Source organism: Microbaculum marinisediminis, from assembly GCF_025397915.1.
In the GTDB taxonomy this organism is placed as follows: Bacteria; Pseudomonadota; Alphaproteobacteria; order Rhizobiales; family Tepidamorphaceae; genus Microbaculum; species Microbaculum marinisediminis.
Map to the genome: position 1 here is coordinate 279,037 of NZ_JALIDZ010000001.1, position 56,160 is coordinate 335,196.

A 56,160-nucleotide genomic window follows, 5' to 3' on the forward strand; every position below is an offset into this window, starting at 1 on the left:
GCGCCCAGATCGGCGGTGCCGTGCCCGGCGATCGAGGCGGAGACCAGCCGAACCTCGCCATCGGCGGACACCGCGATCTTCGGCCCCGTCACCCGGAAATCCTCGGTCGTGGCGGTGCCTTCGGATACGGTGAAGGTGGCGGTCAGGTCGTCGAGATCGGTGGCGGCCGACGTCGCCGGCCAGCCCTCGACGCGGCCGGTTTCCAGCGCGGCCAGCAGCTTTTCGATGTCGATGCCCTGAATCGCGCCCGGTGAAATCGCCAGCGTGGCATTGCCAGACAGGCTGGCGACGATGCCGGCCACCGTGCGGCCCGTCCCCGACAGGTCCACCCGGGCGGTCGTCGTGCCGGAGATGCGCGAGGAGCCGCTGAGCGCGGTCAGCAGCTGACCGATATCGGTCTTGTCCAGCTTCAGGGCGACCTTGATCCTGGCCCCGTCCGGGGTCGGCGTGGCGCTGATGCTGCCTTGCGCCATACCGCCATAGAGCGTCGCCTCGCCGACGCCGAGATCGATGGCGCCCTTGCGCACGGTGACCGTGCCGGCGGTGCGGCCGAGGGTCAGATCGCCATAGGTCACGCTGGCGGCGGACACCCGCAGATCGGCGCCGAAGCGCTGCAACGCGGACAGGTCGACGACGGTCGACATGGCCTGTTCCGGCTGCGGAACCGTCGGCGCGCCCTCCTCGGGCGGGGTTCGGTAGACGCCGAGATCGAGGGTCTCGAAGGCGAGCGTGCCCTGAATCCCTGTCTGCTTTCCGCCGAGCGTGATCTTCACGCCCCCCTCCGCCTCGTTGTTATCGAGGCTGAGGACCAACTCGGACAGGGACAGCGAATTGCCGATCAGATTGATCCTGCCGGCAAGCGACACCGCGTTGAGGCCGGGTCCGGAGCCCAGGTCGGTACCGATCCAGCGCAACAGGCCGCGCACCGACGGCGCCTGCAGCCGCGCGGTGCCCTCGAGCTGGGGATCCGGCTTGTTGTGGGCATTGCCGTCGAACGCGACATTGGCGACACCCGATTCCACGCTGATGCGGGCCTGGGAACTGCCGTTGTTCACGAAGTCGAGCGGAGCCTCGGCGCCGAGACCGAACCGTACGTTCTCGCCGTTCCAGATCAACGTGCCGGTAGCATTCAGTGGGGCGGCGAGACGGGACCAGGATATCGTAGCGTTGACGGCGGTCAGGGCATGCCGGGCGCCGGTCCGCTCGTTCGCATAGGCAATCGCACCGTCTTCGATGCGGAAGCTTCCCAGATGCTGGTCTTCCACCGGCGGCGGCGCGGTATCGTCTTCGGCGGCGCGTCGGCGGCCGGCGATCCAGTTCCCGCGGCCGCGGCGGTCGACCGCGAGGCGGACGCGCGGACGCACCAGCACGAAATCCTTGAGCTCGACATGACCGATCAGCAGCGGCAGAACGGCGACGGACCCACGCAGCACGTCGATCGCGGCGATCTCGTCGGCCTCATCGCCCTCGCGCCGCGTCAGCACGACATCGTTCAGCTCGAACACCGGAAACGGCAAGAACGAAACCGTGGTCGCGCCGCGGATCTCCACCCAGTTGCCGGTCAGCGTGGCGACCTTCTCGGCGGTCGCGCGCAGCACCGCGTCCTCCGAGACCCGGGTGGACACATAGAAAAGCGTGCCGGCCGCAACCGCCAAACAGGTCGCGGCGGCCATAACCAGCCGCTTCATGGCGTCGACCTTTGTCGTGCCGCTCGCACTCCGTCCTCGGTACTGTTTCCGCGGAATCACTATATTTCCGCCACCGACGGGTCAATTCCGGCCCGATCGGATGGCGTCGCGCCGACGCCTGTGGCAATAAGCCCGAAACGTATTCCGGCCGCTCGCCATCGCCGCGCCCGGCCGAACAGAAGTCGCCAGGAGCAACCATGTCCGATCAGCCGCTTTGGTCCCCGCCCGCAGACACCGTCGCGAATGCGAACATGACGCGGTTCATGCGACTTGTCGATGAACGGCACGGCCTCCGCCTCGACGGATACGAGGCTCTCCACAGATTTTCCGTCGAGCGGCGCGAGGACTTCTGGTCGGCCGTCTGGGATTTCGGCGGCGTCATCGGCGAGAAGGGCGAGACCCTACTGAAAGACGGCGAGCGCATGCCCGGCGCCGCGTTCTTCCCCGATGCCAGGCTCAATTTCGCCGAGAACCTGCTGCGCCGCTCCGACGACGGCGACGCGCTCGTGTTCCGCGGCGAGGACAAGGTTAGCCGCCGGATGAGCTGGAAGGCGCTGAACGATCTGGTTTCGCGGTTGCAGCAGGTGTTTCAGGCGCATGGCGTCACGGCCGGCGACCGGGTCGCGGCGATGATGCCCAACATGCCGGAATCGATCGCGGCGATGCTGGCCGCGGCCTCGCTCGGGGCGATCTGGTCGTCCTGCTCGCCGGATTTCGGCGAGCGCGGCGTGCTCGATCGCTTCGGCCAGATCGAGCCCAAGGTTCTGATCGCCTGCGACGGATACTGGTACGCGGGCAAGCGCATCGAAGTCGCCGAAAAGCTCGCCGCGGTCGCCGACAGATTGCCCTCGCTCGAGGCGGTGATCGTCGTCCCCTATCTCGACATCGCCGAGGAGGTCGCGGCCAAGGTCGCCAAGGCGGTGCCGCTGGCCGAGGCGATCGCCGGCCATCCGGCGAAAGCGGTCACGTTCGCCCGCCAGCCGTTCTCCCATCCGCTCTACATCCTGTTCTCGAGCGGCACGACGGGGGTTCCGAAGTGCATCGTGCATTCGGCCGGCGGCACGCTGCTGCAGCACCTGAAGGAGCATCAGCTCCACTCCGACATCCGGGCGGGGGACCGGGTATTCTACTTCACCACGCTCGGCTGGATGATGTGGAACTGGCTGGTCAGCGCGCTGGCCGCCGACGCGACGCTGCTGCTCTATGACGGCTCGCCGTTCCACCCGACCGGCAACGTCCTGTTCGACTACGCCCAGGACGAGAAGATGACGCTGTTCGGCACCTCGGCGAAATATATCGACGCGGTGAAGAAGGCGGGCCTGAGGCCGCGCGACACGCACGACTTGTCGACGGTCCGGGCGATGGCCTCGACCGGATCGCCGCTTTCGGCGGAGAGCTTCGACTTCGTCTACGAGGCGATCAAGCCGGACATCCACCTGGCCTCGGTCTCCGGCGGCACCGACATCGTCTCCTGCTTCGTCCTCGGCAATCCGATCGCGCCGGTGTGGCGCGGCGAGATCCAGGGACCGGGGCTGGGCATGGCCGTCGACATGTGGGACGACGACGGCCAGTCCTGTCCGCCCGGCGTCAAGGGCGAACTGGTCTGCACCAAAGCGTTTCCGTCGATGCCGATCATGTTCTGGAACGACCCTGACGGCGCCAAGTACCGCTCGGCCTATTTCGAGCGCTTCGACAACGTCTGGTGCCACGGCGACTTCGCGGAATGGACGGTGCACGGCGGCGTGATCATCCACGGCCGCTCCGACGCGACGCTCAACCCCGGCGGCGTCAGGATCGGCACCGCCGAGATCTACGCCCAGGTCGAGCAGCTTCCCGAGATCGTCGAGGCGATCGCCATCGGCCAGCAGTGGGACGACGACGTTCGCGTCGTGCTGTTCGTCCGCCTCGCAGAGGGCGTCACGCTCGACGACGACCTGATCGCCCGCATCCGCAAGCAGGTCCGCGAGGGCGCGAGCCCGCGCCACGTGCCGGCCAAGGTGGTCGCCGTCGCCGACATCCCGCGCACCAAGTCCGGCAAGATCACCGAACTCGCCGTGCGCGACGTGGTGCACGGCCGCGAGGTGAAGAACAAGGAGGCGCTCGCCAATCCGGAAGCGCTCGACCTGTTCAGGGATCTGACGGACCTGAAGAGCTAGCGGACCGGATCACGCCGGCGGGGCGACCAGCGAGAAGCGGCCGCCCTGCGGGTCGGTTCCATGCACGATCCATGCGCCGCCGGGGACGTCCATCGGTTCGGACCTGGTCGCTCCGCCGGCCTTTCTGACCCGTTCGACGGCCGACCGGATCTCAGGAACCGTGAAGTAGTAGTCCCAGCCGGCCGGACTGTCGGCGGACCGCTTCATCATGCCGCCGAACATGGTGCCGTCCTTGCCGAAGAGCTGATAGATCCCCATCGGCCCCATATCGAACGCCTCGCCCTTCTCCCATCCGAACAGGCCGGAATAGAACGCGAAGGCGCCTTCCAGGTCGTCCGTCATCAGTTCGTGCCAGCCGGTATGGCCCGGCGTCATCGGACCGGCCTCGGCGGGGCCGTCACCGTCCATGGGCAGCGCCGCGAACAGGCAGAAGGACGCGCCGTAAGGATCGGCGACGACGGCGAAGCGGCCAACGCCCGGAATGTCGTCGGCGGCACGGTTGATCGCGCCGCCCGCGGCCTGAACCTGCTCCGCAGACGCGTCGACATCGGCGACCGCGACGTAGCCGATCCAGAACGGACCGGCGGCATCGCACGGCCCTTCCGGCATATCCATGATTCCGGCGACATCTGCACCGTTCGCCGACAGGAGCGTGTAGTCGATGCCCGGCATGCCGGAATCCCGGCCGGCCCAGCCGACCACGTCGCCGTAGAACGCCCGCGCCGCCGCGGTGTCCGTCGTCATCAGCTCGTACCAGACGAACTTGCCCTGGAAATCCGACATCGAAATACTCCCTGTGATTCCGTTTGGTTGCTGTCGCTCGTTGGCCGGTTCAAAGAGATATCGGGCGGGCCAATCCGGTACTCAGGCGCCTTCGTAGGCGCGCCTGAGCGCGGCAAGATCGATCTTCTTCATGTCCATCAGCGCGGCCATCGCCCGTTCGGTCCGGTCGGCCTCGCCGCTTTCCAGCATCGCGTACAGCTCGGCCGGCACGATCTGCCAGGACAGGCCGAAGCGGTCCTTCAGCCAGCCGCAGGCCTGCGCTGCCGGATCGCCGCCGTCGGCAAGGGCCGCCCAGAACCGGTCGACCTCGGCCTGGCTATCGCACCGCACGACGAAGGAGACGGCTTCTGTGAACCTGAAGTTCGGTCCCCCGTTGAGCGCGGTGAACTGCTGGCCCGCGATCCGGTAGGTCACGGTCATCGCCGAGCCCTCGGGGCGGCCATGGTGCTCGAAGCCGGCCTTGCCGAAGCGGGTTACGGAGAGGATCTCAGAGTCGTCGAAGATGGACACGTAGAATTGCGCGGCCTCCTCCGCCCGGCCGTCAAACCAGAGGCAGGGGGTGATCGTCTGCACGCTTGCCATGTTACCTTCACTCCTGCGCTGGCACTCCTGCGCCGGCCGGGGCGATCAGGGTTCGAGACCCATCATCACCGCGTTGCTGACGGGATCGAACGGCGCCGAATTGTGTTCGTGAACGATCACCCACCGGTCGTCGCGCCGCTCCAGACCAGCGCTCGCCCGCATCCAGAACGTATTGGTCTCGCCCTTCGGGTCGGTGCCGCCACAGCGAACGAGCCAGTGCCCGAACGCCACGTCGCTGCCCGCCGATACCGCGAGGTCGCGCATTTCGAAGACGGGATCGGTCATTCCCTCGCACATGGCCATGCACGCCTCCCAATGCGCCTTGTAGGCATCGCGCCCCTCGAAACGCAGCTCGCCGATGGCATCGAAGGCCAGAATGTCCGGAGCGTAGAACGACGCGATACGATCGCTGTCGGCGGATCGGATGGCTTCGTAGTAATCCCCCATCACGCCGCGAACTTCCTCTTCCGGCGTCGTCTTCGTCAGCGGCGCGTCCATGAATTCCTCCTGCCGTTGGCACATGTCGATGCTGGCGGCCCGATGCCGCCGTTTATTGCTTGACTACTTGAGTTGATATCAACATATTATCGGCATGTCAAACGCCCCCCCGGTCGATCTCGAGACCGCGCATTTCATCCGCGACCATTGCCTGTGCCTGCATGCGCAGCGCGCGGCGCGCGCACTGGCCCGGCGCTTCGACAAAGCGTTGCGGCCACTGGGCCTCACCAACGGCCAGTTCTCGCTCATGACCGCGCTCTCCCGGCCGGTACCGCACGCAATGGGCAATCTGGTGACCCTGCTCGCCATGGACCGCACGACGCTGACGGCGGCGCTAAAACCGCTCGAACGACGCGGCCTCGTCGAGATCAGGACCGATCCCGACGACCGGCGCAGCAGACAACTGATGCTGACGCCTGAAGGCCGCGCGCTGCTGGCCGAGGCGGTGCCGATCTGGCGCGACACGCACGCGGAGGTCGAGGCAGCGCTCGGCGTCGACCCGGATGCCCTGCGGGCCGGGCTCAACGCGCTGAATTCCCGGGATTAAAAAACGCTTCGGGCTAGAAAATCGTCCAGCTAGAAAGTCGGGGCGGACGGGTCGCCGAACGGCTCCGCCTCGATCCGCTCCACCTCCTCGACGAGACCGGCGATCAGGCCCTCGTCGGCCTTCAGATGCGGGCGCTCGGCCTCGAGGATCGCCCGAAACAGGGCCTTCTTCGCCGCCAGCGCGTCGATGCCGGCCGCCGCGTCGCCGGCCGCCGCGAGCACGACCGTGACGAGACGGTCCGCCGAGACGAGGCGGCCCCACAGATAGTCGTTCTCGCGCCAGGCGCGATTGAAGAAGGCGGCGAAGCGGCGTAGCCGCAGGCCCTTCAACTTGGCCATCGCCGGGCCCTTGCGGATCGTCCGGGCGTCGGCGGGCGAGATCCGGAAGACGCGGATGATGTCGAGTTCGTCGAGGTCCTCCCACTGGGTCATCGGCAGGGTGAGCACGTCGAAGAACGGGAAGCCGATATAGGCGACCATCAGCTCGGTCCTGGCCCAGCCCGGCAGATAGTTCAGCACCATCAACGAGAAGATCTCGTCGAGCCGGTCGTCGACCTGCTGCAGGCCGAGATCACGGCCGAGACGCTCGATCGCGGCAAACCGGTCCGCGGCGCTCGAGTCGGGATCGGCGAGGCGAAGCGCGGCGCCCAGGGCGTCCGGATCGGCGGGCGGCTCCGACATGCGTTCCTTGATGCCGTCGAGCAGGTCGTAGAACTCGGTCTTCAGTTCGTCGAGTTTGGCGGGATCGACCGGGTCGGCTTCCGCCTCCGACCGGCTCGAATAGTAGAGCTCGTTCAGGTGTCGGATGACGAAGCGCAGCCGGCGGACCCGGAAATCGGCGTCGAAGGCGCGCAGGAAGGCGATCGCCTCCGCCGAGACGCGGCCGTCGGGATCGCGCGCCTCGATCAGCAGCGGTCGGGCGATGCGGTGACCGAGCCCGGCGAGGTCGCGCCCCTCCGCCGTTTCGATGAACGCGCGCAGGCGGCGGGCGACGGTCAGGATCTTCAGGTGCAGATAGCTTTCGAAGGCAAAGCCCGCCTCCACGGCCGCGCCGCGGTTGGCAACGTCGCGCCAGGCCGCGAATATGCCGGCCGAGGGCGCATCGTCGCGATCCTCGTCGAGCATCGACTGCACCAGCAGCCGGATGCGCGGGCGCGCCGCGTCGACGACCTCCGAGACCACCGCGATCCGATCGTTCAGCTCCGCGACGCGCTCTAGTTCGTGGTGGATGGGTTCGTTGCGCGGAATCTCGGCCATCGAGGCGAAGATCGCCCGGAAGAACCCGGGCAGTACCTCATTGTCGGAAAACTCGATGTCCGGGTTCGGGTCGACGAAGACGATACGGCGCACCACCTCGCGGTTGGCCGGCCGTCCCGACAGCGCGGACAGCGCGGCGGCGAAGGGCTTGTTGGTCACGACCGCGCCATCGACGAAGGGAATGGTGCGCGGGTCGCGACCATCGCGGGCGACCTCGGCGAGCTTGGCCCGCATGAAGGCGTCGCGATCGGGCCAGTCCATACCCCGGCGGTGCAGAACCGCCTCGGTCTCCTCGATGGTGGCGGGTGCAAAGGCGCCCGGAAACGAGGATGTCGCGCGGGCGGCGAAGATCAGGCCGGGGATGGCGGCGCGGTCGAACTCGCTCTCGATCAGGCCCGAGGCGCGGCGGCGATAGCGGAACCGCATGTCGAACTGATGGTCGAGCTCGATGGCGACCGGCGGGTCGTCGAGCGGCACCTGGCGGGGATGCCCGTTGTAGTCGGTGATCGACACGAACAGGTCGAGGGCGTGATCATCGGGCAGGAGCGAGTGGCGGGGCGTCCCCTCGCCCACCGCTTCGCCCATCGCCGCCCCCATCGCCTCCGCCGCGTCGAACATCCAGCCGGTGAACCGAGGGCCGGAAAAGGGCGGCTGGAACCAGCGGGACCGCACGAAGCGGTCGAGCTTGGTGCGGGTTTCCTCGTTCTCCGCCAGCACCGGGTCATAGCGCAGGATGCGGCTGACGACGGGCGTCATGAACCGCTTGGAGAAGGGGCCGGCCAGCGCCTCCTCCTCGATCAGCCGGGTAACGTCGGCGTTCTCCAGCCACATGTCGCGCAGGGGATGCAGCGGCAGGTCGTGGGCCAGCGCGCGCGATAGGAAGATGCCGTTGATGCCGCCGGCCGAAGCGCCGGCGATGACGTCGACGACGACGCGCAACTCGGTGTGCCGGGCAAGCTGGCGCAGAAGCTCGAAATAGACGCGTTCGGTGTCGGTCTCGCGTCCCGGCCCCGCTTCCGCCGGCCCGATCCCGGCGGTCTCGCGCTGCTCCGGCTGAATGGCATGGAACAGCTTCGACGCGCGGACGAGCTTCTTGATCTCCCGGCAGACGCCGAACATGTAGACGGCGAGCGAGACGCCGCCATACAGCACGAGAGCGAGGCGGAGCTCCTTCTCGCGCATCGTTTCCTCCAAGGGGATCCCCGTTTGGCGACGTCGCTGCGTCACCGGCGACAATTGTCGCGAGTCGCGCCGTCGCGGCAAGCGCCGGCGATCAAATCGTCGGTACGGCGCCGCGGACCGCCTGGTTGGCGATGCGCTTGGGCAGACGCGAGGTCCGGGCCAGCAGCGCCACGGGGACGAGGCCGGCGAGCACGATGGTGAGCGCGGCGATGGCGCCCTGCTCGACCATCTCCATCGAGGCGTAGGTATAGACGTGGGTCGCCAGCGTCTCGAAATTGAACGGGCGCAGCAGCATCGTCGCCGGCAGTTCCTTCATCGAATCGACGAAGACGAGCAGCGCCGCCGTGGCGACGGCCGGCCTGAGCAACGGCAGGTGCACCTCGCGCATCGCGGCCGCCGGCGTGCGGCCGAGCGACCGTGCGGCCATGTCGATATTGGGCGTGACCCGCTCGAGCCCGGCCTCGACCGTTCCGAAGGAGACCGCGAGGAAGCGGGTGGCATAGGCGTAGACGAGCGCGGCGGTCGATCCGGTGAGCAGCAGGCCGGTGGAGATGCCGAGCAGCGATCGCGCCATGCCGTCGACCAGGTTGTCGAGGGCGGCGAGCGGCACCAGGATGCCGACGGCGAGCACCGTGCCCGGGACCGCGTAGCCGACACTGGCGATCCGGGTCAAAAGCTTGACCGTGCGCGCGCCGGTCAGCCGCGCGGCATAGGCGAGGACCACGGCGGCGGCGACGGCGACGGCGGAGGCAACGATCGACAGCCCGACGCTGTTGGCCGTCAGCGTGAAATAGGCCGGACCGAAATCGGTCGCGAAACGCCGGGCGGCCGCATCCAGCAGGTAGAGCGCGGGGAAGACGAAGCCGATCAGCACCGGCAGCCCGCAAACAGCGAGCGCGCCGGCGGCTCGCCAGCCGGTCAGCGGATAGTCCGGCAGGGCCTGCAGGCGGCGCGAGGTATGGTGGAAGCGCTGCAGCCGGCGCCCGCGCCGCTCCAGCCAGATCAGGAACAGGACGACGACCAGCATGACGCAGGCGATCTGCGCGGCGCCGGCGAGATCGCCACGGTTGGTCCAGGTCGAGTAGACCGACAGCGTCAGCGTCTGGACGCCCAGAAACTGCACCGCGCCGATATCGTTGAGGCATTCCATCGCGGCCAGCGTCACGCCGACGACGACGGCTGGTCGGGCGAGCGGCAAGGCGACGTGGAAGAAGGTGCCGAAGGCGGTCTTGCCGAGGGTACGAGACACGTCGAGGACGCACATCGACTGCATCAGGAAGGTCGCGCGCACCGTCAGGTAGACATAGGGGTAGAGCACGAAGCTCATCACGAAGATGGCGCCACCGAGCGTGCGAACCTCCGGGAACCAGTAGTCGCGGGCGCTCTGGAAGCCGAACAGGGCGCGGATGAAGACCTGCACCGGCCCGAGCGAATCGAGGATCTCGACATAGGCGTAGGCGACCACGTAGGTCGGCACCGCCAGCGGCAGGAGCAGCATCCATTCGAGCGCGCCGCGGCCCGGAAACCGGCACATGGAGACGAGCCAGGCGCTCGATACGCCGACGATCGCGGTCAGCATGCCGACGCCGAGCATCAGCAGCACGGTCGTCCAGGTCGACCGCGGCAGCACGGTGGACAGCAGGTGCGGCCAGATCGAGGGATCGCCGCCGAAAGCGATCACCACCAGCGCGACGATCGGCATGACCGCGAGCGCGGCGATCGCGAGCGCGCCGAGGACCATCCACGGATGATGACGCAGGGCGGACCGGTGACGCGCTACGACCTGAGCCTCACCGTTCACCGCCCGACGCATCGCTCCTCCCGGGCTTTCAGCTCAAGGCCCGCGGGGCCGGACGCTCGGCGAGCGCCATCATCGCCTCGTCGGAAATCGGCTCGATCTCGAGGCCGGCCTCGGCCAGCTCGGCGGCAAGGCATTCGGCCGCCGACACGAGCTCGTCGATGCGGGCGCCGGCGATCAGCTGGCAGGCGGATTCGCAGGCCAGCGGCCGCATGCCCTTCTGGCAGCCGGACACCAGCCGGAGCGCCAGGCACTCGTCCCGGCACATGACCTTGCACGGCCGCGGATAGCAGTCGATCGTCCGGCACGCCTCCGACCGGAGCACCCGGACCCAGCCGGCAAGCTCGGAGACGACCCGCTTGGCGCGGGTCGGTCCAAGCTCGCGGCAGTAGTCGTTCCAGACCGCTTCCCAGCAGGCGATGTCGCCGGTCTCGTAGCCGGCGAGCCAGCCGCGCATGCCGAGCACCACGAGGCGTTCGGCACGGCGGTCGAGCGATATCGACGAGAGACCGGAGTCCGTCATGGCGTGTTCCCCCGAAGAGACCCTCGAACAGGCCGTAGCCACCTCAACCCGCAACGCTCACGAGTTCGGGCCCGCGTCGAAATTGACCTCGTCGACGAGGGCGCTCGCCTCGGCCCGGTTCTTCGCCACGTCGGTGAGCGGCAAGGTATCGGCCTTCAGCGCGCCCCAGGACGCGACGATGTCGGACGGCGGAACGCCGGGCTTCAGGGGATATTCGAAATTGACCTCGGCATAGAGCCGCTGCGCCGCGTCGGAGGTCAGGAACTCGATCAGCTTGATCGCCTCGTCCTTGTTCGGCGCGTTCTTGGCCAGCACGACGCCGGAGATGTTGACGTGGGTCCCCGCACCCTCGGCATCGGGGAACAGGACCTTGATCGCCTTGGCCCAGTCCTTCTGCTCGGGCTCCTGCTCGTTGGTCTGCATCAGGCCCATGTAATAGGTGTTGCCGAGCGCGATGTCGCATTCGCCGGCGAAGATGCCCTTGGCCTGGGCACGGTCGTTGCCGGTCGGCTTGTGGGCGAGGTTGTCGCGCACGCCGGCGAGCCACTCCTTGGTCTTCTCGGCGCCCTCGTGGGCGATGCGCGAGGCGATCAGACCGATATTGTAGGGATGCTGGCCGGACCGGGTGCAGATCCTGCCGTGCCACTTCGGATCGGCGAGTTCCGCGTAGGTGATGGTGTCCTGTGGGACGCGATCGCGGGAGGCGTAGAGGACGCGGGCGCGCTGCGACAGGCCGACCCAGGCGCCGTCAGCGTCGCGATACTGCGCCGGAATGTTGGCCTCGACGGCCTCGGAGACGATCGGCTGGGTGATGCCGGCCTCCTTGGCGCGGTTGAGCGTGCCGACATCGACCGTGACCAGCACGTCGGCCGGGCTGTTGGCGCCTTCCGCGGCGATGCGCTCGATCAGCTCGTCCTTGCCGAACAGCACGTTCACCTTGGTGCCGGTCTCGGCGGTGAAGGCGTCGAACAGCGGCTGGATCAGCCCCGGCTCGCGGGTCGTGTAGACGTTGACTTCGGCAGCCGACGCGGGCAGCGCGGCGGCAAGCGTCAGGGATGTGAAAATCAGGCTGGAACCGGCCCACAGGGACCGGGAAAGAAACGGCTTCATGTCTTTCCTCCAATTGACAGGGGTCAAGGCCCTGCCATCAAAGGCCGCGACACCGGCGGGATGCCGGGTCGACGGCGACAAAAGCGGAAGCCGAAGCGCGAGTCAACAAATTCGGACAAATAAAGTCGAGTTTAGTCTGGAATTAGAAAACTTCTAATTTCAAGCACCGCCGCAGGCCCAAGTATTCCGCCTCTTTTCGCGAAGCATCCGCTGCGTCGTGCACATGAATCTCGTGACGTTTCCCGGCATCGAAGCGACACCGGACGCTCGGTCCATCCGGCAGGACAGGCGCGACCATGCCATGCGACGGACGATCGCCGGCGGCGGTCTTGCTACTCCGCCAGCACCCTTTGCTGCGGGAAGGTGATCTCCACCAGCGTCCCCTCGCCCGCCTTGCTGGTGAGATTGAACGTCGCGCGGTTGGCCTCGGTCAGCGCCTTGGCGAGCGGCAGGCCCAATCCGGTGCCGCGCTCGCCGGTCGACGGCGCGGTGGCGAGCTGGCGGAACGGCTCCATGGCGGTGGCGACATCGCTGTCCGACATGCCGACGCCGGTGTCGCGCACCCTGAGGTGAACCTCGCCGGTCTCGCCACGCGCCGTGGAGACGATCACCTGGCCGCCGGGCGGGGTGAACTTGATGGCGTTCGACAGGATGTTGAGCAGCACCTGGCGGATCGAGCGGGCATCGGCGACGACGCCGGGAAGGCCGCTGGGCAGGCTGGTGCGGATGATGATGCGGGCGCGGTTCGACTGCGGCTGCATCACCGCGACGCACTGCTCGACCAGGTCGTTGAGCCGCAGGTTGGTGAAGGACATCTGGAGCTTGCCGGCCTCGACCTTGGACAGGTCGAGCAGGTCGTTGACGAGGCTCATAATGTGCTCGCCGGACTCGCGGATGTCCTTCATGTATTCGCGGTAGCGGTCGTTGCCGAGCGGGCCGAAACGCTCCTCCAGGATCACCTCCGAGAAGCCGATGATGCCGTTCAGCGGCGTGCGGATCTCGTGGCTCATCTTGGCCAGGAAATCGGACTTCTGGGCGCTGGCGTCCTCTGCGCGCTTGCGCGCGGCGATCAGGTCGGCCTCCGCCGCCTTCCAGTCGGTCAGATCGCGCAGAACCACGCAGATGCGCACCGGCTCGCCAGTTCCGACCCGGCCGGGGCTGAACTGGACCGGCACCGGCTCGCCCCCGGTCGAGAGCGAGATCTCGCGGCCGTTCTCCAGGACGCTCGGGACGCCGCCCTCAAGAAGCCCCTGCAGCAGGTCGGCGACGGCGGAGCGATCGTCCGCCACGACCAGATCGGTGAAGGACTTGCCCGCGAGCGTTTCCGCGTCGACGCCGACCAACGCGGCGCCCCGCGCGTTGGCCGACTGGATCACCCCGTCGGCATCGAGCACGAAGACTCCGTCGAAGGCGGTATCGAGGACCGTCTTGAAATCGTCCGCCGGCGCCTCTTGCGGCGGCTCCGCCCTGGCCTGCGCCATACGGACACTCATCAGCATGGCCGGGCCGTCCACCCACGGCGTGCGACCGAGGCGCACCTCCACGGGGACCGCGGTACCGTCGCGCCTGCGCGCCGTAACGGCCGTCCCGGGTTCGTCGTCCTCGCCGCGCCCCTCGATCAGCGCGCCGATGCCGCCGGCAACCTCCAGATCGTCGATATCGGCATAGCCGAACACATCGAGGAAGGCGCGATTGGCGGCCAGAACGTGCTTGTCGCGCAGGATGGCGAGACCGACCGGGACACGGTCGAAGACCTTGAAGACGAGGTCGGGCGCGCGTGGCTGTTCCGGTTCGGCCGCTGCCGCAGCGACCGGCGCCTGCGTCGGCATCTCTGTCGGCGTACTGGACGGCACGTCGGCCGGCACTGCGGGCGGGACTTCGGCCAGTCGCTCGACCGTCCCGCCCAGGTCTTCCGCTTTCGGCTCGGCTTCGCCCGCGCAGGATTCGGAGACGATCTCCTCCGGTTCCACCCCGGATTGGGAAGCGTCGGATTGGGAGACGTCGGCCTCATCCGCTGCTTCGGCTTCCCGCTTTCCGTCGTCCCACCGGGCCCCGAGCGCCTCGGCGATCGCCTCGAAGGCGCTGCGTTCCTGGTCGTTGAGAGCGCCGTCGACTGCGGGCTGCTTGAAGGAATGCAGCCGCAGGACACGCGAGCCGGCACCGCCGACTTCGGCCGTCTTCGGCGTTGTTTCCGGCGCGGCCGGCTCCTCTGCCGGTTCGGCTTGCTTGTCGACCTCGGCCTCGCGTTCTGCGGGCGGCTCCTCGCGTTTCGCCGGTGGCTCGTCGGGACGGGCGGAGACGATCGTCAATTTCGCGCGCTCACCGGTGCGGGCAGGCGGCCATGGCCTTTCGACCGGCGTCGGGGCCGCATCGGCGCCCATCTCGGTCGGCGCCTGCGCCCCCTCATCGGTCTCGACCGGCGTCACCGAGAGCACATCGGCAAAGCCGCGATAGCCGACGAAGGCCCGGCCCTCGCCGAAACGCGGAAGTGCCGACAGGCGCAACCGGGCGATCTCGCCGTAGTCGGTCGGCCAGTCGATCTGGATATTGCTCCAGGTATCGCGGGTCTCGAGCGCCTTGGCGACGCGCTCGTCCGTGTCGATCAACAGCTCCAGGTCGATATCGATCCACTCGCGACCGACCACGTCGGCGGCCTCGGGGCCGACGATCTCGGCGAAGGCAGCGCCGACTTCGAGGAAGCGACCGTCGGCATCAAGCTGGAAAGTGAAACGGCGCACGTTGGGCAGCGGCCGCCCGGCGCGCGGCGGGCCGGCTTGGCGCTGCCGCGTAGCCGGTTCCTCGGCGGTCGCCTCTTCGACCGGTTCTGTCTTTGCCTCCCCAACGAGAGAGGTTTCGGCGACACCGGGGGCTTCTTCCGCGGTTTTCCCGGTGGTCTCCCGCGCCTCCGCGCCGAAGACGACAAGCGAATACGGACCGTCCGGCAGCGCGAGCGCAACGCTTTCGCCGGCCTCGGCATCGAGATCGGCGGCGGCCAGGTTACGGCGAAGCTCGCCCGCGGCGCCGGTGAGGATCAGCGGCGTCGACACCGAGGCGAACGCGGCGAGGAAGCGGTCGTCGAGATCGGCTTCGGCCTTGCCGTTCCGCCCGGCGACGATCAGCACGATGTCGCGGCCGATATCGGCGAGCAGGCGGCACTGGCAGGGAATGGATATGTCACGCAGGCCGACGAAGAACCGCAACAGCGCCAGGCGCATCGAGCCGTCGCGCGGCAGCGAGCGGCCGAGACGGGCAAGCTGGTTCATGCCCGGGCGTTCCATATCGAACCGGCGCGCGGCGAGCCGCCCGAAGTCGGATTCGTCGAAGAAGGTGATGCCGGCGGCGCTGGCGAGCAGGATGCGGCCCGCACCCACATCCCACACCCACGCCGGCGCGGCGCCGAGAATGGTTTCGGCAACGCCGGGGGCGCGCAACAACATGGACTCGTCGAGCCGGCCAGTCATTTCGGCTTCCAGTTCCTCATCCCGCCAAATCCGCGGGCCGTATCGTCGCCCGGCCTCTCAAGGCCTGCCCCCTCGAGCGAACGAAGTTCGGTCCTGCCGCCGCACAAGCCTGCCGACCCGTCACATGAGGCTGTTATAATCGTAGGTCACGAGGGCCGTCCAGCAGAGCCCCCCTTTCGCGGCCTCGGCATGCGCCGGAATGGTTAAATCCCACAGGCTGACGTGGATGACCGGCAAAATGCCGGCTTGTACGAACGATACATTCGACAGTCTGGCGACAGACTGGGCATGATTCGAGGCGTCACCCAAAGCAATATCGCGCGGGCCCGAATCACCGTCCAGGGCACCCGCCCGGGCATGATCGCGACGCGGCCGGCCATCGACGACTTAGGCGACTGACGCGAGCCCGCGGAGCTATCAGCGCACAATTTGTGCGCTGCAATATTTTCTATTGCATTGCACAATACGGTTCCCTATATTTCCGTTAGGTACAGTGCGTGGAGGCTAATGATGCCCGCGCCAGACACGGAAATCCCGAATTCATCGCATCGGCGGCCGCATGCCCGCCTGCCGAACCGAGAAAGGATGATCGCCATGACCACCACCAAGGCAAAGACCGCCACCAAGGCTGCCCCGAAAGCCGCTTCCGTGAAGCAGGACGTCACCGGGTTCTCGTCGCTCGAGATGCCCGCCGCCTTCCGCGAGATGGCCGAGAAGGGCGCGATGCAGGCCAAGGAAGCCTACGACTCCTACAAGTCGCTCGCCGAAGAGGCGACCGACGCGATGGAAGACACGTTCGCCACGATCAACAAGGGCGCGACGGACTTCCAGTCCAAGGCCCTGGGCGCCGCCAAGGCCAACTTCAATGCCGGCTTCGATTTCGTCGAGAAGATGCTCGGTGTGAAGTCGCTTGCCGAGGTCGTCGAGTTGCAGACCGAGTTCGCCCGCAAGCAGTTCGATACCCTGGCCGCGCAGGCCAAGGAGATTCAGGATCTCGCCAGCAAGGTTCAGGCCGAGACCGCCAAGCCGTTCAACGACGGCGTCGCCAAGGCGATGACCCAGTGGAAGGCGGCCTTCTGAGGCCCCGACGCCGCCGGAGACTCCATCCAAATCGAAAAGCCCGGCCCCCGTGGCCGGGCTTTTTTCGTCTCCGCCGGCCCGTTGTTTCCCCGGCCCTTGCGCCGGACGGGCTTTGTCCGTATTTACTGCCCGAACGTCCGTGCAGCTGTAGCTCAGTTGGTTAGAGCGCCTGATTGTGGATCAGGAGGTCGCTGGTTCGAATCCAGCCAGCTGTACCATTCAAGATCAATCCCCTAAGCGCAGATCTCCCCCATCGGCGGCGCGTTTGTCGCCGGCGAGTTTGCCGCTCGCGCCTATAGGCTGGCCGCTCCGCCGATCGGCGCCCGGGCGAGGATTGCGGGCGCGGAACTGACGGCAAGACCCAGGGTGCAGACGGCAGACCGAACGTCTGTTTCAAGACCGTTCCTGCGAAGATGGACGCAACGTCGCCATTTCCTGACGGTCTATTCGCCTCCCCCAGCATGACCAAGACCATTTCCAGCACAATCAGGCGTTGATCTATCGCTGCCTGCACGCCATACATTATCCAAGATGCTTCTGAGGTCCGAACAACAATAGACCGGGGATCGAAATACCGACGACGCCCTGCGAAAACTGAAAACGACAGACGGGGAACCATACCGACAAACAGTGCGGGAGGAGATTCGCGGGTGCCCTCTTGGCTTCGGGCGGACCGGTCCATTGACTGACCTCGTCCACGCGATCATGTGCGGCGGTGCCGGGACACGGCTGTGGCCCTGGTCGCGGTCGTCCTGCCCCAAGCCCTTCCTGACGCTCGCCGGCGACCGCTCGCTGCTGCAATCGACCGTCGACCGGCTCGACGGATTTTCGATGGCGGTCGAGACGATCGTCCTCGGCAACAGGGATGACCGGGTCGCGATCGCGGAGCACCTGCGCGACACGTCCGGCGCCGCCGAGATCGTCCTCGAGCCGGAGATCCGCGATACCGCCCCGGCGGCCCTGGTGGCGGCGCTGCGGGCGCAGGCCCGGCTTTCCCCCGGCGGGCTCGTTCTGCTGGCACCCGCCGATCACGTCATTGCCGACACGGGCGCCTTCCACGCCGCGATTACCCGCGCGATGCCGGCGGCAAGGGCCGGATATGTCGTGACGTTCGGCATCGGCCCGACGCACCCGGCAACGCGCTACGGCTATATCGAGTACGCAGACGCAGACGCACCGGCGGGCGGCGATGGTGTCTTTCGCGTGCGCAGCTTCCGCGAGAAGCCCGACGAAGCGACCGCGGAAGCCTTCGTAGCGAGCGGGAATTTCCTCTGGAACGCCGGGATCTTCCTGTTCGATCCGGCCGCGCTTCTAGACCAGGCCGAGACGCTGCATCCCGAGATGGTGGCGACCTGCCGGGCAGCCTGCGACAAGGCCAGCCGGGACATCGATTTCCTGCGCCTCGACCCCGAGGCCTATGCGCGGCTCGGGACGATTTCCTTCGACCACGCGTTCGCGGAACGGCTCGGAGACAGGCTCGCCGTCGTCCCCGTGTCGATGGGTTGGTCCGATATCGGCTCGTGGACTGCGCTCTATGAAGCGCGCAGCGAGCAGGCGGAGGCCGGAAACGTGATCGAAGGTCCGGTGGACCTCGTCGATTGCAGCGGCTCCCTCGCCTTCAGCGACGGACCCGCCCTCGTCGCGCGAGGTCTCAGGGACATGGTGGTGGCCGCCAGCCACGGCGCCGTCTTCGTGGCGCCGCGCGCGGAGGCGGACAAGGTCAAGGATATCGTCGCCACGCTCGCGGACGCCGGCAAGAACGACATCGCCCCCCATGACCGGGTGATCAAGCACTGGGGCTGGTACCGGGTGATCGGCCGTGGCGACGGGTTTCAGGTCAAGGAAATCGTCGTCAACCCGGGCGAGCGGCTGTCGCTGCAATCGCACCGGCACCGGGCGGAGCACTGGATCGTCGTTCACGGCACAGCCCGCGCCACCCTTGACGGGGCATGCAGGACGCTGCCGGCGAATACCTGCATCCATATACCGGCGGGCGCGCGCCACCGCCTCGAAAACCCCGGTGAGGCGCCGGTGCACATCATAGAAATACAAACGGGCGCCTATCTGGAGGAAGACGATATCGTCCGTCACGCGGAAAACGACGAGCCGGATTGATATCGCCGGTCGCACGCCGCGGGCGGCTCTACCATTCGAACACGTCACCACCTATCCGAACGCTGTCATCACAGGCGCTCCGCGCTGTCTCCATAGAAGGCCCGAAATCTCGGGATTTCAGAGTGATGGAGGCGGTCCGGCCGGCGCTTCATGCAGCCTGGTGATGCTGTCGACGACCTGCGCCACCTCGGGATCGTCCAGCGGCGGGTGGCAGCGCATCCGGTTCCAGGCGAGCATGAGTTCCAGAGCCACCTCCGGATCGACGCCGTGCCAGAGCAGATGGCCGGTCAGCGACGCGATCGTCGCGTTGCGCTCGCCCTCGCCCACCCCCTCGCGCACGAGCCGGCGCCAGTCGGCGACGGAGCGGCCGACGCGCGCGCCGGTCAGGGCGCCGTACAGCCAGCGCGGCAACGGTGCCGGCGAGATCTCGTCGGGCGAATGCCCCTTGCGCCAGACATACGGATTGCCGGAGGGGTGGATCGACGGCGGGGCGACGATATAGCCGCCGTCGCCACGCAGATCGATCCCCTGTTCAAGCCCCGCGCGGTTTCGAAGCGGCGTCCCCGGATGCGCGAAATACAGGTGACGCCCTCCGCCGCCGCTGATCGCCTCGACCGTCGCCGGCATCGGCCCGTGGCGGCGCTCGAGGCGATCCAGCGAATCGTCGCCGCCATGCTTCGGATCGACATCGATCACGATGAGGTTCGATATCTCGCCGGTGACGATGCCGACATTGGCGTCCGGCCAGCGACGATACCAGCCCGCGACCTGCTCCCTGGTAGGCGGCGTCGTCTGCAGGGCCTCCCATTTGACCAGCGGCCGCTTCTCGCGCGGGCGGACCGGCAGGACCGACCAGCCGCGCGCACGATAGTTCTCGGCGGCCTCGAAGGCGGGCGTCGGTTTCGGATCGTCCGGTTTCGCCATGGCGTCGCTCACTCCGGGCGAGCGATGCTAGCGCCTGTCCGCCCCACAAGGATAGGCTCGCGCGCGGGACCCCGAGGACGCAGGTAAACCGTCTTACCGGAGGGCTCACCGGGCGGATCGCCGTGCTCGCGGCGGGATACGGGCGGGCGCTCCTCGATCTCCCGCAGCAGCTTGCGCCGGAACGCCTCGGCGAAATCACGATAGTCGCGGGCGACCATGACGAAGGCGTGCGCCCCGACGATCACCTCGTCGCGGTAGTAGTCGTCGAGATCGGGCACATCGTTGAGGATCGCGAGGCCGTTGACCGTGATGCCGCGGCCGAGCGCCATGCCGCGCGCGTCGGCAAGGAGCAGCACATTCTCGCGCGGCGGCGTCTCTATCCCGTCCCCCGAGACGTCGACGACCCGGCGAACGCCGGAGATGCCGTTGCGCTCCATCAGACGCATCGCCTCGGCGATCCCCGAGCCGAGGCCGGTGCCGCCGCTGATGAGGCGCGGAAAGGCCTGGATGTGCCGCGCGAACGCCTCAGCATCGGACGGCCCCTCGATGACGTGCCAGTCTCCGGCGTGTTTCGGCAGGCTCGCATCCGCCCAGACGATCGCGGCGATGGCGATGCGTCCGATCGGTCCCGACGCGATCGCGTCGAGCACGTCCCGGTCGCGGATGGCGCTGGCGACACCGCCGACCTGCAGCGAGAACTCGCCGGGATCGACGCTGGCCGACGCATCGATCGCAAGCACCAGTTCCAGATCGACCCTGGTTTCGGCGCGCGCCGGCGGGCCGGGCACGAGGCTTGCCCCCAGAACGACCGCCGCCACGGCAATGAGTCCGGTCCGCATGGCCAGAACAGTGACACGACCGGGCACCACCTGGCCACTCCGCGCCACAGAGGACTTGACCGGAGGCCGCGCTTGGGCTCGGCTCCGTTGCGACAGAACCGAGCCGGACATCGCCATGACATCCAGCAAGAACCACCTGGACCCCGAAACGCTCGCGGCCCAGGCGCTCGGGCGCATCGACCGGGAGACCGGCGCGGTCGTCCCGCCGCTGCACAGCGCCTCGACATTCGCCCGCGACGCGGACTACGCGCTGATAGGCCCGCACATCTACAGCCGGGACAGCGCACCGACGCTCGCCCACGCCGAGGACATCGTTGCGACGCTGGAAGGCGGCGCCGGGGCCCGGGTGTTCGGTTCGGGCCTGGCCGCCTTCGCCGCTCTGACCGAGACGCTTGCGCCGGGCGCCCACGTGGTGGCGCCGCAGGTCATGTATTACGCCGCGCAGGCCTGGCTCAGGCGCCTGGCGGAACGCGAACGCCTCTCGCTCGACCTCTACGACCAGACCGATCCGCAAACGCTCAAGGCGCTGGTGAGGCCGGGACGGACCGAGCTGGTCTGGGTGGAGACGCCGGCCAACCCGACCTGGGACGTGATGGATATCGCCTTCGCAGCGGAGGCCGCGCACTCCGCCGGCGCCATCCTCGGCGTCGATTCCACCTGCGCGCCGCCGCCGACGACCCGGGCGATCTCGCTCGGCGCCGACATCGTGCTGCATTCGGCGACGAAGTACCTGAACGGCCATTCCGACCTGACCGCCGGCGTGCTGGTGACGGCCAAGGACGACGCGCGCTGGGTCGATATCCATGCCGTCCGCAACCTGACCGGCGGCGTCCTGGGCGGCTTCGAAGCCTGGCTGCTGATCCGCGGCATGCGCACGCTGTTCGTCCGCTTCGCCCGCCAGTCGGAGACGGCGCTGGCAATCGCACGGCATTTCGAGGGGCATCCGCGCGTGGCGGGCGTGCTCTATCCCGGCCTCGCCAGCCATCCCGGCCACACGATCGCGGCGAAACAGATGACCGGCGGCTTCGGCGGCATGCTGTCGATCCTGGTCGACGGCGACATCGATACGGCCAGGGCCGTCGCGACGCGAACCAGGGTCTTCGTGCCCGCCACGTCGCTGGGCGGGGTGGAAAGCCTAATCGAGCATCGCCGTTCGGTCGAAAGTCCGGAAAGCACCGTAGCCGATACCCTGTTGCGGCTCTCCGTCGGGCTGGAATCGGCGAACGACCTGATCGCCGATCTGGAGCAGGCGTTGAAAGGCTGAACGGGTCCCGTTTGGTGTATAGGCCGCGCTCGGCTACCATCACGCGATGAGCCGTCCGGACCTGAACGAGATAGCCGAGAAATTGCGCGGCGAACTCGCCGAACTGGAAAGCCTGAGCGAGACGAGCGCGCGATCGCGCGGCACCGTCGTGCTCGATCAGCAGAGCGTCGGCCGGCTCTCCCGGATGGACGCCATGCAGGGACAGGCCATGGCGAAGGCGGCGGAGCAGCGCCGGCGGGGGCGCATCTCGATGATCAAGGCCGCCCTGCAGCGCATCGCGGATGACGCGTACGGGGACTGCGAGGAGTGCGGCGAGCCTATCCCGGCCGGCCGGCTCGCCATCGACCCGACCGTGACGACCTGCGTCGGCTGCGCCTCGGCGCGCTGAGCAGGCGGGCTTGCCGAACCGCGAACAGCCTGTCATCCAGAGCCTGCGTCCGAACCCTCGTCGCCAAGGAACATCCGATGTCGATCGTCGCCACAGTGGAAGAGCTCGAAGCCATCTACGGCCAGCCCAGCGAAGCCTCGATGGTCAAGGAGGTCGACCGGGTCACGCCGCACTACGCCGCCTATATCGCGGCGTCGCCTTTCATGGCACTGGCGACAAGCGGTCCGGAAGGGCTCGACTGCTCGCCGCGCGGCGACAAGCCAGGCTTCGTGCGCATCCACGACGAAAAGACGCTGATGATGCCAGACCGGCGCGGCAACAACCGGGTGGATTCGCTGCGCAACATCGTCCGCGATCCCCGCGTCGGGCTTTTGTTCCTGATCCCGGGGTCGGGCAGCACCCTGCGGGTCAACGGCACCGCCGCCATCTCCACCGATGCGGATCTGCTGGCCTCGTTCGAGATGGACGGCAAGGCACCGCGCACGGTGCTCGTGATCACCATCGAGGCGGTGTACTTCCAGTGCTCGCGGGCGATCGTGCGATCGGAACTGTGGAACCCGGAAAACCACGTCGACCCGAAAAGCCTGCCGAGCGTGGGCACCGTTCTCGCCAGCCTGAGCAGGAACCGCATCGACGGCGACGCCTATGACAAGGACTGGCCGGCGCGGGCCAAGGCCTCCCTGTGGTGAGCCGCCGATAGGCGCGGGTCTCAGATCGCCAGGTATTCCTGGCGCAGGTCGGCATTGTCGAGCACCTCCTGGGCGCCGCCGTCGAAGACGATCTGGCCCATGTCGAGGATCACCGCGCGATCGGCGAGATGCAGCGCGGCGATGGCGTTCTGCTCGACGATGACCGTCGTCAGGCCGTGCGCCTTGATCTGCTCCACGATCTTCTCGATCTCCTGCACGATCACCGGCGCGAGCCCCTCGTAGGGCTCGTCCAGGAGCAGCAGCTTCACCTCGCGGGCGAGCGCCCGGGCGACCGCCAGCATCTGCTGCTCGCCGCCAGACAGCGTGACGCCCTCCTGCTTGCGGCGTTCGGCAAGACGGGGGAAATGCTCGTAGAGCCGCTCAATCGACCAGCCCACCGGCTCGGCGATCTGGGCAAGCTGCAGGTTTTCCTCGACGGATAGGCCGGGAATGATGCGCCGGTCTTCGGGCACCAGGCCGACGCCGGCCCGGGCGGCCTGGAAGGCCGACATCTGGTGAACCGCCTGACCGTCGAGCCAGATCTCGCCCTGCTTCAGCGCCGGGTTGTCGGCGCGGGCGATGGTGCGCAGCGTCGAGGTCTTGCCGGCGCCGTTGCGGCCGAGCAGCGCGACGATCTCGCCCTTGCGGACATGAAATCCGACCCCCTGCACGATGTAGCTTTCGCCGTAATAGGAATGCAGGTCGGTGCAGGAGAAGAAGGCGGGCGTATCGGCGCCGGCTTCGGGGCTCTCGGTCTTCGCGTCAGTCGCTGTCATCACGCTCATCACGTTCACAGGTGCGCCCCCCCGAGATAGGCTTCCTGGACCCTGGGGTCCCCCTTGATATCATCCGGCAGCCCCTCCGCAATAACCGTTCCCTGCGCGAGCACAGTGATCTTGTGCGCGAGCGAGAAGACGACATGCATATCGTGCTCGATGACGATCTTGGTGATGCCGCGCTCGCCGATCTTCTTGAGAAGGTCGATGGTGTTGTTGGTGTCGGCGCGCGACATGCCCGCGGTCGGCTCGTCGAGCAGCAACAGCTGCGGGTCCTGAACCAGGCACATGGCAAGCTCCAGCCGGCGCTTGTCGCCGCGCGACAAGCTGCCCGCGATCATGTCCTTCTTGTCGACGAGCCCGACGTCGTCGAGGACATGCAGGGCCCGGTCGCGAACCTCGCCCTCGGAGCCGACGCTCGCCCAGGCGTTGATCCTGAAGGCGCCGTCCCGGTGGGCGAAGGCGGGGATCATGACGTTCTCGAGCAACGACAGTTCCTCGAAGATCTCGGGCGTCTGGAATACCCGCGACACGCCGATCTGATTGATCTCGTACGGCTTGATGCCCAGCAGCGACTTGCCGTTGAACATCACCGTCCCGGTATCCGGCACGAGGCGGCCGACGAAGCAGTTCAGCAGCGTCGACTTGCCGGCGCCGTTCGGCCCGATGATGGCGTGGACGGAGCCTTCCTCGATATCGAGGGTGACGTTGTTCAGCGCCTGGAGGCCGCCGAAGCGCTTGTTGACATCGTTGACTTGCAGAATGCCCATGACCACCCCCTATTCCGCCGGCGCCGGGACGGCGCCCGCCTTGGAGGTCTCGGCGCCTCCGCCACCGTTGCGGCTGAACAGCGTTCCCAATCGCCGGATGCCCTCCATGATGCCGCCGGGCAGGAAGATGACGATCAGCATGAACAGGACGCCGAGCGTCAGGTGCCAGCCCTCGCCGACGAACAGGGAGGTGACCGACACGAGGAAATTCTCCAGTCCGTCCGGCAGGAACGAGAAGAACGAATGCAGGGTATTGTCGTTGAAGGCGGAGAAGATGTTCTCGAAGTATTTGATCAGCGCGGCGCCGAGGAAGGGGCCGAGCAGCGTGCCGGCGCCGCCGAGGATAGTCATCAGCACCACCTCGCCCGAGGCGGTCCACTGCATGCGTTCCGCACCGGCCAGCGGGTCGGTGACGGCGAGCAGCGCGCCGGCGAGCCCGGCGTACATGCCCGAGATGATGAAGGCGGCGAGCGTGTAGGGGCGCGTGTTGAGGCCGGTGTAGTTCATCCGGTTCTGGTTCGACTTGACAGCCTTCAGCATCATGCCGAAGGGCGAGCGGAAGATCCGAACCGAGATGAAGAAGGCCACGATCAGGATGATCGCGCAGAAGTAGAACCCCTGGTATCCGGTCAGCTCGATGCCGAAGACGTCGGCGAGCAGCACGCCCTGCGGCTCGGCGCGTCCGAACAGGCGGTCGAACAGCCGCGGATCGCTGTTGAGCACGCGCAGGCCCGTCTCGCCGTTGGTGATCGGGGTGAGCACCGAATAGGCGAGGTTGTAGGACATCTGCGCGAAGGCGAGCGTCAGGATCGAGAAATAGATGCCCGCCCGGCGCAGGCTGACATAGCCGATCGCCAGCGCGAACAGGCCGGCGAACACGATGCTCATCAGCACGGCGGGAATGGCGTTCATGCCGAGCAGCTTGAACGTCCACACCGCCGTATAGGAGCCGACGCCGAGGAAGGCCGCGTGCCCGAAGGAGAGGTATCCGGTCAGGCCGAACAGGATGTTGAAGCCGATGGCGAAGATGCCATAGATCGCGAATTTCTGCAGCAGGTCGGGATAGCCCGCGCCGATCGGCGTCAGCCAGATCGGCATGGTCAGCACGGCGGCGGCGAACCCCAGCACCAGTCCCGTGTCCCGCATGGTCGAAGCCTTGTCGTTCATTTGTCTTCGGGCTCCGTTCTCAGGTTTCCATCACGCCCTTGCGGCCCATCAGACCGCGCGGGCGCACCAGCAGCACGACCACCGCCACCAGGTAGATGATGATCTGGTCGATGCCGGGGAAGATCGCCTTGACCTCGTTCATCGAGGCGAAGGACTGGAGGATGCCGAGCAGGAAGCCGGCGGCGACGGCGCCGCTGAGCGAGCCCATGCCGCCGACGACGACCACGACGAAGGACAGGACGAGGAAGTCCATACCCATGTGGTAGTCGGGCGAGAGGATCGGCGTGTACATGACGCCGGCAAGACCGGCGACGATGGCGGCCAGCGCGAACATGACGGTGAAGCGGCGGTCGATGTCGATTCCGAGCAGGCCGACGGTGTCCCGGTCGGCCATGCCGGCGCGGACGACCATGCCGAAGGTGGTGTACTGCAGGAAGGCGAAGACACCGCCGATCACGGCGAGGGAAAAGAACAGGTAGACCATGCGCCACCAGGGATAGACGACGGCGCCGGGATCGAGCCCGATCATGGCGCCGAAGTCGATCATGCCGCGCAGCGCCTCGGGCGCGGGCTGGGGGATCGGATTGGCGCCGAACCAATGCTTGATGATCTCCTGCAGGACGATCGCGAGGCCGAAGGTGACGAGAATCTGCTCGGCGTGCGGCCGCTTGTAGAAGAAGCGGACGAGGCCGCGCTCCATCACCAGCCCGACGACGAGCATGACGGGAATGGCGAGCAGGATGGAGACGGGAACCGAGAAATCGATCAGCGTCGCGCCGAAATCGCCGAACCACGTCTCGATATACGGGGTCCGAACTTCCAGCGGCGTGCCCCAGGCCGTGGTCTGGCTGGGGTCCAGCGTCACCTTTTCCAGCGTGAACAGCTTGTGGACCGTCACGGCGCAGAAGGCACCGAGCATGAACAGCGCGCCGTGGGCGAAATTGACCACCCCGAGCGTGCCGAAGATCAACGTCAGGCCGAGAGCGATCAGCGCGTAGGCGCCGCCCTTGTCGAGCCCGTTGAGTATCTGAAGCAGTATCGCATCCATTGCCCGCACCCGTCCCCGCCGATATCGAGCGGGTCTGTCAATTGCGCGTGGCCGGCCGGATCAGGCCCGAAGGCGAAAACCCGGCCGGCAGTGCCCCATGGCGTGAGGCCAGATCAGGCGCCCGCGTTGCAGGCACCGAGCTCGCCACCGAAGATCGCCGGGTCGTACGTGACCTGCTCGGTCGGCACTTCCTCGACGACTTCCAGCAGGTCGAACTGCGAGGTCGGGTTTTCCTTGCCCTTCACGACCAGAACCTTCTTGAAGCACTGGTGGTCGGCGGCACGATAGAGCGTCGGACCGTTGCCCGTGCCATCGAACTCGAAGCCTGCCAGGGCTTCGCCGATGCCGCATGGATTGAAGGTGCCGGCACGCTCGGCGGCGTCCGCGTAGAGCAGCGTCTGGACGTAGCAGGTGTGCGCGGCCTGCGACGGCGGGAAGCCGTATTCCTGGCCGAACGACTTGACGAAGGCCTTCGAGCCCTCGTCCTGCAGCGACCAGTGCCAGTTCGTCGTGCCGAAGATGCCCTTCACGTTCTCGCCCGCGCCCTGCGCCATCAGACGCGAATAGAGCGGAACGACGATGGCGAAGTCCTTGCCGTTGACCTGCTTGTCGCGCAGACCGAACTGGACCGCCTGGGTCAGCGAGTTGACCATGTCGCGGCCGTAGTGGTTCAGGATCAGCACGTCTGCGCCGGAGTTCAGAACCGGCGTGATGTACTGCGAGAAATCGCCCGCGCCCAGCGGCGTGCGGACCGCCTCGACAGTGGTCCAGCCGAGATTCTCGGTCGAGTTCTTGATCGACTCCTCCTGGGTCCAGCCCCAGGTGTAGTCGGCGGTCAGGTGATAGGCCTTGCGGTCGGCGCCGTAGGCCTTCTCGAGAACCGGGGCGAGCGCGGCGCCGGACATGTAGGCGTTGAAGAAGTGGCGGAAGCCGTTGGCCCGCTTGTCCTTGCCAGTGGTGTCGTTGGAGTGGGTCAGACCGGCCATGAAGATGACGCCGGCCTCCTGGCACAGCGACTGCACGGCGATGGCGACGCCCGACGACGACCCGCCGGTGATCATGATGGCGCCGTCCTTCTCGATCATACGCTTTGCCGAGGCGCGCGCGGCGTCCGACTTCGTCTGCGTGTCGCCGGTGACGAACGCGACCTTCTTGCCGAGCACGCCGTTCCCCTTCAGCGACAGCGGCTTCATGGTGGTCAGCATGCCGCCGTCGCCCTCACCGTTGAGGTGCTTGACGGCGAGCTGGTAGGCGCGCAGTTCGTCGGCTCCCTCGTCGGCATAGGCCCCGGTCTGCGGGACATTGAAGCCGAGGGTGACGGTGCCGCCGGTCGGCTCGTTCAGGTAGGCGGCACGGGACGCGCTGGTGAAGATCGTCGGCAGGGCAAGGCCGGCACCGACGGCGACGGAGCTCTTCAGGAGCGTGCGCCGATTGATGTTCTTGAGACCGCTCATATGGGGTTCTCCCTAAAGATGGTTTTTTTAATCCGCATTCATGGTGAGTGTTCTCACTCGCACATGACGCTGGCGCATTTTTGAAAAGAACACAATAAGCCATTGATCTAACGCAAGCATTATGTAAAATTCCTCCACTTCGCTTTCGCAAAAAAGTAAAAATTTTACATCGCAGCGCAGCAAGAGCCGGCATTTCCCAGTGTTTCCAACGCGGAAGCCGACCGGCGCGGGACGGACGAGCATGGCGACGACCATCGTGGGGCTGAAGATCCGGGAAACGCGGCGCGCGCTCGGCCTGTCGCAATCCGAGCTCGCGCGGCGGATGGGCATATCGCCGGCCTATCTGAACCTGATCGAGTTCTCGAAGCGGCGGATCGGCGGCGCGCTGCTGGAGAAGGCCGCCGACTGCCTGAACCTGTCCCCGTCCGATCTCGACGGCGCGTCCGAGCTGCGCCTCGTCAACGAGCTGCGGGAAATCGCCGCGGACCCGGCGTTACAGCCTGCCGGACCGGGCGCGGAGACAGTCGAGGCCTTCATCGGGCGGTTTCCCGAATGGGCGGGGACCGTGGCGCAGATCTACCGCAGCGACCGTTCGAACCGGGACCTGGCGACGGCCCTGTCCGACCGGCTCACGCACGACCCCTATCTCGGCGATATCGTCCACCAGATGCTGACGCACATCTCTGCCGTCCGTTCGACCGCGGAGATCCTCGACGAGATCGCCGATATCTCACCGGAGCGGCGCGCCCGCTTCCACCGCGCGCTGGCGGTCGAGAGCCACCGGCTCACCGACGTCGCCCAGGCGCTCGCCGGCTATTTCGACACGGCGCACGAGACCGGACGATCGGTCACGCCGGTGGAGGAGATCGAGACGTTCCTGCTCGGCCGGGAGAACCGCTTCGCCGAGATCGAAGCGGCTGCCGAGGGCGCACGGGCCACGATCGCGCGCGACGGCATCCTGCGCGACACCGAGATGATCGCCGCGCTGGAGCGGCTCGGCTACACGATCGTCCGCGACGACGATCCAGGAACCGGCGCGGATAGCGCGCGGACGTTGCGACTGCCGCTCGGCACGGCGCCCGCGACGGTGATGGACCGCCTCGCAGCGGCGATCGTCGCCGAACGCCTGTCGGCGCCGATCGAGGCGGTGCTGGTCGCACAGCCGGACGGCACGGGCGCGGTGGCGCGGCTGCACATGGCGGCAATCCTGAAGACCTATGCGATCGACGCGCTTCTGCTGCCGGCGGGGCCGTTTCGCGATTCCGCCGCGCGCGTGCGGTACGACATCGAGGCGCTGGGACGGACCTGGGGCACCGGGTTCGACCGCATATGCCGCCGCCTGACCGCGACAACCGGGCAGGATGGCGGGCCGCGCTTCGCCTACATGGCCTGCAATGCCGCGGGCCACACGATCGATCGCCGCCCGCTTATCGACCTACCGTTTCCGCGCCATGGCGCGGCATGCCCGTTGTGGGCGATCTACCGGTCGTTCGCCAAGCCGGACGTGGCCACGCGGCAGGTGGCGGCCTTTCCGGACGGCAAGAAGGTGTTGTTCGTGGCGCGCGCGCGCAGGACCGGCCCTGTCGGGTTCGACCAGCCCGACATCCATGTCGCCGACATGATCGCGATTGCCGCCGAGCAGGCCGGCGCGACCGTCTATGGCGACGGCCTCGATCTCGGCACGCGCGGCAAAGCCGAACCGGTCGGCATGAACTGCCGCATCTGCACGCGGAGCGGATGCGAACACCGGACGGACGACCCGCTGGTCGGGCGACTGCGGGACTGAGCGCCCCTCCCCCCCGGGGATATGAACCCGCGCCGCGCCCCGAAATACGCGGCCCCTCATACGAATTGCCCGGTCGCGTTCCGCCGACCGGGCGTCGTAGTCTCGGACCAAGAATCAAAACCAGCGCAGCGAACGTGTCTGGGGCAGGAAGGGACACAACCGCGGCGAAACAAAACCGATTACGAAGGGGGAAACGGGCCTTTGCCCAGGCACGTGCTGATCGTCGAAGACGAAGAGAATATCGTCGAGTCGCTGTCGTTTCTGTTGGAGCGGGAGGGTTTCGAGGTGACGTCGGTGCTCGACGGCGCGCAGGCGCTGGATCGCATCGAGGAAGGCCATCCGGATCTGCTGATCCTCGACGTCATGCTGCCCGGGATCGACGGTTTCGAGATCCTGCGGACGATCCGGGCGAACGCGGCGCTGAAAGCGCTGCCGGTGGTGATGCTGACGGCGAAGATGCAGCAGCAGGACCGCCGTACCGCCGAGGCCATCGGCGTCAACGCCTTCGTGACCAAGCCGTTCTCGAACGCCGAAGTGGTTTCGATCGTGAAGAGCCTGGCGCCGTGACCAACGACCGCGACCCGGATCTGGAACGCCGGCGGTTTTCCGACGCGGCGATGGTGTTGCCCTTCGCCGGTGTGTTCCTGCTGATGCCGCCGTTCATACAGATCTTCGCCACCGACTCCGCGCTCGCAGGCATCCCGCTCATCGTCCTCTATCTGTTCGCGGTGTGGTTCGCGCTGATCCTGATCGCGTGGCGGCTCGCCGGCCCGCTGCGCCGCGCCATGCAGACCGCCCCCCACAGCACAAGCGAAACCGCTCCCCCGGAGGCGTGATGCTTTCGGCCAATCTGCTCCTCTTCGTTTCCCTGTCCTACGTCGCGCTGCTGTTCCTGGTCGCCTTCGTCGTCGACCGCCGCGCCCAGCGCGGCCGGATCGGCTGGCTGCAGTCGCCGCTCGTCTACACGCTGTCGATCTCGATATACTGCACGTCCTGGACGTTCTACGGCGCCGTCGGATCGGCGGCCCGCAACGGCCTCGAGTTCGCCACCATCTATCTCGGGCCCACGCTGGTCTTCGTCGGCTGGTGGTGGATCCTGCGCAAGCTCGTCCGCATCGGACGGGTGCACAGGATCACGTCGATCGCCGACCTGATCTCGTCGCGTTTCGGCAAGAGCCCGACGCTGGCCGTGTTCGTGACGCTGATCGCGGTGATCGCGACCACGCCCTACATCGCGCTGCAGCTCCAGTCGGTGACGACGAGCTTTCGCGTGATCATCGGCAATACGGAGGGCGACGGGCTGAACGACGGCGTCATCGCCTTCTGGGTCGCGGCCGGCATGGCACTCTTCACCATCCTGTTCGGCACCCGCAACGTCACCGCGAACGAACGCCACCACGGCGTCGTCGCCGCGATCGCGGTCGAGGCACTGGTCAAGCTGTTCGCCTTCATCGCCGTCGGCCTGTTCGCCATCTACGGCATCTCCGGCGGGATCGGCGACATCTTCAGCCGGGTATCGCCGGAACTGCTGCACGCCAACGACGTGTTCGGCAGCCGCTGGGTCGCCCTGACCTTCCTGTCGGCGACCGCGATCATCTGCCTGCCGCGCCAGTTCCAGGTGACGGTGGTCGAGAACGTCGACGAGAAGCATCTGGCGACGGCATCGTGGCTGTTCCCGCTCTATCTCGTGCTTCTGTCTATCTTCGTGCTGCCGATCGCGGCGGCCGGCCTGACGCAGATGCCCGAAGGCTCGAACACTGACATGTTCGTGCTTACGCTGCCCCTTTCCGCGGGCCAGGAGGGGCTTGCCACCTTCGCCTTCATCGGGGGTTTTTCTTCGGCGACCTCAATGGTGATCGTCGCGGCGATCGCGCTGTCGACGATGGTGTCGAACCACATCGTCATGCCGGTGGCGCTGAAGGTGTCGCAAGCCGACTACTACACCAGCGGCGACGTGCGCCGGCTGCTGCTGAGAAGCCGCAGGATCAGCATCGCCGGGATCCTGATGCTCGGTTTCATCTACTTCCGCCTGACCGGCGGATCGGAAGGGCTCGCCTCGATCGGCCTCATTGCGTTTGCCGGCATCGCCCAAGTGCTGCCCGGGGCGGTCGGCGGCGTCATGTGGCGGGGCGCGACGCGCTACGGCGCGCTGGCCGGCATGACCGCCGGGTTCGCCGCCTGGGCCTACATGCTGCTGATCCCGAGTTTCCGCGCCGAGTTCGACTTCGTCCAGTCACTGGTCCTGCACGGGCCATTCGGCATCGGCCTGCTTCGGCCAGAGGCCTTTCTCGGCCTGACCATCGACGACCCTCTGGTCCATGCGCTGTTCTGGAGCATCGCGGCGAACACGGCGCTGTTCGTCTTCGTCTCCCTGGTGACCCGGCCGACGCCCCTGGAGCGGCTGCAGGGGGCGCTGTTCGTGGACGTGTTCCGGATGCGGCCGGGAGAGCCGCCGCGCGTCCTGCATCGCACCGCGCCGGTCGAGGATCTGTTCGTCCTGGCGCAGCGCATTCTCGGCGCAGAACCGGCACGCCTCTTGTTCGCGGACATCGCCCGCGCCCAGGGCCTGCGCAGCGGCCTGCCAGTCGCCGACGACGCCTTCGTGTCGCGGCTTGAACGCGAGCTCGCGGGTTCGGTCGGCGCGGCATCGGCCCACGCGATGGTCTCGCAGGTCGCCGGCGGCGGCACGATCAGCCTGACCGAACTGATGAAGATCGCCGACGAGACGGCGCAGATCCTCGAGTACAGCCAGCAGCTGACCGAGAAATCGGCGGAACTGGAGAGCACCGCGCGGCAGTTGCGGGTGGCCAATACCAAGCTGCAGACGTTGTCGGCGCAGAAGGACGACTTCCTGTCGCAGGTCAGCCACGAACTGCGCACGCCGATGACGTCAATTCGCTCGTTCTCCGAGATCCTGCTGGAGACGCCGGACGTCAACAGCGCGCAGGCGAAGCGGTTCCTGACGATCATCAACGAGGAATGCCTGCGGCTCACCAAGCTGCTCGACGAGATCCTCGACCTGAGCTTCCTGGAAAGCGGCAAGGTGTCCTGGACCCTGGTTCCGGTGGATGCCGATGCCGCGCTCGAGCGGGCGCTCGCGTCGATCTCCGTGCTGGCCGAGAAGAACGGGGTGCAGGTTCTCGCCGACGCGCGGGCGAAGGACGTGACGGTGATGGCCGATTTCGGCCGCCTCACCCAGGTGTTCCTGAACGTTTTGAACAACAGCGTGAAATACAATACGTCCGCCGCGCCGCGCATCGAGGTGACAAGCCGCCGCGAGAACGGAACCTACGTCGTGTCGATCGCCGACAACGGACCGGGCATCCCCGACAGCGACAGCGAGATGATCTTCTCGAAGTTCGGCCGCGGCGGCGGGCGCCAGGACGTCGGCTCGAGCGGCCTCGGATTGTCGATCAGCCGCGAGATCCTGCGCAAGTTCAACGGCGACGTAATCCTGAAACCGGGCGGCGGACCCGGCGCGACCTTCGAGATCCGGTTGCCGGCGGAACGGAAAACCAGGTGACGGGCGCCGACCGGCTGGTGCCGGCGACATCGAACCGGCCGGCACAAAGGCACCGGCAAGGACCACCCGCGATCGACAGACGTGATTGACGGCGGCCAAATAAAAACGACAGGCTGCCGAGTCATACCTAAAGTAACGGCCGTGCTATTCTGGCCTCGCGTTCAATCGCCAAAGCCGAAAACGGCATTAGACAAGGGAGGACCTCATGACACTGATCGTTCCGACACGCAGCGTCGTCCTGGCCGGCGCGCTGGCCTGTATTACGTTCGCCATGCCGGCGCTCGCCTTCGAGCCGAGCAATCCCGAATGCATCGCCCCGGCCAACCCGGGCGGCGGCTGGGACTTCACGTGCCGGCAGGTGGGCAAGACGATGCAGGATCTGGGCGCCGTCCCCGGCACCGTGCAGGTCACCAACCTGGCGGGCGGCGGCGGCGGCGTCGCGTTTGCCGAAGTCGTCAACAAGCGCAACGACGACGACAACCTGATCGTCGCCGCCTCATCCGCGACGGCGACCAGGCTCGCCCAGGGCGCCTTTCCCGGCAACACCATGGATCAGGTGCGCTGGCTGGCCAGCGTCGGCGCCGACTACGGCATCATTGCGGTCGCCAAGGACAGCCCGATCAATACGCTTCCCGAGCTGATGGACCAGATCAAGGCCGACCCGCGCTCGGTCTCGATCGCCGGCGGCTCCGCAGTCGGCGGATGGGACCACCTCAAGGTCCTGCTCGCCGCGAAGAGGGCGGGGATCGACGACGTCCGCTCGATCAAGTACGTCGCCTTCGACGGCGGCGGCGAGGCGGTGACGCAGCTTCTCGCCGGCTCGGTCCAGGCCTTCACCGGCGATGCCTCCGAAGCCAAGGGCTTCGTCGATTCCGGCGACATCAAGGTGATCGCCGTCCTGGCCCCGGACCGGCTCGAGGGCGACTTCGCCAGCTTCCCGACGGCCAAAGAGCAGGGCATCGACGTGATCGGCGCCAACTGGCGCGGCTTCTACGGCCCGGGCGGCATGTCACCCGACGCGTACGACTATTGGGTCGCGGCGATCGGCAAGGTCTACGATTCCCAGGAATGGAAGGACGTCATGGCACAGAGCGGCCTGGCGCCCCTCAACCTGCGCGGACCGGCGTTCAACGAGTTCGTCGCCCAATCGGTTGCCGAAATCCAGGACCTGTCGCGCGAGATCGGCCTGATCAAGTAGTCCGACCGGATCGCAGGCGGCTGTCGGCTATCGGCTATCGACTATCAACTGTCGGGCGCCGCCTGCGGCCCGAAACAAATCGACAAGTGGCGCACGGGACGGCGCCACGGGAGGGAACCATGAGCGACCGCATCCTCGGCGCGGCCGGCCTTGCGGTGGCGATCTTCTACATCTGGAGCGCCACCCTGATCGAACTGAGCTTTATCTCGGACCCGGTGGGCCCGCGCACGTTCCCGATCATCATCGGCGTGCTGCTGGGGCTGGCGAGCATCGTCATCCTGCTGCGTCCCGATGCCGAGCCGCACTGGCCCTCAATTGGCCGCTTCGCCGAGATCGCCGGCGCGGTGGTCGTCATGGTCGCCTACGCGCTGCTGCTGCCGGTGGCCGGCTTCGTGATCGCGACCGCCGGCGCCTCGGCGGTGCTGACCTGGCGGCTGGGCACCGCGCCGCTCTACGCCGTGATCGCGGGGATCCTGACATCGCTGGGGATCTACGCCGTCTTTCACCTCGTCCTCGGCCTGACGCTGGCCCGCGGACCGCTCGGTTTCTGAAGGTCGCAGACAATGGACACGCTTGCCCTCCTGGCGGACGGATTCGGCATCGCGCTGACATGGCAGAACCTGGCGCTGGCGCTGATCGGCTGCTTCCTCGGCTCCGTGATGGGGGCGCTGCCGGGCCTCGGTCCGGCGAACGGGGTGGCGATCCTGATCCCTCTTGCCTTCTCCCTCGGCCTCGATCCGGTCGCGGCAATGATCCTGCTGACCTCGGTCTATTACGGCGCCATGTATGGCGGCCGGATCTCGTCGATCCTGCTCAACATTCCCGGCGACGAGCCGGCCCTGATGACGACGCTCGACGGCTACCCGATGGCGGTGCAGGGCCGGGCCGGCGAGGCCCTGGCGATTTCCGGCGTCGCGTCCTTCGTCGGTGCCTTCCTCGCCACCTGGGGCCTGGTCTTCCTGGCGCCGCTCCTGGTCAAGGTGGCGCTGCTGTTCGGCCCGGCGGAGTATTTCGCGCTGTTCGCGCTCGCCTTCGCCACGCTCGGCGGCATCGCCGCGCAGAACCAGGCAAAATCGGCCTTTGCCGCCGCGCTCGGCCTCGGCATCGCCATGGTCGGCGTCGACGGACAGACCGGCGTGCCGCGGCTGACCTTCGGCGAGGTGCACCTTTACGACGGCATCGACTTCCTGGTCGCCATCGTCGGGCTGTTCGCGCTGTCCGAAGTGTTCATCTTCCTCGAGCACAGGGGCGAGGGCTCCGGCAAGGGCAAGGCGGCCGAGGTCGGGATCGGCCGCATCGTCCCGCCGCTGGCGCTGCTGAAATCCTGTACGCCGACGATGCTGCGGTCGTCCTTCCTGGGTTTCGTCGCCGGGGTGCTGCCGGGCGCGGGCGCCTCGCTGGGCTCGTTCATCTCCTATTCGATCGAGAAGCGGCTGGTGGACCGCGACGGCCGGTTCGGAAACGGCGACCCGCGCGGTGTCGCGGCGCCCGAGGCCGGCAACAACGCCGCCGCCGGCGGCGCGCTGGTGCCAATGCTGGCGCTCGGCGTGCCCGGATCGGGAACCACGGCGGTGCTGCTGGCCATGCTGCTGGCGCTCAACATCACGCCGGGCCCGCTGCTGTTCCAGAACAATCCCGACGTGGTCTGGGGGCTGATCGCCGCGCTGTTCATCGGCAACTTCATGCTGCTGGCGATGAACATCCCGATGGTGGGGCTGTTCGTGCGGGTACTGCTGGTGCCGCCGCGGATCCTGATGCCGGTGGTGGCGATGGTCTCCTTCGTCGGTATCTACGGCATCTCCGGCTCCACCTTCGATCTCCTGGTGATGATCGTGTTCGGCGTCCTGGGCTGGCTCTTGCGAAAGCTCAACGTGCCGCTGGTGCCGGTGATCCTCGGCGTCCTGCTGGGCAACCTGATGGAGGCGAACCTGCGCCGGGCCCTGACGATCTCGGACGGGGACTGGAGCGCGCTGCTGGCCTCGCCGCTGTCGATCGGCCTGTGGCTGATCGCGGTCGTCGGCTTCGTCCTGCCGGTCTTCCTTGCCCCCCTCCTGCGCCGCCGCATGGCGATGCGCAAGGACGAGGAGGGAAGCATCGTCGACTGAGCGGGCGTTAAAGGGCGGTCGGCACGCTCATCGCCGATCTGCAACCCCGCTTCTCGTAGCAGCTCAGCAATCCGGCGGTATCCGTAGCGTCCGTATTGCCGGGCCAGTTCGATCGTGTCGGCACCAGACGTTCCTCGTCTGCACGTCCTTTCGGGCAGTGCCGTTGGGTGGACCGGTGCCGGCCGAGAACCTGACAGGCCCGCCGCTCCGACACCGCCAGTCGCGCCCGGACACGGTCGATGCAGGCGCGCTGACACCAGGGGCTCGGTAATTTCCCCGTGCAGCCTCGGTCAGGACCAGCTTGTCCAGCGTCAGATCAGAGACTGCCTTGCGCAGACGCTCGTTTGATTATTGAAGCCGTTTGAGTTCCCGAAGTTGGTCGGTTCCCATAGCCCCAAAGTGCTTTCGCCATCGGTACCAGGTCTGCTCGGTAATGCGAACCTCCCGGATCACATCCACACGCGTTATTCCCTGTCCGACAAGCACATCAACCTGCCCTAGCTTCGTGACAATCTCTTCCGGCTTGTGTCCTTTGTTCGTCATCTCGGGTCCTCCGTGTTCTAAACATAACGGTGGACCAATTCGGTCGGGGAGGCTCAAGTACTCAGGGCTGGCTCACGGGCAAAACGCGCCTGGCGGTGCAAATTCGGGTCCGCGGGCGCATTCATAGGCGCTGGCACGAAACACTGCTGGTTCCCCGCTGCCCGTCGAAAACGACGCCAATCTCTCCCAAATCGCAGCAACCGAATCATCGAGCAAGCCATCCCACCGATAGGCGGCGTCCAGACCTTCATCCTGTCCGAGGTTGACTTCGATGACCGCTTCGATCGCCCAGTCGGGAATCTTCGGCTCGGACGGTGCCATGTCCGTCTCGATGTTGTCGATCTCGCCCAGCAGCAGATTGGTGGCTGTCACCGGTGCAACGACATTGCCCGACGTGTCCGGCCATGGACCTTGGGAAACGGCGCCGACAGGTTCCATTTCTCCCCACGCAGCGGCGGTTTCGATACTCGGCCGCGCGTCGAGACAGGGTGAACCAAGGCACACTTCGCCTTGTGCCGCCTGCATCCCCATTTCCATGCGCCCGGCGGCCATGATCATGGCCCGATTGCCCATGACCGGCCGGGTAACCAGCCGCCATCCCACATGTGGGCCCACCCCGAATTCTTCCTCGCCCGCTACGTGTTCCTCACCGAGCGCACCAATGAGATCGTGGCGAATGGCTGGTCCGAGATTGAAGCGGACCACTTCGATATAGCTGATTGGGAGGGGAGCCGCGCTCGGCGGGGCGTCGATCCAGTTGGTCCCATAGCGGATTCGATAACGTACGCTTTCCAGCCCATGTTCCGACATGTCGAGGGCAATAACGGCCAACGGCATCGGACCGATGTCGGCAGCAGGCAAAAAGGCCGATTGCGGGCTGGCGTGGGAAAGGGCTTTGTTGATTTCATCCCATAACCGGTCCGGCTCCACCGCAGCGTAGCCGCCCTCGTTGACGAACTGCGCGGATGGATCGGCATGGACGGTAAATGGAGCAAGTCCTGTCATTACCGCCATCCCTGAGAGCAGGGCAATTGCAGTTGAGGTTTTCATCATGCCTCCGGAACTGTGCAAACGCAGGTCGGTTCACTGTACTGCTTGCCTTACGCCACATCGCTGATGGCGCGGCCGAGCACCGCCTGAGTGAAGAGGTTAAGATTGCGGAATTCGTAGCGACCGGGTTCGTCAGGCTGGGTGAAGGCCGGGGTGAACCCGAAAGAGACTGCCACGCTCAAGGGAAGGCATGGCAAGGTCTTGATCGTGGCCCCGACGGATCGTCCGAGACTGACATCTCACATCGCTTCGTTTTCTTTTCCTGGCGCCGCTCAGCCCGCGAGATGAAGCGCGGTGTCGAAGGTCCCCTCGACCGTGATGCAGTCCTCGGTATCGAGTTCAGACATTGCGCTTTCGCGCTTGCACACAACCGCGGAGAACGCGCCGCGTGCGCTGCCCTTTTCGCCCTCAATAGCCAAGGTCTCTACGGTAACGGAGGCGTGGGCGGGGTCCTCGTCGCTGACGTAGAAGTTCCGCATCCCTTCGGGAAAATAACTCACCGACGCGTCGGCGCCCGATGCGTCGGACCCGCTGACCGGACCGAAGTCGACACTCAGCACACCACGCATAATGCTCTCGGCTTCAGGGTCGTGCGCCTGGATAGACACCATGCGGATGGGGCCGAAGCTGCGGATTTCCGCCGTGGCTGTGCCTTCCGAGGGGACATGCAAGGTCTCGCCGCGATAGGACACGCCGTCGATGGTGGCCTCAACCGTGCCGATGGGCACCGTTGTCTGCGCCCATGCCGCGCCCGAAAGAAAAGGAAATGCAAGAACGGTCCAGGCAAACAGCCCGAACAGCCTTGGTGATGATGTCATGGTCCCTGTCCGTTGGTTCTGGTGGTGCCGGTGTTCGTTGCGGCAGGCTCTAGCACCGGCGCCGGGACGCCGCCCCATCCGTTCGGACGGGGCGTCGCCGAAACTTGAGCGATAGAGTGGAAACTGACCTGTGTGAGCCGAACGAGGTGGCTTCATGGGCGCATGCCCTGGGTTCAATGAGGACAGAAACAGCGACCATCGGGGGACCGGATGGCCGTGCAGGGTTTCTTTCGCGCCCGGGCCCGTGCTCGGCATGCCGTGTCGGCCGGGACCAACCGGCAGGCCGATCAGAGTGCGCTCGTACTAGAGCGCGTCCTGTTTAAATCGGGTCATCTCCTGCGGCCTTGAAGTAGTTGGAGCATTCGGTTGGGGTGAAGAGGTCGAGCATCGATCCGACCGTGTTCCACAGTGCGGCGATGGTGCGCTCGGCCTTTTGGTCGTGGCAGCACCTTGAGCTTGGCGAAGGCGTTCTCGATGGGATTGGAGTCGGGACTGTAGGGCGGCAGGGAGAGCAGGCTTGCCCCTGCAGCCTCGATCGCGTGGCGAACGCCGGCGGCCTTGTGGGCGGGCAGGTTGTCCATCACGACGGCATCGCCCTTTGACAGGGTCGGGACCAGAACCTGCTCGACATAGGCCAGGAACACGTTGCCGCTCATGGCGCCGTCGTAGACAAAGGGCGCCGTCATGCCTTCCTCCGACGCCTTCAGGACATGTGACCGAAGGTCCCCGCTCAGGGCTCTTCCCATAGTCCACCTCCATCAAGGTGGATATTGAATCATCCCAAACCACGTCGTCGCATCACGATCGATTCATCGATCACCAGACGCGCTCTAGCGCGCTAATAAGGCACTAACAGCCTATCCGTGCCCGCCTTTTGCCGCCCGAATTGCTGACGTGCGGCGCGCCCGAGCAACTACGGACTACGGAGAGAGTGTGTAAGCGGAGACTGCGGAGAGATCAGGAGAGATCAGGAGAATGGTGCCCAGGGGCGGAATCGAACCACCGACACTGCGATTTTCAGTCGCATGCTCTACCAACTGAGCTACCTGGGCGTTCCATGCTGATCCGCGCGGCGCGTGCGCCGAAGCGGTCAAGGGGAAGCGGGCGGTTTATAGGCAATCCGATAGCGGCTGTCCAGCGTGGCCATCACATTGCCGCGATGCTTTTTCGCCGCCGCCGGATCGCTCAGGCCTGCCCGTAGGGTTCGCCTTCCGTCGGCGGACCGCCATCCTCGTCCTCATCCTCGACGACGGGGATCGCGTAGGCCCCGGAAAGCCAGCGGTTGAGGTCGATATTGGCGCAGCGGCGCGAGCAGAACGGACGGTGCTCGGTCACCGTCGGCTCGCCGCAGATCGGGCATGTCTGTGTGCGGGTTGTCCCCACCGTAACCTTGCGTTCGCTCACCGCGCCGGTCCTTCAACTGTATTTCAGGGTGATCCCGCCATCGACGACGAGCTCGATGCCGGTGACGTATCTGGCCTCGTCGCTCGCCAGATAGAGCGCCGCGTTGGCGACGTCCCAGGCGTCGCCCATGTGTCCCATCGGCACCTGAGCGTCGCGCACGCGCCACATCTCCTCGACATCGCCCTCGCCGTAGCGCGCGGCCAGCCCGGCCGAGCTCTCCACCATCGGCGTCTTCATCAGGCCCGGCAAAACCGCGTTCACGCGGACCTTGTCGGGGGCGTACTGGACCGCGGTCGTCCGGGTCAAGTGATTGAGCGCGGCCTTGGTCGCGTAATAGGTGGCATACGGCACGCCGGTGTAGCGGATCGCCGCGATCGACGAGATGTTGACGATCGAACCCCCGCCCTGGCGCACCATGTGGGGAATCGCCTCCTTCATGGCAAGGAAGGCGCTTTTCAGGTTGATGTCGAAGACCCGGTCCCATTCGGCTTCGGGCAGCTCGACCACGCCGCCGACCTCGGCGATGCCGACATTGTTGTCGAGGATGTCGATCCGGCCCCACTCGCGCATGACCGCCTCGACGGTGGCGCGCACGTCCGCGTGGTCGGCGACGTCGCAGGCGACCGCCTTCGCCGCCCCGCCTTCGCCGCGGATGATGTCGGCGGTCTCCCGCGCCGCATCGGCATTGATGTCGGCGCAGAGCACGCTGGCGCCCTCGCGCGCGAACAGGACGGCGGTCGCCTTGCCGTTGCCCCAGCCCGGGCCGACGGAGCCCGCTCCCATAACCAGCGCCACCTTGCCTTCCAGCCGTCCAGCCATCGCACCCCTCCCTGGGATATCCTGCTTGGCGAAGACTAGCGGCTGACGGCTGCATGCAACAATACGCATCCGCCACAGGGGCAGGCGGCGGGGCGAACGCCGCGCGACGCCGCACGCACCCCGGCGGCTCAGCCTTTGCGGCGCGTATCGTCCTGCTGACGCAGCTCGGTCTTGAGGATCTTCCCGTAATTGTTCTTCGGCAGCGCGTCGACGAAAACGTAGTCCTTCGGCCGCTTGAAGCGGGCGATGCTGTCCAGGCACAGCCGGTCGAGCTCGGGCGCGCCGGCCTCGCCGACCACGTAGGCGACGACGATCTCGCCCCAGTCCGGGTCCGGGCGGCCGATCACGGAGACCTCGCGCACACCCGAATGGGTCAGGAGCACCTCCTCGATCTCGCGCGGATAGATGTTGGAACCGCCGGAGATGATCATGTCCTTGGACCGGTCCTTGAGCGTGACGAAGCCGTCTTCGTCCATCGCGCCGACGTCGCCAGTGTGCAGCCAGCCGTTTCGCAGCGTCTCGGCGCTCGCCTCAGGGTTCCGCCAGTAGCCGGGGACAACGCAATCGCCGCGAATGAGCACCTCGCCGGTCTCGCCGACGGCAAGCGGCTCGTCGTTGGCACCGGCGACGCGAACCTCGCAGGCGGAATTGGCGAGCCCGGCCGAGCCGATGCGTTCGAGCCAGCGCGGATGCGCGCGGTCGGCGATGATCGCCTTCGACAGGACGGTGCCCGTCATCGGCGATTCGCCCTGGCCGAAGATCTGCGCAAGCCGCGGCCCGAACCGGTCGAGCGCCTTCTTCACGTCCTCGACATACATCGGCGCGCCGCCCCATACGAGCGTGCGCAGGCCCGAGGGGTCGACGTCGCCGCCATGGTCGACCATGCGCTTGATCATGGTCGGGGCGGCGAACATCGAGGTGCCGGGACGCGCCTCGATCAGCCGGAAGATCTCGTCGGGTTCGAAGCCGCCCGATTCCGGCACCGCATTGAGCGCGGCGCAGCAGACATGCGGCATGATGTAGATGCCGGAGCCGTGGCTCATCGGCGCCGAATGCAGGATCGTGTCGGTCGGCTTCGTCGGGTCGACATCGACGAGATAGCCGAAGGTCATGGCAGCAATGTTGCGATGGGTGATCATCGCCCCCTTCGGCCGGCCGGTGGTGCCCGAGGTGTAGAACAGCCAGGCCAGCGCGTCCGGACCGGCGTCGCTCAGCGGGCCGCCCTCGTCGCGGAACAGGCCCTCGTATTCCGGCGACCCGATCTCGATCAGGTGCTTGAGGCCGTCGGGACGGTGCGCGGCAATCGTCTCGGCTTCCTTTGCGGAGGCGAAGCAGACGGTGGCGCCGGCATTGACCAGCATCCAGGCGAGTTCGGCGCCGTGCAGCTTGGCGTTGGCCGGAACCGCGGCAAAGGCGCCCCACCAGATGCCGAACATGCACTCGACATAGTGCGGGCCGTTCCTGGCGACGATGGCGACACGGTCTCCGGGCGCAAGGCCGAGACGCGCCAGCCCGGCGGCGAGCCGCGAGGCCCGGTCCGTCAACGCCGCATAGTCCTGGTGGATCGTGGTGCCGACGGCGACCGCCGGATTGTTCGGGAAGCTCCTACCGGCCCGGGCCAGCCATGCCGCTACGTTCATCCTGCCTCCGACCGTGCGGGACCTCGTCTGCCGCTAGTTAAACAGGTCCGCTCAGCCAGTTGAAGTAGACGGGATAGCCGTCGCCCTGCAGCATCGACACCGTCTCGTGCAGCGGCAGGCCGACGACGGCGGAATAGGAACCGATCAGCTTGATGACAAACGAGCCGGCGAGCCCCTGGATGGCGTAGCCGCCGGCCTTGCCGCGCCATTCGCCCGAGGCGAGGTAGCTTTCCAGTTCCTCGCGGTCAAGCCGCTTGAAGCGCACCCGCGTCTCGACGAGCTTCTGCCGGATCGCCCTGGTCGGCGTCACGACGCAGACGCTGGTGAAGACCTTGTGGTTGCGGCCGGACAACAGCCGCAGGCAGTTCGCCGCCTCGTCGACCATCTCGGCCTTGGGCAGGATACGACGGCCGACGGCAACCACGGTATCGGCGGTAACGATGAAGGCGCCGGCTGTCTCCGGGTCCCTTTCGGCCTGGCGGAGCGCGATCTCGGCCTTGGTGCGCGCCAGCCGCTTGGCCAGCGTGCGGGGCGTCTCGCCCTTGCTCGGCTTTTCGTCGACGTCCGCGGGGCGCAGGACATCCGGCTCGATGCCGACCTGCTGCAGGAGCGCGAGGCGACGCGGCGAGCCGCTGGCGAGGACGAGTGTCGGGCGTCCGGTCATCGTTTGTTGGTCCGTCTAATGGACGTCCGAAGCGGCAAATCGATCCGCCCAGAGCGCGTGAAACCACAACCTAGTTGAAACGGCAGGTGATTCGATCCTCGAGGAGATCATAGAAGGCCCAGGTGAGGCCATAGGAGACATGTTCGCGAGCATCCGGGACCGCCAAAGCCCGGCCCCGCCAAAACTCGCGCGTCCTCCTTCGGCATCCCCCGTCTCGACCGAGCAAATCCGGGCGGAAATTAGCGGATCGCGGGGGCATTGTGAACTGCTTCCTTTCTCAGCGGCGCCCGCGTTTCCGTTCGCGAACCGCCGGAAAACAGGCCTATCCCGACGGCGGCGGTTGCCAGCGGAAGCGCTGCTTGATGCGTTGCATCAGGATATCGCGGACGCGCCGGTAGGCGTCTAGCCGCTGCTCGCGGCTGCCCCCGACGACCGTCGGGTCCTCCGTCGGCCAGTATTCGGCATCGAAGGCGTTGGTGCGGGTCATCTCCAGCGCGCGATGGTGCGCTTCCGGCGCCAGCGAGACCACGAGGTCGAAGGAGGTGTCGGCGAGATCCTCGAAGGTGTGCGGGCGGTGGTCGGACAGATCGATACCGATCTCCTCCATCACGGCGGTGACGAAGGGATCGGGCTCGCCTTCACGCACCCCCGCCGAGGCGGCGTAGATGGAATGCGGGAAGAGGTGGCGCGTGATGGCGGCGGCCATGGGCGAGCGCACGGCGTTCATGCCGCATGCGAACAGGACGGCGGATGGTGACCGCGGTGCCCCCCCGGACACTGGCTAGCCCTTCCAGTGCAATACGCAAATCAGGGTGAAGAGCCGCCGGGCGGTGTCGAAATCGACGTCGATCTTGCCCTCAAGCCGCTCGGTGAGGATACGGGACCCCTCGTTGTGAATCCCGCGCCGCCCCATGTCGACCGCCTCGATGCGGCTCGGACTGGCCGTACGGATCATCTGATAGTAGCTCTCGCAGACTAGGAAGTAGTCCTTCACGATGCGGCGAAAGGGCGTCAGCGACAGGATATGGGTGACGACCGGCCCGCCGGCCTCGTCGCGAATGTCGAAAACGAGCCGCTTTTCCTGGATCGACAGCCTGAGCTGATAGGGGCCGCTGTCATGGCCGTTGAGCGCGAAGTGGTTTTCCTCGAGGAGGTCGTAGATGGCGACCGCCCGCTCATGCTCGATATCGGGAGAGCCCCGGCCGATCGATTCCTCGTCGAGCTCCACCGCGACCAGCCGGTTCGGCGATGCGCTCATGCACGCGTGCCCGTCACGCGCCGCCGCCCGACGTCTCGCCCGGGGTTCCGCCGGGAGGGCCGCCGGGCGCCTCGGACGACTCGTGCGCGGGAATCGACGCCGTCGACCAGGCCGGACCAAGATCCGACAGTCGCGCCTCCAGGCATTCGACGTCGAGGCGGATCTCCGCCCCGCCGGAAAAGACCAGGTCCACCGATCCACCGGGCGTATCGGTTTCCTCGAAGCGAATCGCCAGCAGGTTGAGAACGGCGTCGGGATTGTCCTGGCGGATGCCGCGACGGCGCACCGCCGCGACCCGTTCGAAATGCAGGGCCGTGCGGCGACGGTGATGGCCGGGATCGCGCGCGGCGCCGGCCTCGGCCCAGTCGAACCGGTTGACGATCACCACGAAACGCTTCTGTGCCGGCATCCAGGCGATATCGCCGACGCGCGCAACCGCATCCTGCAAATGCGCGGAAACGACCTCGAGATCCTCGGCATCGAGCGCGAAAAGCTTGAGCTTGCTCATATTCTGATACGCTACGGCTTCTCGAATGCGGCTCGGGACCTCACAATTCCGGCCCCGCACCCTGTGTTAGCGGCTTCGGATGGGGCACGCAACGGCGCTCCGGCCCCGATATCGGTGCGCAGAAGCACCGGTTCAAGCGTCAGGCCGGCGCGCGGCCCGGTGCATCATTCGCCGGCCCCTTGCGTCAATCACCCGCCCCTCGCGTCAATCACCCTATTGCCGGTCCGGCCCATCGTCACCGGCGGACTTCCGCGCCCGCCCCTGCGCCTTGCGCCGGGCAAGGTTCTGCCGGAGCGCTGCGGCAAGCCGCTCCTCGCGCCCCTGCGGGGCCTCCTTTTTCGGCTTTTCGGATGTCTTCGCGTCGTCGCCTGTCATACCTATATTTAGGCGATCCGCAGCCCGTTTTGGAAGTCTTGCAAGAACGGCCGCCAGGACGCTTGCGCTTGCCGTCCCCCTGTGGCAGTTTCCGCCCGCTTCACCGGCGCCCATGTAGCTCAGTGGTAGAGCACTCCCTTGGTAAGGGAGAGGTCGCGTGTTCAATCCACGCCATGGGCACCACAAAAACTCCTTACAGATCAATACACTATTGCTTTCGCGCCATCTCGCCGCTCGGCCTAGTTCGGCAGAACGTGGCAGGAACACGCGCGCTCGAGTCGTGAAAAATCCGTGGAATGGTTCGCAGAACGTTCGCGGATTTGATCAGCGGGCGCGGCTGGGATTGAACCAGCGCCCCCTACGATGCCAACGTAACGGTCGCAGTCGCAGTCATTGGGAAACAACAGGTTTTTCCGGGGGCGCTCGGGTTCGTTCGGGTGGACATTGCGGGAGCAATCCGGTGGTTTTCGCCAAGTCCGCACACAAGGCGTTCGATCGATCCCCTTGACAATCTGCGATGCGAGTCCCATATGTGGAAACTCGGCGGCAAATAATCACGACCCGGTCTCCAAACAAAATTCGAGAAGTTTCGGGTATAATCGTGATTTAGACGCGTCAGATCGTCTGCGCAATACGAACCCATAATACCTCGCAGACGAAGATAATTCGTTTTTTTATTCAATGAAACCCAGTCAGCGTCGCCTGTCGACCTCGGTCTTCGTGCCGAGCGCGCCAGAGACGCGCCGGGCTGCCCATGACGCAGCTTGACTGCTGCGCCGAGCCTTTCAGCGCAATCCTGTGCTGTGGCTCTACTAGCCTGTCCCCAAAGGAGGGAATCATGGCTACCGAAAACACTCCCATCAAAACCGCTCAGGACGCCACGAAGGCCCCGCCCGACAATCCGGGTGCCGCAAAGCCCGCCGGCACTCCGAAGCCCGAGCAAAAGGCCGGGACGAAGAGCGCACAGGCGAACCAGAACGGATCGCCTCGCAAGTAGCCGGACCGGTGAAAACGAAACGGGGGCCGCTTCTCGCGGCCCCCGCCACCCGGCCCAAAACATCACAACGGAACGCGTGGATATTTCGATGTTCAATGACACTGAACCGGTCCGAACGACCGCTCGAACAACCAGCAGCCGCCAGATCATTCGACACCATATCGCCGCCGCCCAAGCCAGATGGGAGCGGCTGACCACGGCCGACTATGCCCGCATAGCGACGACCGCCGATCTGATCACCACCGTCGGGAGCCGCTACAATCTTCCTCCCGACCAGGCGAAACGGGACGTCGACCTCTGGCTGAAAGACATCGAGTCCTAGGAACGGTCAATTCAGATGGGCGAACGTGTTTCCCGAGATATCGTGACATTCGCAGAGCCGTTCTTCGTCGAAGGTCTCGGTCGCGACCAGGCCGCGGGAAGCTACGAGGTGGTCACCGTCGAAGAGGCCATCGAGGGACTGTCGTTCCTCGCCTTTCGCGTCGTATCGACGTCGATCGTGCTTCCCAAGGCCGGACGCGGCCCCAGCTCCTACCAACTCGTTCCAATCGCGGCGCCGGTCGTCCGCGCGGCGCGGCTGCTGCCGGACAAGAAAGAGCGAGACAATCGAACCACGGAGACGTGAACCATGCACTTCGATCGGTTTGATACCGGCGCCAAGCGCGCGTCCTGTTTTTATTCCTTTCTGACCATTGTGGTCATGACAGGCATTTGCCTGCTGCTGGTGCCAGACGCCGCCATCGAAGCGCTGAACAGTTCCGGCGTCTTGTCCTGGTAATCGAGGCCATCATGACGGATCACACCATCGAGCTCGACAAGCATCGCGGAATGGCCGCGCAAAAGGCTACCGAATTGCGGCGGCTGGTCAGCGAGGTCGCGGCCGACGGCGCCAGGCTCAAGGCCCACCAGGAAGAACTCGAAAAATTCTTGGTTTCCGCGCCAGCCGCGAACTGGGGCCAGGCGGTGGAGAAGGCGCGCTATCTGCTCGCGCTCTTCGCGGCAACGCCGGAAGCACAGGACCCGCGGCGCAAGACGCTCATCGCCAATCTATTGGAAGACTTCGAGCGGCTGCTGGCGCCTCCGACATGCAGCCCTACAGATACGCAAGCCCCGCCAAGCAAGGATGAATGATCATGGCAAAAGGCCAGAAACGCAGCACCAAGGAACCGAAGAAGCAGAAGGCCGCCGAGAAGAAAACAAAAAAGCTCGCCGGACCGAAATATCTTCGGCAATCCGAAATGATCCAGTCGGGCAAGGCCGGCATCCAGAGATTAGGCCTAAAATAGAGGCATTCGCCGGAAAGCATAACCCACCCACCAGGATAATACTATAGTGTAGTTTTAAATTTCACCTATTCATCGCGACTACAAATAGCCACCAATCGCTATGTCCGCACGATTCTCATTATAAAATAGATTTACATTAAGAAAATCAAGAATGTGATTAATCAAATGAAATATGGATTTGCATAAGGGAATCCCCCTGCCATGGAACAGAGACAAGCCATCGACACACCTTTCGCGAGAGAGGCAATCGATTCAGAATCCCAATTAAAGGTCGTCCTAGAACATATTACCGGCGCACTAATCTATACAGACAGGCATATGAATATTGTATGCTGCAACAACAATTTAATAGAAATGTACGGCGCGCCCCTGGACCTGCTTCAACCAGGAGAACCGTATGCCGCCTTCCTGAAGTGGCTGGCCGTCAGGGGATACTATGGCGAAGGCGACGTCGATGCGCTCATCGCGGATCGGCTGGACGGACTGCGGAACCCCTCCGGCAAGAGTTTCGAAGACCATACCCCCGATGGCCGGATCTACAGAGTGTGGCGTCGCGACGCTGTAGATGGAGGCACGGTTACGGTAATGACCGACGTGACGGATCAAAAGCAGGCGGAGCGCGCCGTTCTCGAAGGCAGGCGGCAAGCGGAACAAACCAACCGGAAGTTGGCAACGCTGTCGTCCAAACTGTCGAAATATCTGTCGCCACAGATCTATCAATCGGTTTTCGGGAGGGATCAGAATGTGGAGATGCCCTCGAAGCGCAAGAAGCTTACGGTCTTCTTTTCGGACATAGCCGCCTTTACCGAAGCCACCGACGACATGGAACCCGAGGAACTGACGGACGTTCTGAATCACTATTTGTCCGAGATGTCGGGAATCGCTTTTCGGTACGGAGCCACCATCGACAAATACATCGGCGACGCGATGCTGCTGTTTTTCGGCGACCCGGAAACCAGGGGGGTCAAAGAGGATGCCGAAACGTGCGTCAAGATGGCGATATCGATGCAATGCCGAATGCGCGAACTCGAGCAGGAATGGCGAGACCGGGGACTGCAGCGGCCATTTCATGTCCGAATGGGGATCTCCACCGGATTTTGTACCGTGGGAAATTTCGGTAGCCACGACCGCTTCGACTACACCATTATCGGCCGCGAGGTAAATCTCGCGGCTCGGCTTCAGTCGGCTGCGGAACCCGGAAGCATTTTCCTGTCGTACGAGACGAATGCGTTGGTAAAGGACGTGGTTCTCACCGAACCTCAGCCGCCGATCACGCTGAAAGGATTTGCGCGACCGATCAACTGTTACAGGATCGTCGACACCTATGATGAACTGGCCAAGGACGACAGGGTCATCCTTCGGGAACGCGAGGGCCTGCGCGTGCTCGTTGATCTGACGAAGCAGGACCGGCGCGAAGCGATCTCGATCCTGGAAGAGGTGCTCTCACGATTGAAAGAGCGTTTGCACTAACCGGCTTCGGAAAAGGCGGCTTTACGGAAGAGAATGCACCGAACCGAGAGCCCGATTGAGATGGGAATCCGGCCAGGCGATCGGACAAGTCAGAGAGGACGAGGCGTGTCGCACAAATGTGAACCTTTCGACAGGTTGGACTGCGATGGCGGCGTGGTGCCGGGGCCCGGCCCCAAAGCCCTGTCATGAGGATAGATACCCTGCCAGACCGGGAGCGTCAGATTCTGCAATGTCTCGGCGCCGCCGTGGTAATCGAGTGGAACGACCTTCCGACCAGTGTGAAGAGAAGCCTTTTCAGATTGGCCTCTGCGGAGAATGGCGCAGATTTCGCGGATGAACTGCCGGTCCGGATCGCCCGCTTTCTGCACGATCACAAGAACAACGCAAGCGACTGAAACAGGGCCCGGTGGGAGGTATCTTCGGTCGAGCCCCCATCGGACAGTGAATTCGCAGGCGGTAGGATACGTCGTGATGTCCGGACCGGAGAACAGCGCAAATTGAGAGGACACCGGCAAGATGGCGGTGGACAATCCAGATCTTCCGCATGAGTTGGCCGACCGGTTCACCGTACCCTTTGCGCGGTTCCTGAAGGTCGAAGCCGCGACCGGCCTTCTATTGCTCCTTGCGGCAACCGCCGCAATGGCCCTGGCCAACTCGCCGTGGTCCGGTCCTTTCCTGGCCTTCTGGGAGACGCCGATCGGCCTCCATTTCGGCCCGTGGGACTTTAGCCGGTCACTGCAGCACTGGATCAATGACGGGTTGATGACGTTCTTCTTCTTCGTCATTGCTCTGGAGCTCAAGCGAGAGCTGGTCCTCGGCGAGCTGCGGCACCCCCGTTTGGCGGCGTTGCCCTTGGCGGGCGCCGTCGGCGGCATGCTCGTTCCCGTATTTCTCTATCTCGCATTCATGTCAGGCAAGCCCGGGGCGCACGGGTGGGGGACCGTGATGGCGACCGACACGGCCTTCGTCATCGGGTGCCTCGCGCTCTTCGGTAATCGCATCCCGGCCAGCCTGCGACTGTTCTTGCTGTCGCTGGCAATCTTCGATGATGTCGGGGCGATCCTGGTCGTCGCGCTGGGCTACGGCGCGTCCCTGAATTGGGCCGGTCTCGGCTTGGCGATCGCGGGCCTCGCGGTTGTTGCTGTTTCGGCTCGCGTCGGGATCAGGAGCATACCCGTCTACTTTCTTTTGGGAGGCATGATCTGGTTGTTCATCGATGCCTCGGGCATCCATGCGACGGTCGCCGGCGTCGTTCTCGGCCTGATGACGCCGGCACGAGCCTGGGTGAGCGATGCGCGGTTGCGGGGCATTCTCGAACGCGTGCTCGCCTACCCGGTCGGCGAGCATTGGAGCGGAGACACCGCCGACCGTCGCGATCTGCGAACGGCCGGCGTCGCCGTCACCGAGTCGCTTTCGCCGGTGGAGCGTTTGGAGCTGATGCTTCATCCCTGGGCGGGATTTGTGATCATGCCGATCTTCGCGCTGGCCAATGCCGGCGTCTCGATCTCCGTCGACGACATTGGGCAGCCGGTTTCGGTCGCGATCGTCGTCGGCCTGGTTCTCGGCAAACCGATCGGCGTCATGGCCTTCAGCTGGCTTGCCGCCCGCACCGGCTTGGCAACAAAGGCGCCGGACCTGAGTTGGCGTTTCATGACGGCCGGGGCATTCTTGACCGGGATTGGCTTTACGATGGCGGTGTTCATCGCTGGCCTGGCCTATTCCCCTGCGATGATCGATGCGGCGAAGATAGGGATTCTCTTCGGGTCGGTGATTTCGGCCGCCCTTGGCCTTTCGATGCTGGTCTGGCTGACGTCCCGCAGACCGGCAACTTGATTTCCCGTCCGGCTGATCGCTCTGCCCCCTTCGGGCACAGGATGGGGACCGAAACCCTAGATTAAGTCTGATATCTCACCAAATTTTATCGCTCCCCCCAAGAGTTTTTTGATCCGAAAATACTTTTTTCGCCAGTAAGATTGGAAAATTTCAGAACTCTCGATGGATTTTAATAATTTAGAATTCGGATTGACTTTTCGGCCAAAGTGAATTATATAAATATCGTTCGCTCTTGGCCTGACTTGCAGGCTGTCCCCAGCGGGATTTCCCTCCAAGACATAGCTGAATTCGGATATCCGCCGCGCGGTTGTCGCGCGGCCGATGGCGCACGTTCGCGCTCCAAGTAAAGGAAGATCCCATGAAAACGGGTTCCGTGAAATTCTACAACACGTCTCGCGGTTACGGCTTCATTCAGCCGGAAGATGGCTCGCCGGATGTCTTTATCCATGCGACCGCGCTTGAAGACGCGGGCCTGCGTGGCCTGGCTGAAGGTCAGAAGCTCAGCTTCGATGTGAAGACTGATCCGCGTAGCGGAAAGACCGCGGCCAGCAACGTGCAAATGGTTGCCTGAACGCAACCGCTTCAACGGCGTCCGGCAAAGCCGGCGTCCGAAGACCTGGAACCCGGCGGCATCGGTCCGCCGGGTTTTTTGTTCGGCGACAAGGGAGCTGGTCCGGATGGCGCCGACACGCGAGCGGCCGTCGCCAATCGGAACTTCGTTTGCGGCGACCGGTAGGCCAATTGCGAAGCAGCCGCCACCCAAGCGCGAACCGAATAAGAACCGGATGAAGCCCCCCTCCGACCGACCGGAGGGCGACAACATCCTCGAGGCTGAAATGCCGCTTTGGGCACCGCTCCAATTCTGGAGCGAAGTGATGTCGAAACCAGGCGTGCCCCCCCAACTCATTGGTGAGACATCATCGGTTCTTGGCGATTTCGCCAAGCGACTCCCTGATCCCCTCCAAGGCCTCACGAATTTTGAATAGCTGAAAGGCCGCAAACTCCGCGGCATTGGCAATTCGCGCGTCCGTATGGGGAAACTCGGATGCCGAATATGCGGGATTGAATTCGGCATTCATCTTTTGGTCCCAGCGTTCTTGTGCGCCCATTAGATCTTCTCCAAGTGGAACTGCGGGATAATGAAAATGAGAGTTCAGCTAATGTCCGTCCTCCGGATCTTGAGCAGCTAAGCGATTGAATCTATTGGAGGCCGGGCTCAGCCGGATTGTCATTCTAGGCGGTCGCCTCGCGATGCAGCAAGCGCCGCTGGCTCGATGGTGTCACGCTTGATCCTTTGACGTTCCAACAGGATTGTTTGACACATCCGAGGGAGACGTCGGCCGGTATAAGATTGTCGAGGTTCGGCGCTGAGGCCGGACAATGTCGAGCCCATCGTCAAATGACAGGTGCAAACCCTCGCGATGGCGGTCATCTTTCATTTTCGCCCTTCGCCGCAGCGTTGAAACACATCTTCAATCCCGCCAACAGCGGACTTTGCAGCACGGCATTTGCGGCTGCCGTTCAGCGCCATGAGTTGCCATGGCACCCGAAAAACGTCGGGGGATTGTCGGGGCAACCTTGGCCGCTTCAACAACTTGCGAATGACGGAGGGACATTATCGACATCGTATGTCCACACGCGGAATGAATTCAGGACATGTTGGCCGAATGAATTTATCAGCGGCGTGTCCACGGCGTCGCGCCCCCGCGCCACGACGATACGTCCAATGCGCGGCACATTATTGCGGGGATCAAACGTCATCCAACGGCCGCCGAGATACACCTCGATCCACGCGCTGAAGTCCATCGGGTCGAGGACGGGGACGCCGATGTCGCCGAGATACCCGTTAACGTAGCGCGCCGGGATGTTCATGCAGCGGCAGAACGCGATGGCGAGATGCGCGTAGTCGCGGCATACGCCGATGCCCTCTTGATAGGCCTCGAACGCCGTCCGGGTGGCGCGGGCGCTCATGTAGTCGAAGCTTATATGCTGGTTCACAAAATCACAGATTGCTTGCACACGGCCCCAGCCAGGGCTGACGTGTTCGAAGATGTCCCAGGCTATCTGGCTTAGCCTGTCCGTCTCGCAGTACCGGCTGCCCATCAGATAGATGAGGCAGTCGTCCGGCAAATCGGCAACAGGAATTTCGGCCGCATCCCAACAGATTGGGTCGGGGTTCCCGTGATCTTCGATCGTGCCATCCCCCGAGAGAGAGAAATCGCCGGGCGGCGCCACGAGGCGGCGGCAGAGATTGCCGTACAAATCCCAGTATGTGGTGGTCGCGACCTCCGGCTGCGTGACCATCTGCTCCGCCGATCGGACGTCGACAGCCCTTTCGGGATGCACCCCTAAAAGACACACCAAAGGCGTTGGTCCGGCGCAGGTTATGGAGATTTCATAGCCGTATCGGATCAGCATTATATAGCCGTTCAACAAGAAACACCGCGACCGGGGATGTGGCTGGGTTTCAGTTTCTCATTTGGTGTGGCATCGCCGCAAGGAACGCCGCACCTAAAGTTGGCCTAATGGCTACCCGCCGATGCCCAGTGCGGAGGCGCGATCCCGGCAGCAGGCCAAACCGGTATCAGCCAACCCGCGTCCAGATCAGAGTCTTCCCCAATGTGCGGAGGAGCACATAGGCGCGCAAGCGCAGCGTATTGTCGTCCCGCATCGACATCTCCGCCTGGTAGTCCACGCCATCGTCCGGGTTGTAGATTCTGCCATCGGTCCATGTGTTCTGACCGGCGCGACGAAGGCCCCGAAGGACGGTAAGTCCCAAGAGGGGCCGTGAACGTAGCGCTGGATTTCTGTTCTTCAAATCAACTAACGGCACGCCTTGAGCGTCGTTCGGCCATTTGAACCAAACGATCCTCCCGCACAGTACGTTGCCACACGGATAAATCTCGACCTGGATGCGCCTGTTGGCGTGAAGCCAGGTGCCAACAGGCGTCTGGCTTTCTGCGCCGGCCGCCGTCGTGCAGAGCAACGCGATAAGCACGGCATAAGCAAATGAAATCATACGCATAGGTCGCGCGCAGAGTGTTGCGCCGACAGACCGGAGGTCGACGACGGCGCTTACCTGGAGCCCCGCCAGTAACCAAGGTAGTATAGAGAACACTCTGAAAAAATAGAACCCATCCGATGCGGCGCCCTCACGCGTCAAGATCAAGTCGGCGGCCGCAGGGCGCATCGAGACACTGACGAGGTCAAAGGCACCGCAATTGCCGCGTTGGCGCCCATCCCCCAATTGGATTTGCCGGGGGTTTGTCATTGGCGGACGCCCGACGCCATTGCCGGCCTGGCCGGAACTCGGCACCGCCGCGCGCCAGAGACAGCACAAGATTGCCCAAACGAAATCAAATGGAATAGCTTCTACTTTTCCGCATGCTCCTTAGTTGGCGGATTCTCATGCGGGAGGCCGACCACGACGTTTTCTTCAGTACGGGCAATATAGTCCCGCGTCATCGGCAGGACATCGATCCGGCGGGTAAGTTGCATCTGGAAGACCACCATCGTGCGTCGTCGGAAGCCGATTTCGCAGAGCACCAGATAAAATTCCCACATGCGCACGAAACGCTCGTCATAGAGCGCCGCGGCATCATCGGCCCGCGCCATGAAGCGCTCGCGCCAGTGGCGCAGCGTCTCGGCGTAGTGCAGGCGCAGGATTTCCACGTCCGTGACGAGAAGTCCGGTCGGCTCGACCGCCGAGACCATCTCCGACAGCGAGGGAAGGTCGGCGCCGGGGAAGATGTACTTGCGCATGAAGGGATTGATCGGCGCCGGCGCGTCGGAATAGCCGATCGTGTGGATCAGCCCGACGCCGTCGTCGGCCAGCAGATCGCGAACGCGGGTGAAGAACTCGGCGTAATTCTTCTTGCCGACATGCTCGAACATCCCCACCGACACGATCCGGTCGAACCGGCCTTCCACCTCACGGTAATCGCGCAGTTCGAAACGCGCGCGCGAACCAGCCGGTGAAGCAGCAGCCCTCTGCATACTGTGCTCATGTTGCTCGGTGCTCAGGGTGACGCCGGTGACATCGGCCCCGAACGCCTCGGCTAGATATAGACAGAGGCCGCCCCATCCGGATCCGATGTCTAGAACTTTCAGTCCTGGCCGATCCAATTTCAGTTTCGCCGCGATATGCAGCTTCTTGCGTTCCTGTGCCACTTCCAGCGTATCGGCCGGATTCGCGAAATAGGCACAGGAGTATTGGCGGTCGGGATCGAGAAAGGTGTCGTAGAGCTCCGATGAGAGATCGTAATGATGCGCCACGTTCTGCCGTGCCCGGCCGATCGGGTTGGCCTGTTTCAGCCCCCTGCCCAGCCGTTCAAGCAAATCAATCCAGGGGTTGCTTCCGGAAGTGCCATAGTTGCGCGCCACCACGTCAAGAAAGTCGTAGAGACTGCCGTCCTCAATCACCAGCCGTCCGTCCATATAGGCTTCGCCGACCGACAGAGCCGGATTGAGGGCCAGGGTGTATTCGCTCGCTTTCGAGGTCAGGCGCAATGTGGCTACCGGAGGGGAACCGTCGCCGATCGCATGTGACACGCCGGCGGAATCGATAACGCAGAGACTGCCGTCCCGGACGATGGATCTGAGAATTGCTGCAAACATCATTTCGAGGGCTCGAACTTTGGTACATCGAGCAGCTGTATCCAGCTACTGTTCCAAGTGCGATGTTAGACACCAGCCGCGTTTTTGGCCCACGTGTGTTCAACTAACAATGCATATTAAGAAAGCTGATCTATGCGGGCAATCCTGCGTCGATTGTAGCGCACGACT

General features: G+C 65.3%; 53 protein-coding genes, 3 tRNA genes and 2 pseudogenes (1 of these 58 only partly in view). 25 read left to right on the plus strand and 33 right to left on the minus strand.

All coding sequences use genetic code 11. The features are described from left to right. Positions 1-1,688: the 5' portion of an AsmA family protein gene (locus tag MUB46_RS01390; protein ID WP_261614071.1), read on the minus strand. 268 nt of this gene lie to the left of the window's left edge; only the first 1,688 of its 1,956 coding nucleotides appear in the window; it begins with the start codon at positions 1,686-1,688; its stop codon lies off the left edge, out of view. Positions 1,689-1,885: 197 nt separating this feature from the next. On the opposite strand from MUB46_RS01390, the gene MUB46_RS01395 reads away from it, so the two are divergent. Next, entirely contained in the window at positions 1,886-3,844 is a 1,959-nt protein-coding gene (locus tag MUB46_RS01395) for an acetoacetate--CoA ligase (protein WP_261614072.1), read from the plus strand. Positions 3,845-3,853: 9 nt separating this feature from the next. Here MUB46_RS01395 and MUB46_RS01400 read toward each other — a convergent pair whose 3' ends face one another. The 3 genes from MUB46_RS01400 to MUB46_RS01410 all read right to left on the minus strand — a co-directional run bounded on the left by MUB46_RS01400 (position 3,854) and on the right by MUB46_RS01410 (position 5,707). Further along, entirely contained in the window at positions 3,854-4,627 is a 774-nt protein-coding gene (locus MUB46_RS01400; protein ID WP_261614073.1) for a VOC family protein, read from the minus strand. 81 nt (positions 4,628-4,708) lie between these two features. Then, positions 4,709-5,209 (minus strand): VOC family protein, encoded by a 501-nt coding sequence (locus tag MUB46_RS01405; RefSeq protein ID WP_261614074.1) that lies wholly within the window; start codon positions 5,207-5,209, stop codon positions 4,709-4,711. A gap of 45 nt (positions 5,210-5,254) precedes the next feature. Next, positions 5,255-5,707: a YybH family protein gene (locus MUB46_RS01410; protein ID WP_261614075.1), complete on the minus strand. Its 453-nt coding sequence runs from the start codon at positions 5,705-5,707 to the stop codon at positions 5,255-5,257. Between the two features lie 94 nt (positions 5,708-5,801). On the opposite strand from MUB46_RS01410, the gene MUB46_RS01415 reads away from it, so the two are divergent. After that, entirely contained in the window at positions 5,802-6,254 is a 453-nt protein-coding gene (locus tag MUB46_RS01415; protein WP_261614076.1) for a MarR family winged helix-turn-helix transcriptional regulator, read from the plus strand. Between the two features lie 29 nt (positions 6,255-6,283). Here the strand turns inward: MUB46_RS01415 and MUB46_RS01420 are convergent, their stop codons facing one another. From MUB46_RS01420 to MUB46_RS01440, 5 genes are all read right to left on the minus strand, one after another. Then, positions 6,284-8,692 (minus strand): patatin-like protein, encoded by a 2,409-nt coding sequence (locus MUB46_RS01420; protein ID WP_261614077.1) that lies wholly within the window; start codon positions 8,690-8,692, stop codon positions 6,284-6,286. A gap of 91 nt (positions 8,693-8,783) precedes the next feature. Next, positions 8,784-10,505: an ABC transporter permease gene (locus tag MUB46_RS01425; protein WP_261614078.1), complete on the minus strand. Its 1,722-nt coding sequence runs from the start codon at positions 10,503-10,505 to the stop codon at positions 8,784-8,786. Positions 10,506-10,521: 16 nt separating this feature from the next. After that, the gene (locus MUB46_RS01430; RefSeq protein WP_261614079.1) at positions 10,522-11,013 is read right to left on the minus strand and encodes a hypothetical protein; all 492 of its coding nucleotides are present in this window, start codon (positions 11,011-11,013) and stop codon (positions 10,522-10,524) included. A 57-nt stretch (positions 11,014-11,070) separates the two neighbouring features. After that, entirely contained in the window at positions 11,071-12,123 is a 1,053-nt protein-coding gene (locus tag MUB46_RS01435; RefSeq protein WP_261614080.1) for a Fe(3+) ABC transporter substrate-binding protein, read from the minus strand. Positions 12,124-12,455: 332 nt separating this feature from the next. Continuing rightward, the gene (locus MUB46_RS01440; RefSeq protein ID WP_261614081.1) at positions 12,456-15,584 is read right to left on the minus strand and encodes a PAS domain S-box protein; all 3,129 of its coding nucleotides are present in this window, start codon (positions 15,582-15,584) and stop codon (positions 12,456-12,458) included. A gap of 594 nt (positions 15,585-16,178) precedes the next feature. On the opposite strand from MUB46_RS01440, the gene MUB46_RS01445 reads away from it, so the two are divergent. From MUB46_RS01445 to MUB46_RS01455, 3 genes are all read left to right on the plus strand, one after another. Continuing rightward, a complete protein-coding gene (locus MUB46_RS01445) occupies positions 16,179-16,664 on the plus strand; it encodes a phasin (protein ID WP_261614082.1) in 486 nt (161 codons plus the stop codon). 141 nt (positions 16,665-16,805) lie between these two features. Continuing rightward, positions 16,806-16,882 (plus strand) — tRNA-His (locus MUB46_RS01450). A 463-nt stretch (positions 16,883-17,345) separates the two neighbouring features. Next, positions 17,346-18,779: a mannose-1-phosphate guanylyltransferase/mannose-6-phosphate isomerase gene (locus tag MUB46_RS01455; protein ID WP_261614083.1), complete on the plus strand. Its 1,434-nt coding sequence runs from the start codon at positions 17,346-17,348 to the stop codon at positions 18,777-18,779. Positions 18,780-18,896: 117 nt separating this feature from the next. Here MUB46_RS01455 and MUB46_RS01460 read toward each other — a convergent pair whose 3' ends face one another. Continuing rightward, positions 18,897-19,703, minus strand: a complete 807-nt coding sequence (locus tag MUB46_RS01460) for a bifunctional DNA primase/polymerase (protein WP_261614084.1) — start codon at positions 19,701-19,703, stop codon at positions 18,897-18,899. An 8-nt stretch (positions 19,704-19,711) separates the two neighbouring features. Continuing rightward, on the minus strand, positions 19,712-20,572 hold the full coding sequence (locus MUB46_RS01465) for a DUF1194 domain-containing protein (protein WP_261614085.1): 861 nt from the start codon (positions 20,570-20,572) through the stop codon (positions 19,712-19,714). 85 nt (positions 20,573-20,657) lie between these two features. Between MUB46_RS01465 and MUB46_RS01470 the strand changes: the two genes are divergently transcribed. The 3 genes from MUB46_RS01470 to MUB46_RS01480 all read left to right on the plus strand — a co-directional run bounded on the left by MUB46_RS01470 (position 20,658) and on the right by MUB46_RS01480 (position 22,883). Further along, positions 20,658-21,806, plus strand: a complete 1,149-nt coding sequence (locus MUB46_RS01470) for a trans-sulfuration enzyme family protein (protein WP_261614086.1) — start codon at positions 20,658-20,660, stop codon at positions 21,804-21,806. A 46-nt stretch (positions 21,807-21,852) separates the two neighbouring features. Further along, complete coding sequence (locus MUB46_RS01475; RefSeq protein ID WP_261614087.1) at positions 21,853-22,194, plus strand: TraR/DksA family transcriptional regulator; 342 nt, start codon at positions 21,853-21,855, stop codon at positions 22,192-22,194. 77 nt (positions 22,195-22,271) lie between these two features. Next, positions 22,272-22,883, plus strand: coding sequence for a pyridoxamine 5'-phosphate oxidase family protein (locus tag MUB46_RS01480; protein ID WP_261614088.1), 612 nt, complete (start codon positions 22,272-22,274; stop codon positions 22,881-22,883). A gap of 20 nt (positions 22,884-22,903) precedes the next feature. On the opposite strand, the gene MUB46_RS01485 is transcribed toward MUB46_RS01480, so the two are convergent. From MUB46_RS01485 to MUB46_RS01505, 5 genes are all read right to left on the minus strand, one after another. Further along, positions 22,904-23,668, minus strand: coding sequence for an ABC transporter ATP-binding protein (locus MUB46_RS01485; protein WP_425256206.1), 765 nt, complete (start codon positions 23,666-23,668; stop codon positions 22,904-22,906). Between the two features lie 5 nt (positions 23,669-23,673). Then, positions 23,674-24,429 (minus strand): ABC transporter ATP-binding protein, encoded by a 756-nt coding sequence (locus tag MUB46_RS01490; protein WP_261614090.1) that lies wholly within the window; start codon positions 24,427-24,429, stop codon positions 23,674-23,676. Positions 24,430-24,438: 9 nt separating this feature from the next. After that, positions 24,439-25,596, minus strand: a complete 1,158-nt coding sequence (locus MUB46_RS01495) for a branched-chain amino acid ABC transporter permease (RefSeq protein WP_425256207.1) — start codon at positions 25,594-25,596, stop codon at positions 24,439-24,441. Between the two features lie 19 nt (positions 25,597-25,615). Beyond that, positions 25,616-26,644 (minus strand): branched-chain amino acid ABC transporter permease, encoded by a 1,029-nt coding sequence (locus MUB46_RS01500; protein WP_261614091.1) that lies wholly within the window; start codon positions 26,642-26,644, stop codon positions 25,616-25,618. Between the two features lie 113 nt (positions 26,645-26,757). Further along, positions 26,758-28,098 (minus strand): substrate-binding protein, encoded by a 1,341-nt coding sequence (locus MUB46_RS01505; protein ID WP_261614092.1) that lies wholly within the window; start codon positions 28,096-28,098, stop codon positions 26,758-26,760. Between the two features lie 241 nt (positions 28,099-28,339). Between MUB46_RS01505 and MUB46_RS01510 the strand changes: the two genes are divergently transcribed. From MUB46_RS01510 to MUB46_RS01540, 7 genes are all read left to right on the plus strand, one after another. Further along, the gene (locus MUB46_RS01510) at positions 28,340-29,884 is read left to right on the plus strand and encodes a helix-turn-helix domain-containing protein (RefSeq protein ID WP_261614093.1); all 1,545 of its coding nucleotides are present in this window, start codon (positions 28,340-28,342) and stop codon (positions 29,882-29,884) included. Positions 29,885-30,085: 201 nt separating this feature from the next. Beyond that, positions 30,086-30,451: a response regulator transcription factor gene (locus MUB46_RS01515; RefSeq protein ID WP_261614094.1), complete on the plus strand. Its 366-nt coding sequence runs from the start codon at positions 30,086-30,088 to the stop codon at positions 30,449-30,451. Beyond that, positions 30,448-30,720, plus strand: coding sequence for a hypothetical protein (locus MUB46_RS01520; protein WP_261614095.1), 273 nt, complete (start codon positions 30,448-30,450; stop codon positions 30,718-30,720). Before MUB46_RS01515 ends, MUB46_RS01520 begins: the two co-directional genes overlap by 4 nt. After that, on the plus strand, positions 30,720-33,407 hold the full coding sequence (locus MUB46_RS01525; protein WP_261614096.1) for a sensor histidine kinase: 2,688 nt from the start codon (positions 30,720-30,722) through the stop codon (positions 33,405-33,407). The genes MUB46_RS01520 and MUB46_RS01525 overlap by 1 nt, the downstream gene beginning before the upstream one ends. 271 nt (positions 33,408-33,678) lie before the next feature. Continuing rightward, positions 33,679-34,605 (plus strand): Bug family tripartite tricarboxylate transporter substrate binding protein, encoded by a 927-nt coding sequence (locus MUB46_RS01530; RefSeq protein ID WP_315902701.1) that lies wholly within the window; start codon positions 33,679-33,681, stop codon positions 34,603-34,605. 119 nt (positions 34,606-34,724) lie between these two features. Next, positions 34,725-35,156, plus strand: a complete 432-nt coding sequence (locus tag MUB46_RS01535; RefSeq protein ID WP_261614098.1) for a tripartite tricarboxylate transporter TctB family protein — start codon at positions 34,725-34,727, stop codon at positions 35,154-35,156. A gap of 12 nt (positions 35,157-35,168) precedes the next feature. Further along, positions 35,169-36,710: a tripartite tricarboxylate transporter permease gene (locus tag MUB46_RS01540; protein ID WP_261614099.1), complete on the plus strand. Its 1,542-nt coding sequence runs from the start codon at positions 35,169-35,171 to the stop codon at positions 36,708-36,710. A gap of 19 nt (positions 36,711-36,729) precedes the next feature. On the opposite strand, the pseudogene MUB46_RS01545 reads toward MUB46_RS01540, so the two are convergent. The 12 genes and pseudogenes from MUB46_RS01545 to MUB46_RS01600 form a co-directional block, all read right to left on the minus strand. Next, positions 36,730-37,253: pseudogene (locus MUB46_RS01545) on the minus strand (transposase); the annotation flags it as partial. 72 nt (positions 37,254-37,325) lie between these two features. Next, positions 37,326-38,303 carry a hypothetical protein gene (locus MUB46_RS01550; RefSeq protein ID WP_261614100.1) on the minus strand — a complete coding sequence of 326 codons (978 nt, stop codon included), beginning with the start codon at positions 38,301-38,303 and terminating at the stop codon, positions 37,326-37,328. Positions 38,304-38,575: 272 nt separating this feature from the next. Beyond that, a complete protein-coding gene (locus MUB46_RS01555) occupies positions 38,576-39,121 on the minus strand; it encodes a hypothetical protein (protein WP_261614101.1) in 546 nt (181 codons plus the stop codon). A gap of 319 nt (positions 39,122-39,440) precedes the next feature. Then, positions 39,441-39,810: pseudogene (locus tag MUB46_RS01560) on the minus strand (transposase); the annotation flags it as partial. 287 nt (positions 39,811-40,097) lie between these two features. Then, a tRNA-Phe gene (locus MUB46_RS01565) sits at positions 40,098-40,173 on the minus strand. A 133-nt stretch (positions 40,174-40,306) separates the two neighbouring features. Then, complete coding sequence (yacG, locus tag MUB46_RS01570) at positions 40,307-40,525, minus strand: DNA gyrase inhibitor YacG (RefSeq protein WP_261614102.1); 219 nt, start codon at positions 40,523-40,525, stop codon at positions 40,307-40,309. 12 nt (positions 40,526-40,537) lie between these two features. Continuing rightward, positions 40,538-41,344, minus strand: a complete 807-nt coding sequence (locus MUB46_RS01575; RefSeq protein WP_261614103.1) for an SDR family NAD(P)-dependent oxidoreductase — start codon at positions 41,342-41,344, stop codon at positions 40,538-40,540. Between the two features lie 128 nt (positions 41,345-41,472). After that, positions 41,473-42,984, minus strand: a complete 1,512-nt coding sequence (locus MUB46_RS01580) for an AMP-binding protein (RefSeq protein ID WP_261614104.1) — start codon at positions 42,982-42,984, stop codon at positions 41,473-41,475. A gap of 37 nt (positions 42,985-43,021) precedes the next feature. Continuing rightward, entirely contained in the window at positions 43,022-43,648 is a 627-nt protein-coding gene (locus tag MUB46_RS01585) for a Maf-like protein (RefSeq protein ID WP_261614105.1), read from the minus strand. A 322-nt stretch (positions 43,649-43,970) separates the two neighbouring features. Further along, positions 43,971-44,426 (minus strand): arsenate-mycothiol transferase ArsC, encoded by a 456-nt coding sequence (locus tag MUB46_RS01590; RefSeq protein WP_261614106.1) that lies wholly within the window; start codon positions 44,424-44,426, stop codon positions 43,971-43,973. A gap of 3 nt (positions 44,427-44,429) precedes the next feature. After that, positions 44,430-44,906, minus strand: a complete 477-nt coding sequence (locus tag MUB46_RS01595) for a UPF0262 family protein (protein WP_261614107.1) — start codon at positions 44,904-44,906, stop codon at positions 44,430-44,432. A 13-nt stretch (positions 44,907-44,919) separates the two neighbouring features. After that, on the minus strand, positions 44,920-45,414 hold the full coding sequence (locus tag MUB46_RS01600) for a DUF2948 family protein (protein ID WP_261614108.1): 495 nt from the start codon (positions 45,412-45,414) through the stop codon (positions 44,920-44,922). Between the two features lie 483 nt (positions 45,415-45,897). Here MUB46_RS01600 and MUB46_RS01605 point away from each other — a divergent pair. From MUB46_RS01605 to MUB46_RS01640, 8 genes are all read left to right on the plus strand, one after another. Further along, a tRNA-Thr gene (locus MUB46_RS01605) sits at positions 45,898-45,972 on the plus strand. 655 nt (positions 45,973-46,627) lie between these two features. Beyond that, on the plus strand, positions 46,628-46,786 hold the full coding sequence (locus MUB46_RS01610; RefSeq protein ID WP_261614109.1) for a hypothetical protein: 159 nt from the start codon (positions 46,628-46,630) through the stop codon (positions 46,784-46,786). A gap of 88 nt (positions 46,787-46,874) precedes the next feature. Continuing rightward, the gene (locus MUB46_RS01615; protein ID WP_261614110.1) at positions 46,875-47,108 is read left to right on the plus strand and encodes a hypothetical protein; all 234 of its coding nucleotides are present in this window, start codon (positions 46,875-46,877) and stop codon (positions 47,106-47,108) included. Positions 47,109-47,150: 42 nt separating this feature from the next. After that, positions 47,151-47,411 (plus strand): hypothetical protein, encoded by a 261-nt coding sequence (locus tag MUB46_RS01620; RefSeq protein WP_261614111.1) that lies wholly within the window; start codon positions 47,151-47,153, stop codon positions 47,409-47,411. A gap of 3 nt (positions 47,412-47,414) precedes the next feature. Beyond that, on the plus strand, positions 47,415-47,564 hold the full coding sequence (locus MUB46_RS01625; RefSeq protein ID WP_261614112.1) for a hypothetical protein: 150 nt from the start codon (positions 47,415-47,417) through the stop codon (positions 47,562-47,564). A gap of 11 nt (positions 47,565-47,575) precedes the next feature. Then, entirely contained in the window at positions 47,576-47,917 is a 342-nt protein-coding gene (locus MUB46_RS01630; RefSeq protein WP_261614113.1) for a hypothetical protein, read from the plus strand. A 2-nt stretch (positions 47,918-47,919) separates the two neighbouring features. Beyond that, positions 47,920-48,072: a hypothetical protein gene (locus tag MUB46_RS01635; protein ID WP_261614114.1), complete on the plus strand. Its 153-nt coding sequence runs from the start codon at positions 47,920-47,922 to the stop codon at positions 48,070-48,072. A gap of 201 nt (positions 48,073-48,273) precedes the next feature. Beyond that, a complete protein-coding gene (locus MUB46_RS01640; protein ID WP_261614115.1) occupies positions 48,274-49,542 on the plus strand; it encodes a PAS-domain containing protein in 1,269 nt (422 codons plus the stop codon). A gap of 89 nt (positions 49,543-49,631) precedes the next feature. Here the strand turns inward: MUB46_RS01640 and MUB46_RS01645 are convergent, their stop codons facing one another. After that, positions 49,632-50,072 (minus strand): hypothetical protein, encoded by a 441-nt coding sequence (locus tag MUB46_RS01645; protein ID WP_261614116.1) that lies wholly within the window; start codon positions 50,070-50,072, stop codon positions 49,632-49,634. On the opposite strand from MUB46_RS01645, the gene nhaA reads away from it, so the two are divergent. Beyond that, a complete protein-coding gene (gene nhaA / locus MUB46_RS01650) occupies positions 50,059-51,375 on the plus strand; it encodes a Na+/H+ antiporter NhaA (RefSeq protein WP_261614117.1) in 1,317 nt (438 codons plus the stop codon). The two genes, MUB46_RS01645 and nhaA, sit on opposite strands and share 14 nt — an antisense overlap. A 358-nt stretch (positions 51,376-51,733) precedes the next feature. Further along, positions 51,734-51,946, plus strand: a complete 213-nt coding sequence (locus MUB46_RS01655; RefSeq protein WP_261614118.1) for a cold-shock protein — start codon at positions 51,734-51,736, stop codon at positions 51,944-51,946. A gap of 346 nt (positions 51,947-52,292) precedes the next feature. Here the strand turns inward: MUB46_RS01655 and MUB46_RS01660 are convergent, their stop codons facing one another. From MUB46_RS01660 to MUB46_RS01675, 4 genes are all read right to left on the minus strand, one after another. Then, a complete protein-coding gene (locus MUB46_RS01660) occupies positions 52,293-52,484 on the minus strand; it encodes a hypothetical protein (protein ID WP_261614119.1) in 192 nt (63 codons plus the stop codon). 478 nt (positions 52,485-52,962) lie between these two features. Next, positions 52,963-53,793 carry a transglutaminase-like domain-containing protein gene (locus MUB46_RS01665; protein ID WP_261614120.1) on the minus strand — a complete coding sequence of 277 codons (831 nt, stop codon included), beginning with the start codon at positions 53,791-53,793 and terminating at the stop codon, positions 52,963-52,965. Between the two features lie 166 nt (positions 53,794-53,959). Then, positions 53,960-54,400, minus strand: coding sequence for a DUF2147 domain-containing protein (locus MUB46_RS01670; protein ID WP_261614121.1), 441 nt, complete (start codon positions 54,398-54,400; stop codon positions 53,960-53,962). Between the two features lie 347 nt (positions 54,401-54,747). Beyond that, the gene (locus MUB46_RS01675) at positions 54,748-55,995 is read right to left on the minus strand and encodes a class I SAM-dependent methyltransferase (protein WP_315902697.1); all 1,248 of its coding nucleotides are present in this window, start codon (positions 55,993-55,995) and stop codon (positions 54,748-54,750) included. Between the last annotated feature and the right edge of the window lie 165 nt (positions 55,996-56,160).

What these genes read in the sequence shown, in the direction of transcription:
- MUB46_RS01420 (WP_261614077.1), bottom strand. Translation starts at nt 8,692, where the DNA reads ATGCGCGAGAAGGAGCTCCGCCTCGCTCTCGTGCTGTATGGCGGCGTC.
- MUB46_RS01555 (WP_261614101.1), bottom strand. Translation starts at nt 39,121, where the DNA reads ATGACATCATCACCAAGGCTGTTCGGGCTGTTTGCCTGGACCGTTCTT.
- MUB46_RS01430 (WP_261614079.1), bottom strand. Translation starts at nt 11,013, where the DNA reads ATGACGGACTCCGGTCTCTCGTCGATATCGCTCGACCGCCGTGCCGAA.
- MUB46_RS01415 (WP_261614076.1), top strand. Translation starts at nt 5,802, where the DNA reads ATGTCAAACGCCCCCCCGGTCGATCTCGAGACCGCGCATTTCATCCGC.
- MUB46_RS01485 (WP_425256206.1), bottom strand. Translation starts at nt 23,668, where the DNA reads ATGAGCGTGATGACAGCGACTGACGCGAAGACCGAGAGCCCCGAAGCC.
- MUB46_RS01530 (WP_315902701.1), top strand. Translation starts at nt 33,679, where the DNA reads ATGCCGGCGCTCGCCTTCGAGCCGAGCAATCCCGAATGCATCGCCCCG.
- MUB46_RS01595 (WP_261614107.1), bottom strand. Translation starts at nt 44,906, where the DNA reads ATGAGCGCATCGCCGAACCGGCTGGTCGCGGTGGAGCTCGACGAGGAA.
- MUB46_RS01425 (WP_261614078.1), bottom strand. Translation starts at nt 10,505, where the DNA reads ATGCGTCGGGCGGTGAACGGTGAGGCTCAGGTCGTAGCGCGTCACCGG.
- MUB46_RS01580 (WP_261614104.1), bottom strand. Translation starts at nt 42,984, where the DNA reads ATGAACGTAGCGGCATGGCTGGCCCGGGCCGGTAGGAGCTTCCCGAAC.
- MUB46_RS01635 (WP_261614114.1), top strand. Translation starts at nt 47,920, where the DNA reads ATGGCAAAAGGCCAGAAACGCAGCACCAAGGAACCGAAGAAGCAGAAG.
- MUB46_RS01525 (WP_261614096.1), top strand. Translation starts at nt 30,720, where the DNA reads ATGCTTTCGGCCAATCTGCTCCTCTTCGTTTCCCTGTCCTACGTCGCG.
- MUB46_RS01480 (WP_261614088.1), top strand. Translation starts at nt 22,272, where the DNA reads ATGTCGATCGTCGCCACAGTGGAAGAGCTCGAAGCCATCTACGGCCAG.
- MUB46_RS01575 (WP_261614103.1), bottom strand. Translation starts at nt 41,344, where the DNA reads ATGGCTGGACGGCTGGAAGGCAAGGTGGCGCTGGTTATGGGAGCGGGC.
- MUB46_RS01460 (WP_261614084.1), bottom strand. Translation starts at nt 19,703, where the DNA reads ATGGCGAAACCGGACGATCCGAAACCGACGCCCGCCTTCGAGGCCGCC.
- MUB46_RS01475 (WP_261614087.1), top strand. Translation starts at nt 21,853, where the DNA reads ATGAGCCGTCCGGACCTGAACGAGATAGCCGAGAAATTGCGCGGCGAA.
- MUB46_RS01550 (WP_261614100.1), bottom strand. Translation starts at nt 38,303, where the DNA reads ATGAAAACCTCAACTGCAATTGCCCTGCTCTCAGGGATGGCGGTAATG.
- MUB46_RS01665 (WP_261614120.1), bottom strand. Translation starts at nt 53,793, where the DNA reads ATGCTGATCCGATACGGCTATGAAATCTCCATAACCTGCGCCGGACCA.
- MUB46_RS01400 (WP_261614073.1), bottom strand. Translation starts at nt 4,627, where the DNA reads ATGTCGGATTTCCAGGGCAAGTTCGTCTGGTACGAGCTGATGACGACG.
- MUB46_RS01510 (WP_261614093.1), top strand. Translation starts at nt 28,340, where the DNA reads ATGGCGACGACCATCGTGGGGCTGAAGATCCGGGAAACGCGGCGCGCG.
- MUB46_RS01540 (WP_261614099.1), top strand. Translation starts at nt 35,169, where the DNA reads ATGGACACGCTTGCCCTCCTGGCGGACGGATTCGGCATCGCGCTGACA.
- MUB46_RS01435 (WP_261614080.1), bottom strand. Translation starts at nt 12,123, where the DNA reads ATGAAGCCGTTTCTTTCCCGGTCCCTGTGGGCCGGTTCCAGCCTGATT.
- MUB46_RS01490 (WP_261614090.1), bottom strand. Translation starts at nt 24,429, where the DNA reads ATGGGCATTCTGCAAGTCAACGATGTCAACAAGCGCTTCGGCGGCCTC.
- MUB46_RS01500 (WP_261614091.1), bottom strand. Translation starts at nt 26,644, where the DNA reads ATGGATGCGATACTGCTTCAGATACTCAACGGGCTCGACAAGGGCGGC.
- nhaA (WP_261614117.1), top strand. Translation starts at nt 50,059, where the DNA reads ATGGCGGTGGACAATCCAGATCTTCCGCATGAGTTGGCCGACCGGTTC.
- MUB46_RS01600 (WP_261614108.1), bottom strand. Translation starts at nt 45,414, where the DNA reads ATGAGCAAGCTCAAGCTTTTCGCGCTCGATGCCGAGGATCTCGAGGTC.
- MUB46_RS01670 (WP_261614121.1), bottom strand. Translation starts at nt 54,400, where the DNA reads ATGCGTATGATTTCATTTGCTTATGCCGTGCTTATCGCGTTGCTCTGC.
- MUB46_RS01410 (WP_261614075.1), bottom strand. Translation starts at nt 5,707, where the DNA reads ATGGACGCGCCGCTGACGAAGACGACGCCGGAAGAGGAAGTTCGCGGC.
- MUB46_RS01395 (WP_261614072.1), top strand. Translation starts at nt 1,886, where the DNA reads ATGTCCGATCAGCCGCTTTGGTCCCCGCCCGCAGACACCGTCGCGAAT.
- MUB46_RS01440 (WP_261614081.1), bottom strand. Translation starts at nt 15,584, where the DNA reads ATGACTGGCCGGCTCGACGAGTCCATGTTGTTGCGCGCCCCCGGCGTT.
- MUB46_RS01660 (WP_261614119.1), bottom strand. Translation starts at nt 52,484, where the DNA reads ATGGGCGCACAAGAACGCTGGGACCAAAAGATGAATGCCGAATTCAAT.
- MUB46_RS01535 (WP_261614098.1), top strand. Translation starts at nt 34,725, where the DNA reads ATGAGCGACCGCATCCTCGGCGCGGCCGGCCTTGCGGTGGCGATCTTC.
- MUB46_RS01615 (WP_261614110.1), top strand. Translation starts at nt 46,875, where the DNA reads ATGTTCAATGACACTGAACCGGTCCGAACGACCGCTCGAACAACCAGC.
- MUB46_RS01445 (WP_261614082.1), top strand. Translation starts at nt 16,179, where the DNA reads ATGACCACCACCAAGGCAAAGACCGCCACCAAGGCTGCCCCGAAAGCC.
- MUB46_RS01585 (WP_261614105.1), bottom strand. Translation starts at nt 43,648, where the DNA reads ATGACCGGACGCCCGACACTCGTCCTCGCCAGCGGCTCGCCGCGTCGC.
- MUB46_RS01640 (WP_261614115.1), top strand. Translation starts at nt 48,274, where the DNA reads ATGGAACAGAGACAAGCCATCGACACACCTTTCGCGAGAGAGGCAATC.
- MUB46_RS01610 (WP_261614109.1), top strand. Translation starts at nt 46,628, where the DNA reads ATGGCTACCGAAAACACTCCCATCAAAACCGCTCAGGACGCCACGAAG.
- MUB46_RS01625 (WP_261614112.1), top strand. Translation starts at nt 47,415, where the DNA reads ATGCACTTCGATCGGTTTGATACCGGCGCCAAGCGCGCGTCCTGTTTT.
- MUB46_RS01505 (WP_261614092.1), bottom strand. Translation starts at nt 28,098, where the DNA reads ATGAGCGGTCTCAAGAACATCAATCGGCGCACGCTCCTGAAGAGCTCC.
- MUB46_RS01655 (WP_261614118.1), top strand. Translation starts at nt 51,734, where the DNA reads ATGAAAACGGGTTCCGTGAAATTCTACAACACGTCTCGCGGTTACGGC.
- MUB46_RS01630 (WP_261614113.1), top strand. Translation starts at nt 47,576, where the DNA reads ATGACGGATCACACCATCGAGCTCGACAAGCATCGCGGAATGGCCGCG.
- MUB46_RS01495 (WP_425256207.1), bottom strand. Translation starts at nt 25,596, where the DNA reads ATGAACGACAAGGCTTCGACCATGCGGGACACGGGACTGGTGCTGGGG.
- MUB46_RS01470 (WP_261614086.1), top strand. Translation starts at nt 20,658, where the DNA reads ATGACATCCAGCAAGAACCACCTGGACCCCGAAACGCTCGCGGCCCAG.
- MUB46_RS01405 (WP_261614074.1), bottom strand. Translation starts at nt 5,209, where the DNA reads ATGGCAAGCGTGCAGACGATCACCCCCTGCCTCTGGTTTGACGGCCGG.
- MUB46_RS01675 (WP_315902697.1), bottom strand. Translation starts at nt 55,995, where the DNA reads ATGATGTTTGCAGCAATTCTCAGATCCATCGTCCGGGACGGCAGTCTC.